We start from the raw sequence: 55,660 nt of genomic DNA, 5'->3' as shown, positions 1-55,660 counted from the left end.
CCGGGATGCCGATCGGGGGCGGCAAGGGAGGATCCGATTTCGACCCTCGCGGCAGGAGCAACAGCGAGATCATGCGCTTCTGCCAGTCCTTCATGACCGAGCTGTACCGGCACATCGGCGAATACACCGACGTGCCGGCCGGTGACATCGGCGTCGGGACACGCGAGATCGGCTATCTCTTCGGGCAGTACAAGCGCATCACCAATCGGTATGAATCAGGCGTGCTGACTGGCAAGGGCGTGGGGTGGGGCGGTTCACTCGTGCGCCCGGAGGCAACAGGCTACGGCGCAGTGCTCTTCGTCCGCGAGATGCTGGCCACCCGCAACCTTCGACTCCAGGACCAGCGGGTAGTGGTATCCGGGTCCGGCAACGTGGCTCTGCATGCCATCGAAAAGGCCCAGGCACTCGGTGCGCACGTGGTCACGTGCTCGGACTCGACCGGATACGTGATCGACGAGGGCGGCATCGACATCGCTCTACTCAAGGACATCAAGGAACACCAGCGAGGCAGGGTCAGCGACTATGCCGCCCAGCGGGGGCCCGGTGCGCAGTTCGTCCAGGGTGGATCGGTCTGGGATGTTCCTGCAACCGTTGCCCTGCCCTGCGCAACCCAGAACGAGTTGGACGAGACCGCTGCCGGACGGCTCGTGGCGTCAGGACTTGTCGCTGTCGCCGAGGGCGCGAATATGCCCACCACGTCAGCCGCCATAGCGCACCTGCACAATTCCGGCGTTCTCTTCGGACCAGGGAAGGCAGCGAACGCCGGCGGGGTGGCGACGTCCGCCCTCGAGATGCAGCAGAACGCCAGCAGGGACGCCTGGTCCTTCGGTCACACGGAGCAGAGGCTCGAGGCCATCATGGTCGGCATCCACGGCCGGTGTGCCGCAACAGCGGACGAGTACGGGTTTCCGGGCAACTACGTCGCAGGAGCCAACATCGCCGGGTTCGTGCAGGTCGCACACGCGATGCTGTCCCTCGGCGTCATCTGACGAAGCTCCGCACCTTGACGCTGCCTGCCTCAAGTCCTACCTTTGTTTCATCAAGCAAAAGTTTTCTTCCGCATCGTGAAATGGATACCTGCAATGACGCAAGTTGACCGCACCCCGACCTCGGAGCAACGTACCGCCGCTCTCACGAACGTCAGCCCTGAGCTCTACAACCCGGATCTGGCACCGACGCAGCGCGAAGGCCGCCGTTGGAGCGCGTACAGCATCTTCACCCTGTGGGCCAACGACGTGCACAGCCTGGGCAACTACGCGTTCGCGATCGGGCTCTTCGCCCTGGGGCTGGGTGCCTGGCAGATCATGCTCTCCTTCCTGATCGGTGCGGTGATGCTCTTCCTCCTTCTGAACCTCTCGGGATTCATGGGAGAGAAGACCGGCGTGCCGTTCCCGGTGATGAGCCGTATCTCCTTCGGGATCAGAGGAGCCCAGATTCCGGCGGTCGTCCGCGGGGGAGTGGCCATCGTGTGGTTCGGGGTCCAGACCTACCTGGCTTCAGTGGTCCTCCGCGTGCTCATCCTCGCGCTGGCACCGGATCTCGCACCCCTGGACCAGAATTCCGTCCTCGGTCTCTCGACGCTCGGCTGGATGAGCTTCGTGGCCCTCTGGGTCCTGCAGGTCATCGTCGTCAGTTACGGGATGGAGATGATCCGCAAGTACGAGGCATTCGCCGGTCCCGTCATTCTCGCGACGATGCTGGCCATCGCCATCTGGATGTTCATCGAAGCCGGCGGCTCCATCGCACTCTCCACACGGGAAAGCCTCGCCGGGACGCAGATGTGGCTGCAAATCTTCGCCGGTGGAGCCTTGTGGGTCGCCATCTACGGGACCTTCGTCCTGAACTTCTGCGACTTCACCCGCGGCGCCACCTCCAAGCGCAGTATCACGCGAGGAAACTTCATCGGCATCCCGGTCAACATGCTGTTCTTCGGGGCCATCGTGGCGGTCCTTGCCGGTGCTCAGTACAAGATCAACGGACAGATCATCCACAGCCCCGCCGACATCGTCCAGACCATTCCGAACACACTGTTCCTGGTCCTCGCGTGCCTGGCTCTCATCATCCTGACCGTGGCTGTGAACCTGATGGCGAACTTCGTCGCACCGATCTACATGCTGGCCAACCTCTTCCCCAAGAAGCTCGACTTCAAAAGGGCCGGCCTCATCAGCGCCGTCATCGGGGTCGTGATCCTGCCCTGGAACCTCTACAACTCGCCGGCCATCATCGTCTACTTCCTCGGCGGACTCGGCGCGATACTCGGCCCCCTGTTCGGCGTGATCATGGTGGACTACTGGATCATCCGCAAAGCACAGATCAACGTCCCGGACCTCTTCACGACAGACCCGCTCGGAGACTACTTCTACACATCCGGGGTCAATCCTCGGGCGATTGCGGCCCTCGTCCCCGCCGCACTGGTCGCGATCCTCGTCGCGGTCCTGCCCGTCTTCTCGTCCGCGGCCGGCTTCTCATGGTTCATCGGCGCCGGCCTCGGAGCGGGGCTCTACTACCTCGTGGCAGACAAGAACCGCCTTCACCATGACGTCTCGGGGGAATCCATCAGCGTTCCCTGTGCCCACTGAACCGGATCCGAAGAACAGGAATACACATGCGCATCCTCGTACTGAACGTCAACACCACCAAGTCCATGACGAATTCCATCGGTGAAGAAGCAGCTGCGGCCGCGTCCGCGGGCACGGAGATCATCCCGCTCACTCCTCTGTTCGGCGCGGAATCAGTAGAGGGCAATTACGAGAGCTATCTGGCAGCGATTGCGGTCATGGAAACGGTCAAACGATACGAGGGACCCTTCGATGCAGTCATCCAGGCCGGATACGGAGAACATGGTCGTGAAGGGCTTCAGGAAATCCTGGACGTCCCCGTCGTCGACATCACCGAGGCCGCCGCCAGTACTGCGATGTTCCTCGGCCACCGCTACTCCGTGGTCACCACCCTGGATCGCACCGTTCCGCTCATCGAAGACCGGCTGAAGCTCGCCGGCCTGACGGACCGTTGCGCTTCGGTGCGGGCAAGTGGCATGACCGTCCTTGAGCTCGAATCCGACCCGGAACGGGCAGTCGAAGCCATCCTCGAACAATCGCTTGCCGCGATCGAACACGACCGAGCCGAAGTCATCTGCCTCGGCTGCGGCGGCATGGCCGGGCTGAAGGAGAAAGTGTCGGAACGTACGGGGGTACCCGTTGTCGACGGCGTCGCGGCAGCCGTGAGAATAGCGGAAAATCTGGTGTCCCTCGGACTGTCCACATCGAAGGTCCGGACGTACGCGCCTCCCCGGCCCAAGTTCATCAAGAACTGGCCCCCGAAGATCCTCCTCACCTAGGCCGGGCCCTCCAGCCCCGGGACGCTGCACGTCCAGCAGGACGGCAGGTGCCCCATGACGTCCCGTTCCCACTCCATGAATGCCGGCATGGCCGGTAGGTAAGGCTCATCCTTGATCAACCACCACTACGCAACACACTTCGACACCTGGCTCGACCGCGAGGCTCTCGCGGAGGCCATGATCCCACTGATCGGGCACCTGTACCGCAACAACAACGTGGTCACGAGCATCCACGGGCGCAGCCTGATCAACAAATCCACCATGAACATCCTCAAGGCCCACCGCTTCGCCCGGCGCATCACCACCGAGGAACTCCGCCTGGAGGACACCGCCCCCATCCTGCGGATCCTCGCCGACCTGGACCTCGGCGCCGCGGCCATCGACATCGGCCGCCTCCGCCTGGCCTACGACCGGGCCAGCGCTGCCGGGGACGCCCGCTCCCTGGAGGAGTTCCTGCGCACCGAACTCGCCGACATCGTCGGCCAGGGCGGAGCCGACGAGCGCACCAGCACCGACGTCGTCCTCTACGGCTTCGGGCGCATCGGACGCCTCGTGGCCCGCCTGCTCATCGAAAAAGCAGGCGGCGGCCACGGACTCCGCTTGCGCGCCGTCGTCGTGCGCCGCGGCTCGGCCAACGACCTCACCAAACGCGCCAGCCTGCTGCGCCGCGACTCCGTCCACGGATCCTTCGACGGCACCATCCAGGTCGACGAAGAGTCGAACACCATCACCGCCAACGGCACCCGCATCCAGGTCATCTACTCCGACGACCCCGCCACCATCGACTACACCGCCTACGGCATCACCGACGCCCTCGTCGTGGACAACACCGGCCGCTGGCGCGACGAGGACGGCCTCTCCCAGCACCTGCGCAGCACCGGCGTCGCCAAGGTCCTGCTCACCGCACCGGGCAAGGGCGCGCTGAAGAACATCGTGCACGGCATCAACCACGCCACCATCCTGGGTACCGACCGGATCATCACCGCCGCGTCCTGCACCACCAACGCCATCACCCCGGTCCTGAAAGCCGTCAACGACCGCTACGGCGTGATCCACGGCCACGTGGAGACCGTGCACTCCTTCACCAACGACCAGAACCTCATCGACAACTTCCACAAGGGCGACCGCCGCGGCCGCTCCGCGGCCCTGAACATGGTCCTCACCGAGACCGGCGCCGCGACCGCCGTCGCCAAGGCCCTGCCGGAGCTGGCCGGCAAGCTCACCGGCAGCAGCATCCGCGTGCCCACCCCGGACGTGTCCATCGCGATCCTGAACCTCACCCTGGAGAAGGAGACCACCAAGGAGGACGTCAACACGTACCTGCGCGAGATGTCCCTGCACTCGGGCATGCGCAAACAGGTCGACTACATCGACAGCCCCGAAGTGGTCTCCACCGACTTCGTCGGCTCACGCCGCGCCGGCATCGTCGACGGCCTCGCCACCATCGCCGACGGCCACCACGCCGTCCTCTACGTCTGGTACGACAACGAATTCGGCTACAGCTGCCAGGTCGTCCGCGTCATGGAAGAAATGGCCGCCGTCCACCCACCCACCTACCCCACCGCGTCCACACCTGCGGTAGCCGCGACAGTCTGACGCCGGCTGACGGCGCTGCGGAACTCGCTGACCACTGACTGGAGAAGCAACATGCCACAACCTCGAAGGCGGAGATTACGGGCTTTGATCTCGCCGTCAGCAGCTCCCTCACCGACCCCGGTCAAGAGTGCTGCATGGAAGGATCTTCATTCCCACGACCAGATCGTCGTACGGGAACCCGGACGAGCTCCCTACAGGGCGGTCGTCGACACGCTGACTCAAGACTCAACGGTCGTCTGGGTTCTTCCGGTGGTCGGCTCGCGGCGCGCTTTCCACAGTTCCGACGACGTGCAGATACTTTCCCTGGCTGAATCGAGGAGGATCTTCGGCCCTGACGGGCGGGGGTAGGGCTGGTTCCACCCCGCCCACCGGGACGATGCACGGGCCCGATGCCCACAGCTCCCCGTACGCTGGGTTCCGTAGGATGCGCGACGAACGAAAGCCGGTCGAGGGACCGGCGGGAAGCCGGTCCCGATGATCCCCGATGCGCACGCCGCACTCCTGACGATCGATGGACGATCCACGCGGACAACAGGGATGCCTCAGCCTCCCGTCAGTGGGCCGTCCCGGTATCGGATGACGCCGTGGTCCATGGAGCGCGACGGGCTTCCGGTGATCCCGGTGTCCGGAGAGATGCATTACAGCCGCGTCCCCCGGAACCAGTGGCGGGACCGCCTCAACCTCATGAAGGCCGGCGGAATCACGGTCGTGGCGACCTATGCGTTCTGGATCCACCACGAGCCCCACCCCGGTGCCGTGTCCTTCGGTGGCAGGCTCGACATTGCAGCCTTCATCGACCTGTGCGCGGAACTCGGTCTGGCCGTCGTCGTACGGATCGGCCCGTGGTGTCACGGAGAGGTGCGCAACGGAGGGTTTCCCGACTGGGTCCAGAGCGCCCCGGTGCGGCACCGTACCGACGATCCTGCCTACCTGGCACTGGTCGAACCGTGGCTGCGTCAGCTCGGATCGCAGGTCGCACCCTTCTGCGGGCCCGATGGCCCCGTGCTCGCCGTCCAACTCGAGAACGAGCTGTATGACCAGCCCGGCCACCTCCGCACGCTCAAGCGGCTGGCGGTCGACAGCGGGATCACCGCCCCCTTCTACACGGCCACGGCGTGGGGCAGCGCGGACCTGCCCCTCGAGGACGTCGTCCCCCTGTTCGGGGGGTATGGGGACGGCTTCTGGGTCGACGCGGATGAACCGTGGGACCCGAGCTTCCGCGCGCACTTCTTCTTCTCCCACGAGTGGGACGACCCCGGCATCGGCGCGGACCTCCGTACCGCTCCCCGCCCCAGGTCATCGGTGCAGAACCCCTACCCGCCCGCAACCTGCGAGCTGGGCGGGGGGATGGCCACCGCCTACCACCGGCGGCCACGTCCCAGCGGGCACGACATCGCCGCCGTCGCCCACAACAAGATCGGCAGCGGCTCCGCGTGGCAGGGCTATTACATGTACACCGGAGGGATCAACCCCTCCAGCGCGGACCACTCCTACACGACCGGGCTGCAGGAATCCCACGACACCGGCTATCCGAACGATCTGCCCCGGTACGACTACGACTTCCATGCTCCTATCGGCTCCTCGGGGCGGCTGAACCCGAGCCATGCCCTGCTGCGGCGCCAGCATGCTTTCCTGGCTGCTTTCGGCGCGTCGCTGGGTCCCATGGAGTCGAAGCTCCCGCCGCGGGGACCGACCGGCGTCGACGACGTCACGACGCTCCGGTGGGCGCTACGCAGCAACGGGCGAAGTGCCTTCCTCTTCATCACGTGGCATCAGCCCCACGTCCCGCTGGACACCTATGAGGACGCCCGGTTCGACGTGACACTGCGTGACACGCGCACGCTTTTCCCCCTCGACCCTGTCGCGATCCCCTCCGGAACCCTCGCACACTGGCCCCTGGGTCTGGTCCTGGACGGCGTCGGGCTCGAATGGGCCACCGCTTCGCCTCTGACCACCCTGCAGGACGGCATGATCACCGTCCTCGTTCTCACGGCCGAGCACGACATCCCGCTGACGTGGAAGTGGGCCGACGGCGTCACCGTCACTCCCTACGGAGACAGCGGGAGCGACGCATCGACCGGACCGGGAGCCGTCACCCGGATGCAGGTGTACCGGTGCTCCACGCCGACGACGCACATCGACGTCGTCGTGCTGCCGGCAGCGGACGCGGACCGGGTCTGGGTACTCGGCGATGGCGGGAAGCGGCAACTGGTGCTGTCGGACGACCCGGTCTGGCTCGAGGTGGACGGGGTACTGCACGGGCGCTCGACAGCACCGGAACCGGACATCCACCGCTATCAACCATCAGCCCATGCCTTCGTGCCCGTGCTGGTTCCACCTCCGCACAGCCCTGCCGGCCGGCACCGGCTTCCAATCACGCTCCTCCGGTCGGCCGGCCAGGTGCCGACGAGCTATGGCGAATCGGGAGGGCGGGCGAGTGCTCCCAGCCAGGAGGACATCCGGAGATCGGCGGCCTCCTACAGGATCGAGGTCCCCCACGGGCAGGGCGCGGGGCGCGGACGACGCGAACTGGAGATCGACTGGACAGGAGACATTGCACAACTGACGGTCGGCACCAGGGTGGTCGCCGACCGCTTCTGGGACGGCTCACCGTGGATCGTCGACCTTGACGCCCTGAACGCAGGTGCCGCCGATGAACTTGTCCTGACCGTGCTGCCCCTGCACCGCGGACACTCCGTGAACCTGCCGGCAGAAGCACGGGCGATCCTCTCCCGGCAGGATCAGCAGTACGACGCACCTTCTGCCGACCTGGTGACTTGGCACCACTGGGTGGAGTCTCCGGGCAGTGTGACCGGATCGGGTGGTCGCGGCGCGCCCTGAGCCTGATCCAGCACCCCGCACGCGGGCGCCTCGACGACGCGGCGACTAGACTGGGCCCACTATGGACACCATGCGCAAGCTCCGTACCCCGATCGTCTGGCTCGTCGTCGCGGCCATGATCCTCAGCGTCGGCGCGGGTTTCTTCTCGGTCGTCTTCTGATCGAGCGCCGTCGGGCCGCGGCATCCGGGCGGGTATCGGTGCGCCTGTAGGCGTCGACGGCACCCCGCGCCACCGCCCGTCCGGGCTTCCTGCCGGCCTTGTCCGGTCTTCCCGACGCACCTAGGGTGATAAGTAGGCTTAGCTTCAGCGGCCAGTCGACAAGCCCACAGCGCCGACGCGGCGCAGGACACGCATTCTGTACAGGGAGAACACCTATGACCTCCGACAGCACCTCAGGATCCACCGACCAGTACACCTTCCAGAATCCGGTGACCCGGTTCGAGAGCATCACGCCCCCGGCCGAGCACACGCCGGAGCCCGGACTCGACGCCGACATGGAGATCAAGGCCGACCGCGGCGAGACCTCCTACCGCGGGACCGGCCGGTTGCAGGGCCGCAAGGCGCTCATCACCGGGTCCGACTCTGGCATTGGTGCCGCCGTCGCCATCGCCTACGCACGTGAGGGCGCCGATGTCGCCCTGTCCTACCTCCCCGAGGAGGAGGAGGACGCCCAGGTGATCAAGGGCCTCATCGAGGCGGAGGGCCGGAAGGCCGTCTGCCTCCCCGGAGACCTCAAGGACGCCGACTACTGCGTGTCCCTCGTGCAGCAGGCCGTCGAGGGACTCGGTGGCCTGGACATCCTCGTCAACAATGCCGGCAAGCAGGTGGCCGTGGAGTCCCTCGAGGAACTCAGCGACGAGCAGCTGGACCACACGTACAAGACGAACATCTACTCGTTCTTCCGCGTGACCAAGGAGGCGCTCAAGCACCTCGGGCCCGGTTCGACGATCATCAACAGCACCTCGATCCAGGCCTACGAGCCCTCGCCCACTCTCGTGGACTACGCCAGCACGAAGGCCGCGATCAACAACTTCACGAAGGGCCTGGGGCAGCAGCTGGCTCCCAAGGGAATCCGCGTGAACGCGGTGGCGCCCGGTCCCATCTGGACGCCGCTGCAGCCCTCGGGCGGTCAGCCGAAGGACGCGCTGCCCGAGTTCGGCAAGAGCACCCCGCTCGGCCGCGCCGGCCAGCCCACCGAGCTCGCACCGGCCTACGTGTTCCTCGCCTCGGCGGAGTCCAGCTACGTGATCGGCGAGACCCTCAACGTCAACGGCGGGATGCCGTCGCCCTGAGCCGCGCAGCATCCGAACGACGGAACAGCCCCGGACTCGAGTCCGGGGCTGTTCCGTTTGGTCCTGCCGGTGGGCGTGCTACTCGGCGTCGAGGGCGTCGAAATCGGCGCGGTCGATCTTCCGGTGGTAGCGCATCCCGGCGAGACCACCCAGGATCGCGCCGAGAAGTGCGACGGCGGCGACCACGAGCAGGGTGATGAGTCCGGGTCCCGTGAGCTCCTGGGCGGAGGGGACGCCGAGGTTCTGGAACCGATCGGTGATGTTCGCCTGGTTACCGACGATGAAGCCGATGATGGCGAGCACGACGGCGACGATGACGGCCCAGAGCCAGACCGCGACGCCCTGCTTCACGCCGCTGAAACGCGCCATGCGTCCTGCGACATACCCGCCGGCGAAGTAGGAGAGCAGGAGGATGACACCGAAGATCACGGCGGCCGTCAGGCCCGCGGTCTGCGCTTCACCCGATCCGATCCTCACGTCCGCGGGGGAGAGGTCGGCGCCGACTCCGAAGAGCGCGGCCAGTGCGCCGACGAGGGCCGACAGGAGGACGAACATGCCGGTCGCAGTGAGCCAGCCGAAGAACGCCGAGCCGAACTTCATGCCACCGAAGTGCTCCTTCTCGCGTCGGTGGAGCAGCTTGCGGTCCTCGAGGCTCGGCACCCCGGATCCCGCAGTGGCAGTACGGGGCAGGTCGCGCTCGCGGCCCCGGTCGTCGGCGCGGGCGGACCGCTTGGTGGACGTCACCGGGACGACCTGCGTCGGGGGTGTCGTGTCCTCGGTGCGGGACGAGGCATCGCGCGACGCCGAGATCGGCGCCGGGGTGTACGCGCGGGTCGGAGTGCTGTCCGAGTACATGCCCGGGACGTAGTCGCCGCTGGTGTCGTCCTCGGGCGAGTAGGCGCCGGGCACGTAGTCGCTCCCGCTGTCGCGGGCGCCGGCCCGGGTCGCGCCGGTCCCGTGACCGTCTGCAGGGGTGCCGGCAGGCCCGGCACTGCTGGCGCCCGAGCCCGACCGTCCGGTGTCGATCAGTTCCGTGGGGTTGTCGGGACCGTCGGCGCGCCGGGCCCCCGCCCGGCGGTCACCGTCCGCGTTCCCTGTTCCTGGTGTACTCATTGGTCCTCCTGATGTCAGGGCCCGAAGGCTCCCTAAGTCGCCTTAGTATTTCCTCCAGTATTCCACGGCGTTCATCGATCGGGTCGGTGCCAGCTGCGTGCCGCGTACGGGATGCAAGACTGGGGCCATGGATCTACAGGTTTTCATGACGGTCGTCTGCGGGGCGCTGATCGCCGTCGGTATCGCGGGAGTGGTGGTCCCGGTCCTGCCGGGGAGCATCCTGATCATCGTGTCGCTCCTCGCATGGGCGCTCACGGTGACGAGCACCGAAGGCTGGGCGGTGTTCGCCATCGGCACGGTGTTCGCCGGGGCCGGTCTCGCCGCCGGCCTCGTCCTCACCGGTCGGACCCTCAGGCGACGTTCCATCCCGGGCAGGTCCGTGACCATCGGGGTCCTGGCCGGGATCGTCGGCATGTTCGTGATCCCGGTCGTCGGCCTGTTCGTCGGGTTCGCCCTCGGATTGTTCGCCAGCGAGTACGTCCGGCAGCGCGACGCCGGGGCGGCGCTCACGTCGAGCCTGCACGCGCTGAAGGCGACGGGGCTCGGTATCCTCGCCGAACTGGGCCTCGCCTGCCTCGCCGGGACCACCTGGGTCATCGGCGTCTGGATCTACTTCGCGACGAGGTGACGCTCAGGATTTGCCCGAGATGGACAGGGCCGCCACGATCAGTGCGAGATGGCTCAGTCCCTGGGGGACGTTGCCCATGAAGGAGTTGTCGGAGGGCTCGATCATCTCCGACATGATGCCGACGTCGTTCGCGAGCGGCAGGAGCTCTTCCATGAGGTCCACCGCCTCGTCGCGGCGGCCGACGGCAACGAGCGCCGATACCGCCCAGTAGGCGCAGGCCACGAAGGTCGCCTCCTCGTCCCGCATGCCGCTGTACCGGTAGAGCAGCGGGCCCGCACCGAGTTCCTCGCGCAGGGCGTCGATGGTGGACGACATGCGTGGACCCGTGTCGAAGCCGCTGATCGCATGCAGGAGGATCGAGGCATCCAGCTCCGTGGTCCCGGGATACCAGATGTAGCTCTGCCGCTCCTCCGACCAGCCGTGCTCGTGCACCCAGTCCCGGATGCGGTCGCGCTCCGCGGACCATCGCTGCACCGGACCCTGCAACTGTCCGTGCTCCGCGAGCAGCACGGCGCAGCGCAGTGCGTTCCAGCAGCCGAGCTTCGACGTGACGTAGTGCTGTTCCTCCGGCAGTTCCCACATGCCGGCGTCGCGGCGCTGCCAGATATCGCAGGTGAGGTCCGCGAGGTCGGCGAGCTGCCGCATGGTCGCAGGATCGAGCACATGACCGGCCTGGACGTACTGCCAGACGATGTCGAACACGTCGCCGAAGACGCCCAGCTGCAACTGCCCTGCCGCCGGATTCCCGTCGACCACGGGACCATTGTTGCGCCAGCCCGTGGCGTCCGGGCGACGGGTACCCTCGGGGACGCTGCCGTTCAGGCGGGTGAACACCTGAAGGTCGGAGCCCTGGGACCGGAGGTTCTTGAGCATCCAGGACGCGGCAGCATGCACCTCCTCGCGGAGCCCTGCGCGGGTCAGGGAATGCAGTGTGTAGGCGGTGTCCCGCACCCACGCATAGCGGTAGTCCCAGTTCTTGCCACCGGCTGCGCTTTCCGGCAGGGAGGTCGTCGCGGCGGCCGCGATCGAGCCGGACGGGCTGTGCAGCAGCAGTTTCAGGGTGAGGGCGCTGCGCAGTACGGCGTGCCGGTAATCGCCGTCGTACGCGAAGTTGTCCGACCAGGCCTGCCAGTTGCGGATGGTGCGGTCCACGCCGTCGTCGATGGTCCGCGGGTCGGGGAGCGGCAGCGGCTCGCCATGCGTGGAGACCACCGCGACGAGGTGCCGCGATCCGGCCGAGGTCGTGAAGGCTCCCTCGACCGATCGGCCCTCCGGTGTCTTCAGGCCGTGGTCGATGCCGAGGACACCGAGACCGACCGCATCGATGCGGAGGACGGGGTGCTCCGGCCCGTGGTCGAGCCAGGGCGAGGCGGAGCCGAAGCAGGTGCCCGGTGTGACGCTCCACGCCATCTCCACCTGTCCGGCCAGCCCGTCGACCCGGCGGGCGAGCTCACCCCAGGGCAGCCTGCCGGCCACGCCGGTGTTCAGCGAGTCGGTGACGCGGACAGTGCCGGTCGCGGTGGTGTAGGTCGTCTCGAGGACGTTCGAACCGTCCGCGTAGCGTCGTTCCACCGTGAACTCCGCCGTAGGCGCCAGGGCCAGGAAGCCTTCGCCCGCATCGAGCAGGCGGGCGAAGGCCGGTGTGGAATCGAGGTCCGGCGTTGGATACCAGTCGATGGAGCCGTCGAGCGACACCAAGGCTACGGTGCGCCCGTCGCCGATCGCGGCGTAGGAGCGGATGTCGGCGAAGCCGTCCTCGTCACGCAGTGCGATGACCAAGCCCCTTTCCGCGCCGCCCGCAGGTGCTACCTGCCGTACGTTCCCTTGTATCGCGTCTTGTTGGCCCGCGGCTGCTGGGTGGGACGGCGCTTGTTCAGCACGCGGGACGCGACGATGGGCACCAGGGCCCAGATGATCCTCTTCAGCATGGTGATGTCCTTAAGATCGGTGACCGGCGTCGGCTGTCGCGGTCGTTATCATCATCCTACTTACTATCCCTGGCCCGTCTGCCCCTCGGTGACGAAGGTCCGCAGCGCCCGGAGCTGGGCATCCCGTGCTACGGGGTTGAGGTACATCATGTGCCCGGCCTCGTGGTAGTGGTGGGTGAACCGGGCGCGCGCGGCCTCGTCGAGGTTCATGTGGGCCCACACATACTCGGCGGCGAAGTGCGGCGTCGCGCCGTCGTGGTAGCCGTAGTCCACGTGGACCCGCAGCGTGGGGTTGTGGGCGAGGAGCCGCTCGAGGACGCCCGAGACGTCCACGGGCGCACCCTCGAAGGTCCTGTAGCTCCAGGGCTGCACGCGGGCGGTCAGGATCTCGTAGGGGAGGTCGTTCTCGTAGCCGAGCTCGGCCCGGACGTAGTGGTTCATGGCGGCCGAGTAGGGCCCCGTGATGGCCCGCATGCTCGGGTCGTCGAAGGAGTCGGACGACTGCAGGTTCTCGGGCCGTGCGGTGAACCGCCCGTCGATGCGGCCGACGGACAGGCCCTCAGACCGCAGGAGCTCCGCGGCGAACTCGTGGTACGCCCAGCGGAGGTTCGTGCGGCGGATGAAGCCCTCGTCGAGGGTGGTGATGGCGTGCAGGCGCGCGACGGCCTCGTCGTACTCCTCCGGCGTCAGCCGCGTGCCCTGCGTCAGGGCGTAGCCGAAGTCCCGGGCCGCGTACTCCTCTGCCTCGCGGACCACGTCGGAGAGCTCCCGGTCGCCGTGCCGGCCGTGGTAGTGCGCGATGGCGGCGTAGGTGGGCAGGTGCAGCGCGTAGGGGAGGTCGCTCCCGGGGAAGAACCGCAGGGTGGACATGTTGAGCACCGTCGAGATGAGGCCCAGACCGTTGATCGCCATGCCGTACGCGTCGAAGAGCCGCCCGGCTACCGCCACGGCCCGCAGGGTCCCGTAGGACTCCCCGACGAGGTACTTGGGGGAGAGCCAGCGGTTGTTGCGCGTCGTCCAGAGCCGGACGACCTCCGCCACGAGGTCCCGATCCTCCACGAACGCGTGGAACTCGTCCGCCTTCTCACCCTCGACCACACGGGAGAATCCGGTGTTCACCGGATCGATCAGGACGAGGTCGCTCGACTCGAGCAGGCTGTCGGGGTTGTCGACGAGTCCGAAGGGCGCCGGTGTCATGGTCCCGACGTCGCCGGAGTCCACGATGCGCGGCCCCAGCAGGCCCAGGTGGAGCCACACGGACGCGGAGCCCGGGCCACCGTTGAAGGCGAAGGTCACCGGCCGGCCGGGCTCGGGATCGTGCTTCGTGTAGGCGACGACGAAGATCTCGGCCTTCGGCTTGAAGCCGTCCGCCTTGCCGTCCTTCGTCTCCTCGCGCCGCAGCACGAGACGTCCGGTCGTCGTCGTGTATCTCAGGCCCGAGGGGGAGGTGTGCTCCCGGACGGCGAAATCGTCCGACACCTCCTTCGCCTCCGGGGTGCCTGGATCCTTCTCGGTGTCCTTCGTCTCATCAGCCATGCGAGAAGACTACCGGTAGTTCCCCGAGGCAACAGCTCAGGTGTCGGCAGCCGTCGCTTCCCGCTGCCGGCCGGACGGTGCCGGATGGGCGCCGGGACCGTGGGCGGCACCGGCGTCGCGCTCCCACGCGCGGTTCTGCTGAGGCCGCGCGAAGAACAGGGCGGCCGCGAAGCCGACGATGATCACGAGAGCGGGCAGGTAGAGCGACTGCCCCATGGAGAGGGCGTACCCCGCCTTCGCCTCCTCGGGAAGGGCCGTCCCGGGGGTCGCACTGATGCCCCCACCTCCGAGATTGGCCATCAGGCGGGACTGCATCACGGCTGCGACGGCGGCACTGCCGAGGACCGCGCCCATCTGGCGAGTCGTGTTGTACACGCCGGAACCCGCTCCGGCGAGGGAGGGCGCGAGGTTGCGCGTGGCGGTCAGGGACACCGGCGCCCAGATCCCGGCGCTCGAGAAGCCGAGCAGGGAGATGGGGAGCAGGAGCTGCCAGATGGGGACGTCCGCCGTGAGGATCGAGCCCATCCAGAAGAGCGCCGCGGACATCCCGGCGAAGCCGGCGATGGCGATGTACTTCGGATTGCTGCGCTGCACGTACTTGCCCATGAACGGGGCGAGGACCCCCGAGATGACGGCCATCGGGGTCAGCAGGAGGGCCGCCTGCGTGGGCGAGAGGCCCCGCACCGTCTGCGCGTAGAGCATGAGCGGCAGCGACATGGTGGTGACCGAGAAGCCCATCGCCGTGATGGACGTGTTGGCGAGGGAGAAGTTGCGGTCGCGGAACAGCTTGAGGGGAACCAGCGGCTCTCCGCGGTTGAACCTCTGCCAGGCGACGAAGGCGACGAGCAGGACGATGCCGGTGATGATGAGCGACCACACGGAGAGCGGACCTGCGATGGTGCCCCAGTCGTAGCTCTCGCCCTCCTGGATGCCGAAGACGAGGCAGAAGAGGCCGGCCGCGCTGAGGAACACCCCGAGCATGTCGAAACGGTGCGACGTCGTCGGGAGGGTGGGAACGAGGCGTGCGGCGAGGAGGAAACCCACCACGCCCACGGGGACATTGATGAAGAAGATCCATTCCCAGCCGGCGGAGTCGACGAGCACCCCGCCGAGGACGGGCCCGACGAGTGTCGCCACACCGGCCACGGACCCCCAGAGTCCCATGGCCGCGCCGCGGCGCTCGGGCGGGAAGATCCGCGTGATGACGGACATCGTCTGCGGGGTCATGAGCGCGGCGCCCAGGCCCTGCAGGACGCGGGCGATGATGAGGACCTCCACGGTCCCCGACAGTCCGCACCACGCGCTGGAGAGTGTGAAGACCACGAGGCCCACGAGGTAGACCCGTTTCGGTCCGAAACGGTCCCCGAGCCTGCCCGTGACGAGCAGCGGGACGGCGTAGGCCAGCAGGTAGGCACTCGTCACCCAGATGACGCTGTCGATGCCTGCGCCGAGCCCCTCCATGATGGCGGGCGTGGCGACGGACACGATGGTCGAATCGACGAGGATCATGAAGAACCCGATGACGAGTGACCACAGCGCCGGCCAGGGCCGGACGTCGTCCTGGAGCGGGGCAGGCGCCGCCTGGGAGGGATTGCTGGACATGGTGCAAAGGCTACTCCCACGGGCCGACACTCCGGAGGCCGTGCCCGTTCGTGCGCCGCTTTGGGCTAACGCCGCCCTCTTGGGTACAGTGTTGGTGTTCGGAAGTGGTATCCGGGGCTTTAGCTCAGTTGGTAGAGCGTTTCGTTCGCAATGAAAAGGTCAGGGGTTCGATTCCCCTAAGCTCCACGGTTCGGAAGAGGCGAGGCTCCTGCAGGAGCCTCGCCTCTTCCGTTGCAGGCTGATCGTGAAGGCCGGCCTATTCCTCGGCGGCCTTCCGCGCCCAGGGCCGTGCCGCCAGGATCCGGGCCAGGGGTCCGAGCCAGGACATCACCACCAGGAGGGTGAAGGTGCTGCTCAGAGAGGATCCGAGGGTGGTCGAGGGGACGAGCTGGTGGAAGCCCACGAGGAGGGCCGTCACCAGCAGGAGCTTCTTGAGGCCGTTGAGCACCTGCTGCGGGACAGGCCGGGGCCAGGCCGTGAAATCGACCGTATCGGGGTTCCGGGGCTGGTCATCCGGACTCATGCGGCCCTCCTCTGCAGTGCGGCGTGGACTCCCATTATCCCCGGTTCCCGCGCCGACGTCGGCTCGGGTTCCGGAACGGCAGCGCAGGTCTCAGCCTCAGCCGAGGACGGCCCAGGCCCGGGGCGGCAGGGTCGCCCTGCCGGAGGGTGCGTCGAGGGCTGCCTGTCCGGCGAGTACGGACAGCGCCCCGGTAGCCGGGACCGGCTGGGCGTCGGAGGAGAGGTTCAGCGCGACCACGAGGGCATCCGGCCCCTCGGCCGCGACGCGGTACGCGAGCACCTCGTTGGACAGCTGCAGTATCTGGGTCCTCGCGCGGTGCAGCCAGGGGTGGCGGCGCCGGACGCCGATGAGCTCCTGGTGCACGTCGAAGACGGGCCGCCCGACGGGGGAGAGGCTTCCGGGTGCGGGCGGGAAGAGCGGCCGGACGTCGTCATCGCCCCCTGCCCGGTCCTCCTTGATGCCGCGGTAGCCCTGCTCGTCGCCGTAGTAGACGGACGGCGTGCCGCCCACGGTGAGGAGGACGGCGACGGCGTGGGGCAGCAGGGCGGGGTCGGTGAGCCTGCTGGCGATCCGCGTGACGTCGTGGTTGCCGAGGAACGTGAGCGGTGCGAAGGACGCGAGCAGTGCGTTGTGCCGCTCCAGCGCGGCGGCGAGCTCGAAGAGGTTGGCGTCGTTGAGCGAGCTCCACACGGCTTTCCACAGTTCGTACTGGGTTGCGGAATCGAGGCCGCCGTCCCGGACCTCGGAGGCGTAGTCGCCATGGATGTACTCCCCGACGAAGTAGGCGTCGGGGTGGGACGCGCGGACGCGGCCGGTCACCGAGGCCCAGAACCGCGCCGGGACGGCGTAGGCCGCGTCGAGCCGCCAGCCGTCCGCACCCCGCCGGAGCCAGTGCTCCATCACGTCGACGACGAAGTCCGCGACGGCCGGTTCGCGGTGGTTCAGCGCCACGAGGTGGTGGTGGCCTTCGAAGTCCCGGTATCCCGGTTCGGTGCCGGGGGCTGCGCCGTCGGGCCAGTCCAGCGTGAACCAGGAGGCGGTCACCGCTCCCGGACCGTCCGTGAGCACGTCGTGGAACGGGGCGAACGAACGCCCGGTGTGGTTGAAGACGCCGTCGAGCAGGATCCGGAGTCCGCGCCGGTGCGCCTCGCGCACAAGGGTGTCGAAGTCCTCCGACGCCCCGAGGCGGGCATCAATTCGGAAGTAGTCGGTAGTGTCGTAGCCGTGCGTCTCCGACGCGAACACGGGACCGAGGGCGAGGCCGGACGCTCCCAGTTCGACGGCGTAGTCGAGCCATGGCACCAGGTCCAGGAGCCGGTGCCTGCTTGCAGGCTCCGCCGTCGCGGCCTTCTCCGCCCCGACGAACCCGAGGGGATAGACGTGCCACCAGATGGCGTGCTGGACCCAGGCGGGTTCGCTCATGGGGTGTGCCCTTTCCGTAGATCCTGACCCGGCCCGCGGACAGGGCTGCGGCCGGCCCGGCCACGGGCGGCGTGCTGCCTAGCCTGCGTCGAGGAGGCGTCCTCCCGAGGCGAGCTGCTGCACCTCGACGGGCTCCATCTGCGCGGCCTCGGCGATGTCGACGATCGCGGCGCCTGCGTCTGCTGCCTCGACCACGGCGGTCTCGAGTTCGTCGGTGAGCTGGTCGAGGCGCCACTGGATCGACTCGAGGTCCGCCGCGGCCGCCGCGACGCGGCGCAGGGCAGGGGACAGGGGGTGCGCGAGTTCGGCCGGCTCCTCGTGCGAGAGCTGGAAGCCGCACGAGCAGGCCCAGACGAGTTCGACGTCGAACCCGGCGGAGGGCTGCGGAATCATGCCGTAGGAGGACCCCACGTAGGAGGTCTCCCGCAGGGTCATGGGCTCGCCGCAGTGGAGGGGGGCTCCTAGTGCCGTATCTCCTGCGCCGATAGCGCTGATAGCGCCGATAGCACTGACTGTCTGCGTCATGGCTCTCTTACCTTTCGATCAAGAATACGAACCATACTGTCAACTAGTTATACAAACTAGTTATATGCGGGCTGACATACTGCTGTCCACTCGACGGTGGCCGGACCGCCGTCCTGCCGCCCGGTAGACCTGGGCGCAGAATGCCACGAGGAGCATTCCGTGGACGGCGTCCCCGCCGTAGTACATGAGGTACGCCGCCTGCTCCGCGTCGGGTGGCACGGCGCCCTGGCCCGCGACGGAGTAGAGCTGCTTCGACACCATCCCGTGGACCGCGATGCCGACGACGATCGCACTGCCCCTCAGCCCGGCTGGGGCCCGGTGGGGGTTCGGGTCCACGCCGACGACGGCGTAGGTGAAGAGGACGCCCGACACGAGGAAGTGGAGGTGGAGCAGCGGCCCGAGCACCGGATGATGGGCCAGTCCGAGGGCGGAGCCGTCCCGGTACAGGAGCACCAGGGGGACCGTGGTGAGCAGCGTCGCAGCCACCGGATGCGTGCCGACCCGCACCGGCATCGCACGGGCGAGCCGGCTGGAACGGCGCCCGACGGACGCGGGGACGGCGCGGAGGAACAGCGTCGCGGGAGCTCCCAGCACGAGCAGCAGCGGGACGAGCATGCCGAGGACGAGGTGGACCGCGGTATGCGCGGTGAAGCTGACGGCGGCAGCCTGTGCGAGCGGCCCGGTCGCGGTGAACCCCAGGCCGGCCCCGGCCAGCCAGGCCGCGGTTCGGCGGACCGGCCATCCGGTCCGCCCCCGCAGGACCGCTCCACGGTCCGCGAGGAGGTACAGCATGGCGAGTCCCAGCCAGACGAGCAGAATCCCGGTGTCCAGGAGGAAGCCGTCGATGCCCTCGGAAAGCTGCGCCGGGTGCCCCGGGCCCGGGTGTTCAGCCACGGCGGGTCTCCGCGCGCCGTGCCGCGAGCAGTACCGAGATCCCCGCGAGCAGGAACGCGAGGGCCGCACCGTTCCACACCAGATCGTAGGGGAGCAGGTCCACGCCGTACCGGACCTCGTGCAGGTCGAGGAGCTTGTGCTGGACCAGGCCGTCGAACAGCTGGAAGCCGCCGATGCCCACGAGGATGCCACCCAGCCAGCGCCGGGCCTGGAGGGCGCCTCGCCGTCGCAGATCGGCGAAGAGGAAGAGGGATGCGACCGTAGCGAACCAGCTGACGGCATGGAAGACGCCGTCGGACACGAGGCCGGCCGCGGGCGTGGACCTGTCGTAGAAGTGGTGCCAGTGGAGGAGCTGGTGGAAGACGGCCTCGTCGATGAACGCGATGACCCCGCACCCGAAGAGGACGCCGACCAGGACGTTGCGGCGCTGGAGGGCGACAGCGGGCTGCGCGGGCGGCTGGGTGGACGAAGCGATGACGGTCCCCGTCGTCGGAGGGTGCGGACCCTGTCCAGCGTGCCAGCCGCGTGCTCGGACCGTCCAGCATTTTCCCGGTGCACCGGGAGGTGGTCAGGAGACCTTCTCGCCGTACCACCAGTGGGCGGGCTGGAGCGGTGGCTGCTGCGGCGCGGCCGGGAGTTTCACGACGACCGCGCTGGAGGCACCCGCAGTGGCGGGGCGAGCACGGATGAGGGCCATCTGGATTCCTGCGAGCAGCGCGGCAGGGATCGATACCAGCACGACGACGGCCAGCCCGTACATCGCGAGCAGCGCGTGCAGCGGTGAGGAGTAGAGACTCTCCATCCATGCGGCGCTGCCGAGCCACAGCCACAACCAGAACAGGCCGACCACGTAGAGCAGTGACCGCGCACGCCTGTAACGCAACGGAAAATGCTTCCGCCCACGTCCCATATTTCGTCTCCCCAGACTTATGTTCGGACCCGCCCCAGGCAGGCCCACTGGAGAAATACTAGACCTCGTCCGGGGCTATCCCGGCGTCCGTCATCAGAATGAGACGTGGCGGATCCAGGACGGTCGGAACCGCCGGATCCGAAGGTGCAGACCGACCGCGCCGCGCCGCCCCGCGTCAGCGCGTCACGGCGCCTTCGCGCACGTCCCCCGTCGCGTCGCCGAGCAGCCGGACGTGGTCCGGGGTGAGGTCCGCGATGCGGTTCACGCCGAGCAGCTGCAGGGTGCGCGCTGTCTCCGTGCCGAGGATCTCGATGGTGCGGTCCACGCCCTGGCGTCCGCCGGCCATCAGCCCGTAGAGGTAGGCGCGGCCGATCAGCGTGAAGTCCGCTCCGAGGGCCAGGGCGACCACGACGTCGCCACCGCTCATGATGCCCGTGTCCAGGATGATGTCGGTCTTGCCCTTGAGCTCGGCTGCGACGCGTGGCAGCAGGTGCAGCGGGACGGGTGCCCGGTCGAGCTGGCGTCCGCCGTGGTTGGACAGGATGATGCCGTCCGCTCCGTGGTCCACGGCCTTCTTCGCGTCGTCGAGCGTCTGGATCCCCTTGACCACGAGGTTCCCCTTCCAGACGCCGCGCAGCCAGTCCAGGTCCTCGAAGGTGAGCGTCGGATCGAACATCGAGTTGATGAGGTCGGCCACGGTCCCTGAGTAGCGTGAGAGCGAGGCGAACGAGAGCGGCTCGTGGGTCAGGAAGTTGAACCACCAGGCCGGGCGGTACGAGGCGTCGAGCACGGTCTTCAGGGTCAGTGCCGGCGGGATGGTCATGCCGTTGCGGACGTCGCGGAGCCGGGCGCCGGCCACCGCGGTGTCGACGGTGACCATGAGGGTGTCGTTCCCGGCCGCGGCCGCCCGGGCGATGAGCTCCATCGAGCGGTCCCGGTCCGTCCACAGGTAGAGCTGGAACCAGTTGCGCCCGTTCGGCGCGGCCTCCGCCACATCCTCGATGGAAGCCGTGCCCATGGTGGAGAGCGTATAGGGGATGCCTGCCGCTTCCGCCGCCCGCGAGCCGGCGTACTCGCCCTCCGACTGCATCATGCGCGTGAAACCGGTGGGCGCGATGCCGAACGGCAGGGCCGAATCCTTCCCCAGGATCGGCGTGACGGTGCTGACGGTCTGCACGTTGCGGAGGATGCCCGGCCGGAACTCGAGGTCGAGGAAGGCCTCCCGCGCGCGGCGGAGCGAGATCTCGGCCTCGGCGGCACCATCGGTGTAGTCGAAGGGTGCCGTGGGTGTCCGCCGCTTGGCCACGTCGCGCAGGTCCCAGACGGTGTTGGCCCGCCGGAGCCGGGCTGCCGCACCGATCTCGGGCTTCTTGAACTGCATCAGGGGTGCCAGGTCCGCGACCCGAGGGACCCGGCGCCGAAGGGCCGGAGGAACGGGTGCGCTGGAGGATGGGTGCATGGGGTGCCTTTGCTCGTCGTCGGCCGGGATCGCGGGAGCGGAACCGTGGTCTGGCCACAGATCCTACGGCCTGTGGTCGGACCACACAAGCTATGCTGGCCGCATGCGCAATCACCAGGTGGTCTCGGCATGGCTCGAGCAGGAACTCGCCGCAGGGCGGCTCGCCATCGGGTCCCGGCTGCCCGGCGAGCGCACCATGGCGGAGCAACTGAGGATCTCCCGGGCCTCGGTGCGCGAGGGCACACGGGTACTGGAGGCCCTCGGCGTCGTCCGCGCCGGTGTCGGGTCCGGGCCACTGGCGGGCACGGTCGTCACGGGGAACCCCGCACTTGCCCTCGGCTCCGCGCTCCGGCTGCACGTGGCAAGCACCTCCCTGCCCGTTCGGGACGTCGTGGAGACGCGCCTTCTGCTGGAGACGTGGGCGGCAGCCCACGCGTCGCCGGACTCGCCGTCCCTCGAGGGGGCGGCCCGGCTCCTCGACGAGATGGACGAGCACGACGACGGCCCGGCAGGATTCCTGGAGCGCGACGCGCTCTTCCACGTCGCGCTCGCGGAGGCGGCCGGGAACGTGCTGGTGGGAGCCATGATGGGATCGCTGCGCGGGTCCATCGAGGACTACACGCGGCGGCTGACCGCAGGACTTCCGGACTGGACGGCGACGTCGGAGAGGCTCCGGCGGGAGCACCGCGCGATCCTCGACGCCGTGCTGACCGGTGACGGGGGCAGGGCTGCGGACCTGGTGCAGGATCATATCGAAGGTTTCTACCGCGAGTCGGGGATCTCCGCGTGAGGTCCGGTTGTTGACAGGGGCCCGCCTTTCCAATATGACGCACGTCACCTAGACTGCAGGAACTGTCGAGCAGGCGGCTGAGGACCCACCCGGATGTGGAGCTGACCATGGAACACTTGCCGCATATTCTCGAGCATCCCGCTGCACGTCAGGACGGGGCAGTTCCGTCGGGGGGAACCCGGCGTGCGCATCTCTCCGCCGTGCCGCAGGTCGAGGAGTCCGCCTTCCCGAGCGACCTCGCCGGGGCATCGACGCGCCACCTGCGGATGCTGTGCAACCGCACCTACCAGCTCCTCGACCTGGACCGTCCGGCCCTCGAGACACGGGAGCGGTACGACGCGCTCGTCGAGGAACTCGCGCGGCGTGAGCGCGAGGCCGTGCAGCGCGGCGACGTGGACGACGCCCGTGAGACGTTCCGCGACAACGCCCTCTTCTCCCGGTTCGAGCTGTACCGCAAGGGGATGATGGCCGGGTACGTGCAGTACGAGATGCGCGGCGGGGACATCCTCCTGCTGCACGCCGTCGTCGACCCGAAACACCGCCATCTGGGCCTCGAGCCGGTGCTGATGCAGGCCGTACTGCTCAACGTGCACCGCCGGCGCCTGGCCGTCATGCCCTGCTGTCCCGAGGCGATGGACTTCCTGGCGGCCCACCCGCAGTTCCTCTCGCTTCTTCCCGCCCAGCAGCGCCGGCGGTTCAGGCTGCTGCCGGCGTCCGGTGCCGCCGGGCAGGAGCGCCGGTGACAGCGGTCGACGTCCTGACCGAGGCGTACGGCCGGCTGCCCGACCTGGTGCGCCGTGCCGTCGACGGCCTGGATGCTGACCAGCTGTCCATCCGGCCGGGTGGGACCGCCAATTCCGTGGCCTGGCTCATCTGGCACCTCTCGCGGGTCGAGGACGGCCACTTCGCGGAGGCATTCGGCCATGAGGAGGTGTGGCTGGCACACGGCTACGCCGACCGCTGGGCCCTGGAGCTCGACCGGGATGACACCGGCTACGGGCATTCACCGGACCAGGTGGGCGCTGTCCGGGTCGGGTCGGCGCAGCAGCTGCTGGACTACTTCGGCGCCGTCCACCAGCTGGCCCAGAGTCTGATCGCGGGCCTTGCGGACGAAGACCTGCAGCAGGTGGTCGACGAGCACTGGGACCCGCCCGTGACGCTCCTCGTCCGGCTGGTCAGCGTGGTGGACGACGCCGTGCAGCATGCGGGCCAGGCCGCCTACGCGCGGGGGATGATCCTCGCGCGGGCCTAGCCCAGGCCCGTCTGCCGCACCGTGATGTTGAGCCGCCCCTCGAACCCGATGCCGGGGGGCGCCGTGCCGGGCAGGGTCCTGAGGACTCCGTGATAGGCGAACCGTGAGGGCCCGCCGAACACGAAGAGGTCGCCCGACCTGAGTTCCACGTCCTGCCAGGGACGGTTCCGGGTCTCGGTGTTGCCGAAGCGGAAGACGCACGCCGTGCCCAGGCTGAGGGACACGACGGGCGCGTTCACGCGTTCCTCCCGGTCCTGGTGCATGCCCATCTTCGCGACGTCGTCGTAGTAGTTGACGAGGGCGGCATCGGGTTCGTAGGACGCGCCGGCCTCCGGACCGTAGGCCGCGGTCACGGCGTCGCGCCCCAGGGTGCGGAGCACCTCGGGGAACGGCGCGACGGCGGCGCCGCCGGCGTCGTCGGCAGTGCGGCTGTACCGGTAGGGGAGCCAGTGCCAGCCGAGGCTCACGCTCTTGACGGACATGACTCCGCCGTTCGGCAGAGTGACGGCGCGCATCGGCACGGGCCCGCTCGCCCAGGTCCGGCACAGCGCGACGAGTTCCCGCTGACGCCCGGTGTCCAGCCAGTCGGGAAGATGCACGGCTCCTGGCGCCAGCTCCCGGAGCGGGCGGGAGATCAGGGCATCGATCGGATCGGTCATCCGACCATTGTGCGCCGGGACGGGCGGCATCGGCTGCCGATGCCGGACCGTTCCCGCATCCGGAAGGCGTGATAGCAATAGAAGTGATGAAACCGCCTATCCCGCCGCCCGCACCGTGAGCGGCCGGATCCTCGCCAGGGTTCCTGGCAGCTACATCCTGCTCGCCTGCATCGGACTGGTGGCCCTCAACCTGAGGGGCCCCTTCGTGGCGGTCGCCCCGGTGGCGGACCTGATGCAGGCGGACCTGCACTTCTCGCCCGTCCTGCTGGGACTGCTCACCAGCATCCCGGTCCTGTGCTTCTCCGTCGCGGCACCCCTCGCGTCCCTGGCTGCCCGGAGGCTGGGCGCCGAATTCGCGGTGACGCTGACCATCCTCGGCGTGCTGGCCGGCGTCCTGGTGCGTTCCGCCGGCGGCCCCCTGCTGGTGGTGGCAGGCACCGTGCTGATCGGCCTCGCGATCACGGTGGGCAACATCGCAGTGCCGCTGATCATCCGCCGCGATTTCTCCCCAGCCCGGCAGGGGACGGCGATGGGAATCTACACCGCGGCACTGAACATCGGGTCGTTCCTCACCTCGGTGATTACGGCGCCGCTGGCCGACGCGGCCGGGTGGAGGATCGCTCTGGCCGCGGTCGCCGTCCTGGCCGTGGGGGCGATCGCCTTCTGGACGCTGGCAGTGGGCCCGAGGAATGCGTTCCTGGTGTCCCCCGAGGACGGCGGTGGGACGAAGCTGCCGCCCGTGGAGGGCTCGGGGTGGACGACCGCGGGCCTCGCGGTGGCCTTCGCCATGCAGGCCTTCTCCTACTACGGGGTGACCGCGTGGCTGCCCAGCTACCTGCATGACGAACTGCGGATGTCCGTCGGTGAAGCCGGCGCAGCATCCTCCATCTTCCAGATCCTCGCCATCGCGGGCGGCCTAGGGGTGCCCTTCGCTGCCAGGTTCCTGAGTACGACGGCGGTGGCCGTCATCATCGGTGTGCTGTGGACGGCCGTGCCGGCCGGCCTGCTCCTGGCGCCCCAGCTCTGGTGGCTCTGGTCCTTCGGTGGGGGCATCGCCCAGGGCGGCGGCATCACGGTGATCTTCATCGCCATCATCCGGCTCGCCCAGGACCAGGTCTCCGCCGGCCGGATGTCCGCCGTCGTCCAGGGATCGGGGTACTGCGTCGCCGCCCTGGCCCCGCCCCTGGTAGGTCTCGTCCATGACGCCTCGGGGTCCTGGACGCCGGCATTGCTGGTTCTCCTGGTCTCCGTGGTGACCTTCTTCGCCAGCAGCACGCTCTCGGTACGGCGGTTGCCGAAGGACCGCTGAGACAGCGCAGCGGGAGGAACCACGGCGTTCCTTGAACAATTCTTCGGGTTTCGCGCGGGACTGGGTTCGGGCTGCCGGGGCAGACTCGTCCCAGAAGCGCGGCGGCCCGGGGACGGCTGCTCCGCACCAGAAAGGCCGCTGCGCGTCGGGACGACCTGCAGCGGGCTCCGGTCTCAGGGGGACGCAGTAGCGATGACGAGGACACCAACCGAACCAGGACGGGACCATCCGGCCGCGGCGGACGAGCCACAGGCCTACGCGTCGGGGGGCCGGCTCGACCGCGCCGTCGGCCTGGTCATCGCAGCTATCGTGACGGCAGCCGCGGCGCTGCTGTGGTTCGCCGTGGCGGCCAAGCACCCCGAGACGACGATCGCGTCGTCGCAGGACGCCGTGATCGGCATCTGGCGCATCCTCTACAACTCCGATGCGCCCGGGACGAACACCATCCTGACCGCCATCGCGCTCGCCCTGCTGGCGGGTGCCGGGCTCGCACTGGTGGAGCGGCGCATCGCCACCACGTCGAGGCGGTCGATGAATCCGGGACACCAACCGCTTGCTCCGAAGGTCATCATGGCGGCCAACCGCGGCCGGTTCGCGGGCGAGGTCACGGTGACGGTCCTCATCCCCGCGCACAACGAGGAGGCCTCGCTCCCGCAGACGATCGCTTCCCTCAAGAGCCAGTCGCACCGGCCCGAGCGCATCATCGTCGTCGCCGACAACTGCACGGACGCCACGGTCCGCCTGGCCCGGGAGGCAGGCGTCGAGGTCATCGAGTCGGTGGCCAATACGAAGAAGAAAGCCGGCGCCCTCAACCAGGCGCTGAAGGCGATCCTGCCGCAGCAGGGTGACAACGACGTCGTCATGGTCATGGACGCCGATACCCAACTCGACGACGGCTTCCTGGCCGGCGCTGTGGCACGCTTCGTCGGTGACCGTGCGCTCATGGCCGTGGGCGGGCTCTTCTACGGTGAGCGGGGCCACGGCCTGATCGGCCAGTTCCAGCGCAACGAGTACATCCGCTATGCGCGCCAGATGCGCCGCCGTCGTGGACGTGTCTTCGTCCTCACCGGCACCGCATCGCTCTTCCGTCCGGTGGCGCTGCGGACGATCGCCGAGAGCCGCGGTACGTCGATCCCGGGAGCGGCCGGTGACGTCTACGACACCGTGGCCCTGACCGAGGACAACGAACTGACGATCGCCCTCAAGTCCCTGGGAGGCCTGATGGTCTCCCCGCAGGAGTGCACCGTCGTGACCGAGCTGATGCCCTCCTGGCGCACGCTGTGGAACCAGCGCCTGCGCTGGCAGCGGGGTGCCCTCGAGAACATCGGCGCCTACGGGGTCACCGCTCCCACGATGCGGTACTGGGCGCAGCAGCTCGGCATCGGGTACGGCGTGATCGCACTGAGTGCATATCTCGCCCTCATCCTCATCACCGTGATGGCCCTAGAGACCTGGATCTGGTTCCCGTTCTGGCTCGGGCTCGGCCTCCTCTTCACCGTCGAGCGGGTCCTCACGGTGTGGAAGGGCGGCTGGAAGGCGCGGCTGCTCGCCGTCACGCTGTTCCCGGAACTGATCTTCGACATGTTCCTCAACCTCGTCTACATAAAAGGCGTCATCGACATCTCCTTCGGCCGCCAGGCCAGCTGGAAGCATCTTCCCCATGCCGCTCCGGCGGCCGAACCCTTCCTCCAGGAGGCCTGACCCGTGTTCCCTACAGCAGCCGGACCCATCATCCCTGCCGGCATCCTCCTGCCGGAATCGGTACTGAGCAGCAGCGAGTTCGCCGTCCTCGCGGCGTTCGTGGCCATCAATACGGTCGTCTACGCCTCACTGGCGCTGGCCAACATCCTGCCCAGGATCTATCCCTCGGACTGGGTGACCAGCCGCAACCGCCGGACCGAGACCCGCAGTATCTATCCGGACTCGCAGGTCTGAGCTCAGAACCGGGATCGCCCGGTCCCGCACCCGTCCCTCAGCGCAGCGGGTCCTTCTCCCCGGCCTCGATGGGCGCGTCGACGACGTTGGCACTGACCGGCATGGGGCAGGTGCCGTACGGGGTGAAGGCGCTGGGATAGTTGATCGCCCGGTTGAAGTCGAGGAGCACCGTCCCATCCGGGCGCGGACGGCGGGCGGCCACCTTCCGCCAGGGAGCGGTGGCCGTCCCGTTGGTCCGGTCGTGGAATGGAATCGCGAGCGAACCGGCGTCCTCCTGGGAGGCGTGGAGCCGGAACTCCCTGTTCTCTCCCGGAAGGGAGAAGACGACGTCGCCCACTGTCGAAGAGGTCCCGGGGACGTCGGGATGTGCCGTCCGGATGCTCTCCTCGCGCGGTGCGTCATACGGTTCGAAGCGTCCCGTGACCACGAGGTCGGGGTTGTAGTCGAAGACGGGCACCCCGGTGAACGCGGTCAGCGCCGGCGACTCGGCGTCCCTCGTCCGGATCGCGTAGCGGCCTGCGCGGCGTGCCAGCTCCACCACGACCCGGCGGCCGTCCGCACCCCCGTGGGCGACCCACATCAGTGACTCCTCATCGGCCAGGACCGCTGTGAGCGTGCCCTCCACGAGCCGGCCGCTCGCCGGTTCGGTGAGGGCGTCCGCGGAGTGCGCGGTCAGGCTGGCGGTGTCGCCCGCAGCCGACCAGAGACCGGGAACGAGCTCGAGGGCTGCAGGTTCGTCGCCGAGCCACTGGAAGGACGTGAGCGTCAGCCAGCCATGCGGTTCCGCAAGGGCCTTGTTGCGCGCCTGCCGGAAATGCAGCCACCGTTCCTCGGCGGTCCGGGTGGTGGCGGTGGTCGTGGTCATCGTGTCCTCCTTGGCTCGGCTGCCTGCACCGCGTAGAACCCGGAGGGAGCCGTCGGCATTCCCCGCCCCGGCCGCTCCAAAAATCCTGCCGGAACGTCGCGCGCGGACGTCCCCGGTCTGCCCTAGCAAGCCGGGAGGAAACCGTCCACCCTGGAGGGGTCTCCGCCTTCTGATGCTTCCGCGGCGCTTCCTCTGGGACGATGCGAACGGGCGATGGGGCTCCGGAGGGGGATCCCGGTGTGCGGGTCCACTCCGGGTGCCGGACGTGGGGTATCGCCTGGGTGGCTGGAACAGGAGGAGGCAGGATGAGCGATGGACCAGGAGTTGCGGCGGTAGTGGACGACGACGACACGAGCGATGACACGAGCGACGACACGAGCGACGCCGTCGGGGAGGCTGCCGGCGGGACCGGGGCTGCGGAACCGACCGATGAGCCGACCGATGAGCTGACCGACGAGCCGACGGACTCCCCGGCGGATACGCCCTCCGTCGAGGGCGAGGAGCAGCCCCCGGTCCCCGTTCCGACCCCCGACGGCGACGGCGAGGAGCACGTGCTCCTGCCCCATCCCGACCAGCCCACCTGGCGCGAGGACTACCCCTACGACACCCGGATGACGGAGCGCGAGTACCAGAAGGCCAAGAGGGCGCTGCAGATCGAGCTGCTCAAGATGCAGGGCTGGGTCAAGGCCAACCGCACCAAGGTCGCCGTCCTGTTCGAGGGACGCGATGCGGCGGGCAAGGGCGGCACGATCAAGCGGTTCACCGAGAACCTCAATCCTCGCGGTGCCCGGGTGGTCGCCCTGGACAAGCCGAGCGAGAAGGAACAGACCCAGTGGTACTTCCAGCGCTACATGTCCGTGCTGCCCTCGGGCGGTGAGATCGTCCTGTTCGACAGGTCCTGGTACAACCGGGCCGGGGTGGAACGCGTCATGGGCTTCTGCACGCCCACCGAGTACCTGGAGTTCATGCGGCAGGCCCCGGAGCTGGAGCGCATGCTGGTGCGCAGCGACACCCACCTCATCAAGTTCTGGTTCTCGGTGTCCCGCGAGGAACAGCGGCGCCGTTTCGCCCAGCGCCACACCGACCCCGTCCGCCGCTGGAAGCTGAGCCCCATGGACCTCCAGTCACTCGACAAGTGGGACGAGTACACGGAAGCCAAGGAGGCCATGTTCTTCTACACCAATACGGCCGATGCTCCGTGGACGGTGATCAAGAGCAACGACAAGAAGCGGGCCAGGATCGAGGCCCTGCGCTATGTCCTGTCCGTACTCGACTATGACGAGAAGGACCCCGACGTGGTCGGCACACCGGACCCGCTGATCGTGGGGACGGGGCCGCACTCGCGCGTCTTCGAAGCGGACGAGCAGTCCACGCGCCTGTTCCCCACGCTGTAGTCCCCACGCTGTAGCCGGCCGGGCCCTCCGCGTCAGCTGCTGTAGGTGGAGGCCGAGAATCCCGCGAACATGAGAACGATTAGGAGGATCCCGAACAGGATGGCGATGCCGTAGAGCGCGACGTTGATCCAGCCGAGCACTTTTCCGGCCGTTGCCGGGACGCCCAGGCGCTCGGCCTTCTTCGCCTGCCAGATCGCCAGCGGTCCCAGGATGATCCCGGCCACGAAGAGTCCGACGATCCCGAGGATGAGGGAGGTCTGGGCGGCCTTCTCTCCCTCGATGGACCGGTAGGAGGGGAAGTACCCCGGCTGATAGGCGCCCGGCTGCCCGGCCTGGTACGGGGGGTAGCCGCCCTGGCTTTCGTACGCACCGCCGTCGTACGGCTTCGCATGGCTGCCGGAGAACGGGCGCTCGCTGGGGTAGGGCTCGTGGGACATGGGGTTCCTTCTGCTGGCAGAGACGGATGGTGCCCCCTGGAACCGCGGTTCCAGAGGGCACCATTGTCTCGCGCAGCGGCCGCCGGCGCACGTTCGCCGGGAAGAGGCGCGGCGAAGGGGTCAGACGTGCTCGTGCTGCCGCACGCGGAGGCGCGAGTGGCGGTTGCCGTAGGCGAAGTAGACGGCGAAGCCGATGACCAGCCAGACGGCGAAGAACAGCCACGTGATGGTGGCCAGATTGAACATGAGGTAGAGGCACAGGGCGGCGGAAGCGATCGGGATGACCTTGCCGAACGGGACGCGGAACGCCGGCTCGAGGTCCGGGCGCTTCCGGCGCAGCACGAGGATCCCGAGGCTGACCGTGATGAAGGCCGAGAGCGTGCCGATGTTGATCATCTCCGCGAGCACCTCCACCTGCGTGAAGCCTGCGAGCAGGGCGACGACGACGCCGCACAGGATCTGCGTGCGGGCGGGCGTGGCGTGCTTGTCCGAGGTGCGGCTCAGACCGCGGGGGAGGAGGCCGTCCCGGCTGAGCGCGAAGATCACACGGGCGAGTCCCATGAGCAGCACCATGATCACCGTGGTCAGCCCGATGAGGCTGCCCAGCGAGATGATGCCGGCAGCCCAGTCGGCGCCGACGAGCTGGAAGGCGGTGGCCAGTGACGGTGCTCCGGACGCCCCGAGCTCCTTGTAGGACACCATGCCGGTCACCACGAGGGTCACGAGGATGTACAGGATGCTGACCACGATCAGCCCGGCGAAGATCCCGCGGGGAAGCGTGCGGCTCGGGTTCTTCACTTCCTCGGCCGACGTGGCGACGACGTCGAACCCGATGAACGCGAAGAAGACGAGGGCGGCTCCCGAGATGATGCCGGTGAAGCCGAAGGCCGCCGGGGAGGCGCCGCTCAGGAAGGAGAGGAAAGGCTGGTCGGCCCAGCTGGCCCCGCTCTCGGCGGCAGGCTCTGCGGCGGGCACGAAGGGGGCGTAGTTCTCGGGGCTCACGTAGAAGAAGCCGACGACGATCACGAACAGCACGATGCCGATCTTGATGACGGTGAAGACGCTGTTGACCCGGGCGGAGAGCTTGGTGCCGTAGATGAGGACGGCCGTGAAGATGGCGACGATCAGCAGCGGACCCCAGGTGAGGTCGAGGCCCAGGACGCTGATCTCGGCGGGGATGTCGAGGTCCAGGACGCTGAAGAGGTCGCTGAGGTAGACGCCCCAGAACTTCGCGATGACGGCCGCCGCCATCAGCAGTTCGAGGATCAGGTTCCAGCCGATGATCCAGGCGAGGAGCTCACCCATCGTGGCGTAGGTGAAGACGTACGCGCTGCCGGCGACCGGGAGCGCCGTCGCGAATTCCGCGTAGCACATGATGGCGAGGGCGCAGGTGATCGCGGCGAGTACGAAGGAGATGGTCACGGCGGGTCCGGCGTTGAAGGCGGCCGCCTGGGCACCCACCGAGAAGATCCCGGCGCCGACGGCGACGGCGACGCCCATGATCATGAGGTCCCAGGTATTCAGGGAACGCTTGAGGCCGTGTCCCTTTTCGTCGGAGTCCTTGATCGACTGCTCGATGGACTTGGTCCGGAAGAGGTCCATTGGGGGTGCTGGTCCTTCACTTGTGGGGGGCGTGGTGAGGGCCTCCCGCTGGTGCGCGGGAGGCCCTCATAGAGGATAGGAGGTGGCGGGTCCCGCCGCACATTCGTGACCGTGCGGCGGGAGCCGTCCGTTCGGACGGGGAGGGCTAGGCCTCGCGCCTGAGGAGGGCGTGGCGGGGGCTGTCCGGGTTCATCAGCGAGTGCTTCCGGCTGTAGAAGAAGTAGACGGCCAGCCCGATCAGGAGCCACACGAAGAAGCGCAGCCAGGTCTCCCAGTGCAGCTGGAGGATCAGGAACAGCGACGCGACGACGCCGAAAGCGGGGACGACCGGCATCAGGGGCAGCCGGAAGGTGCGGGGCACCTCGGGCCGCGTGCGGCGCAGCACGATGACCGCGATGCAGACGACGATGAACGCCGCGAGGATGCCGATGTTGGTGAGGTCCGCGACGGCGCGGATGGGGAAGACGCCGGCAAGCAGGGCCGAGGCCACGCCTGCGATCCAGGTGACGCGCTGGGGTGTTCCGTGCCGGTCCGTCGTCGAGAACCAGGCCGGAAGGAGCCCGTCGCGGCTCATCGAGAACCAGACGCGCGTCACGCCGAGGAGGAAGGTCAGCATGACGGTGAGGATGGAGATCACGGCGAAGGCCGAGATGATCGTGGCGATGACCGGAAGGCCCACGGACTGGAAGGCGGACGCGAAGCCTGCCGTGGGGCTGATGTCCTTGTAGTTCTGCATGCCGGTGAGGACGAGGGTCGCGAGGACGTACAGCACCATGGCGATCAGCAGGGACAGGAGGATGGCCTTCGGCATGTGCTTCTTGCCATCGGTGGCCTCCTCGGCGGCGGTGCTCATGGCGTCGTAGCCGAAGACCGCGAAGAAGACGGTGGCCGCACCCGTGAACACGGCGCCGAAGCCCGAGGGCAGGAACGGCGAGTAGTTCTCGGCGTTGACGTAGAAGAAGCCGAGGCCGACGATGCCGAGGATGAGCAGGATCTTGAGCCCGACCGCGATGAGCTCGAACTTGCCGAAGGTCTTGGTGCCACGGCTCAGGATGAACGTGATGAGCAGGCACACGACGATCGCGGGGATGTTGACCACGCCGCCCTCGATGGTGTCCGGCGTTCCCTGCATCCACGTCGGCACCGTGACGCCGATGCCCGACATGAACTCCGTGAAGTATCCCGAGATGCCGATGGCGACGACGGCCACGATCGCGGTGTACTCGAGCAGCAGGTCCCACCCGATGAACCACCCGATGATCTCACCCAGGGCCACGTAGCCGTAGGTGTACGCGGAGCCCGCGCGGGGGATCATGCCCGCGAACTCCGCGTAGGACAGGGCGGCCGCGGCGCTGGCGAGTCCCGCGACCAGGAACGAGATGAGGACGGCCGGGCCGACGGGCGCACCGTCCTCCCCGCCGTTCGCGACGAGTCCCGCGAGCGTGAAGATGCCGACGCCGATGATGCCGCCGACACCGATCGCCGTCAGTTGCCACAGGCCGAGGCTCTTGAAGAGGCCGGTGCGGCCCGACTCGTCCTCGACATTGTCAATGGGTTTGCGCCGCAGGAGCGATTGCGAGCCCTGCACGCCTGAGCTGTCCGACATCGGGATCCATTCATAGGAGGGAGAGTGCGTTCCGCACCTGCCAAGTATGGAGGGGGCTGACCATCAGCGGAAGTCGGCATTATCGAAGGGAAACCGTCGGTTCCGCTTAACCATCCCCCGGCGTCGGGCGGCGGAGCCCGGTCAGGACGAGGCCGAGGTACCGTTCGAACTCCCCGTCCGCTGCACCGACCCCGGGCGCGGGACGGTCGGGTGCGAGGGAGCCGAGCATCCGGATGAGGACGAGCAGGTCCCTCCCGGTGAGGTCCGGCCTCGCCGCCCCCTCGGTCCTGAGTCGGAGGGCCAGCTCCTCGGCGGCCGGGGCGATGCGTTGGCGGAGCACCGCGAGCCCGGCCGATACGAATCCGGAGTCGTGCAGCAGCTCTCGCAGGCCGCGGTCCTCCAGCTGCATCCGGGCGATGGCGCCGACGAAGGACCGCACCGCACCCCACGGATCGGGAGTCGCGAGCGCCTCCGTCGCCACCGCGTCGACGTCGTCCACGCGCTGTTCGAGGATCGCTTCGATGAGTGCCCGGCGGTCCGGGAAGCGGCGGTAGACGGTGCCCACCCCCACCCCTGCCTCCCGTGCGATGTCCTCGAAGCCGCACTCCGCTCCATGCACGGCGAACATGCGCCGCGCCGCGGTGAGGACCGCCGCACGATTGCGTCGGGCGTCCCGCCGTAGCGGGCGCACGGCGGCCCCTGCCGGGGGCGATTCAGGCGGAAGCGTCACGGAGGGCCGACTTGCGCAGGCGGAACGTCAGGAAGAGCCGGTGGGCGGTGATGACGACGGCGAGCCATGCGACGCCGAGCGTCCAGGCCACCAGCACGTCCGTGAGCCAGTGGTGGCCGAGGTAGACGCGGCTGAGCCCCATGGTCACCGCGAACAGGACGGCGAGCACGATGGTGAGGGCCCGGGTGCGCTTGCGGTGCTGCCGCAGTACGAGGAGGTAGGCCACGATACCCGCGATGACGACGGCGTTCAGCGAGTGTCCGCTGGGGAACGACGGCGAGGATTCATAGGGTGGGACGGCGAGTTCGATCGGGGGCCGCAGGCGCCCGATCGCGTCCTTGCCCGCAATGGTCATCAGCAGGGAGCCGAAGGCCGCTGCCGGCAGGAGGATCACGGGAGTCCAGGACCTGCGGCTGACCGCGAGCAGCACCATGATCGACACCGCCAGGATGGGCATCCCGATCGGCCCGCCGATGTTCGTATACCCCGTGATGAAGGCGTTGAGCCAGTCCTGGCGCAGGGACACGGCGAGGTCGAGGGCCGGGTGGTCGAGGGCGGCGACCCCGTCGGCATCCACGACGGACTCGTACACCTCCGCAGACGCTGCCGTCAGCGCCGCCGCGACCCCTCCGCCGATGGTGATGATGAGCAGGAGGGCCGTATGGGGTCCGACCCACCGCGCGAGGGGGCGGACGCACCGGACGAGCAGGCGGCCGATCGGCGACGACCACCGCGTGAGGTCTCGTGGTCCTACGTACTGGTCCTGGTGGGCTGGCATCCCCTGACTCTATGCCGTGGGTCCCGGTGGGCAGGTCGGGGCCGGCCCTCCCGGGCGCGGCTTGACGGGTCGGATTCGGTGGATCTGCCCATGCCGGCAGGCGGCCCGGTTAGGCTGGCCGCATGAGTGAGCCAGGCCTGATCCGCGATGTCATCCGGAGCGTCCCCGTCTTCCCCGAGGAGATGCCGCCCTTCGACCCCGGGGCCGCGCCGGCCTCGCCGGTCGACCTCTTCGTCGAGTGGCTGAAACGCGCGGTGCAGGACGGCATCGCCGCGCCCCACGCGGTCAACCTCGCGACAACAGGCGAGGACGGCGGGCCGGACGCGCGCGTTGTGATCCTCAAGGACGTGACCTCGGCCGGGTGGCAGGTGGCGTCCAGCATGGACAGCCCGAAGGGCCGGCAACTGAGGAAGCACCCGGCGGCGGCGCTGACCTTCTTCTGGCCGGCGGCCGGCCGTCAGGTGAGGATCCGGGGGTCCGTCTCGACCGGCACCACGGAGGAGAACGACGCCGATTTCCAGCGCCGCCATCCCGTGGCCCGTGCGCTGGTCCTCGCCGGCAGCCAGAGCGCGGTGCTGCGCAGCCGGGAGGACCTCGAGGCGGCCGTCGAGGAGCAGGTGCATCGGATCGAGGCCGCGGACGGTCTCGCCTCGACCACCTGGACGGTCTTCACCGTGGCGCCGGACGCCGTCGAATTCTGGCAGGCGGACCAGGAACGCAGGCACATCCGCCTGCTCTACACGCGGTTCGGGGAGGGCTGGCGGCGGGAGCTGCTCTGGCCCTGAGCCCCCTGCCGTGCGCCCGGGGTCCCGGCGACCTACGCTGCGACCGATCCCGCGGCCGGTTCTCCGACCCGCACGCGGAGCTTGTGCACGAAGTCGAGCTTGGCGATGACGGCCGGCGGCAGCACGAACGGGTAGAGGTCGTTGGCGCCCATGCTGCGGTTCACCTGGTTGAGCGCGACGGAGAGCGGGATCCAGGTCTCCCGGACCACGTCACCGAAGTCCTCGGAGCTGTTCGGGCCGGGACCGGAGGCGAGCCCGTACTGCAGGGCGGTGTCCACCGTGTCGCAGATGTGCAGGTAGTGCGCGAACGTCTCGGCGAAGTCCTCGTACGGGTGCATCGTCGCGTACTGGGAGATGTGCTCCTTCTTCCAGCCCTCGGGAGCTCCCTCGTCGTAGTGCCGCTTGATGGCGTCCTTGTAGCTGGCGCGGTCGTCGCCGAAGATGCTGCGGGCACTTTCGGTCAGTGCGGGATCGGAGAAGATGAGCGCGCCCTCGAAGTAGTGACCGGTCTCGTGCCGGAAGTGTCCCAGCATGGTGCGGTAGGGCTCCTCGAGCTTGGCCCGCATCTTCTCGCGGTGGGAGTCGACGGTCTCGGCCAGGTCGATGGTGATGAGGCCGTTCTGGTGCCCGATCACCACTTTCTCCTCCACGCTCGAGAGCAGGTCGAAGGCGAGTCCCCGCTCCGGGTTCTGGATCCTGTCCTCGATGGGCAGACCGAGCACGTCGAGTTCGTAGATCAGGTGGCGCTTCGAGCGTTCCGCGTCGAGGAACTGGGCGAGCCCGGTGGTGTCGTGGTCCTCGGGCCGGGACCGGGTGAGGTTGCAGCTGAAGCATTCGTCGCCCTCCTCCCGTACGAGCCAGGTGCACCCCGACAGCTTGAGGTTGGTGCAGCGCCGTAGGAGCTGGCCTTCGAGGTCGCGGTACGCGCCGTCGCGGTCCAGGGGCGTGATGGCGCGCTCCCCACGGTGGAAGCCGAGCTGCGTGCCACAGGCGAGGCACTGGGAGTTCTCGAAGAACAGGGGCGCGTCGCAGACGGCGCAGGTGAAGCGTTGCATGGGATTCCTGGGTTCGGGGGCGGTGGGTCAGGCGAAGAAGACGATGCGGATCAGTGCTGCGGTGCCGATGACGAGGATCGTGGCACGCAACGCGACGGGGGAGAGCCTGCGGCCCACGCGGGCGCCGAGAAGGCCTCCCAGGGTGGCGCCGACGGCGATGAGGAGCACGAGGGACCAGTTGATGGACTCCCAGGCGAACACCATGAAGGTGATGGCAGCGACCCCGTTGACGGCCGTGGTCAGCACGTTCTTGATGGCGTTGATGCGCTGGAGGCTCTCGATCGTGACCATGCTCATGAGGCCGACGATCAGGATGCCCTGGGCGGCGCCGAAGTAACCCCCGTACACGCCCAGCACGCCGATGCCGGCGAGCAGGAGCAGGGACCGACGGCGGGACGGCCCTGCATCGGGTGCGCTCTCCCCGGCCTTCGCCGCCGCGGCCCGCTGGACGCGCGGAGCAAGAGCCACCATGGCGAGGCCCACGAGGATGAGGATGGGCACGATCGCCTGGAAGGCCTCCGCCGGCAGGACGAGCAGCAGCAGCGCTCCCGCGACCCCGCCGAGGACGGAGAGGGGCAGGAGCCGCAGCAGGAGGCCCCGGTTCGCGGCGATCTCCCGGCGGTAGCCCCACGAGCCGGACAGTCCGCCGCCCACGAGGCCGATATTGTTCGAGATGTTGGCGACGATCGGCGGGTAGCCGAAGAGCAGGAGGGCCGGGAACGTCACCAGGGTGCCGGAACCGACGACGACGTTGATCATGCCCGCCCAGAAACCGGCAGCGAGGATCACGGCGATCTCGAGCAAGCGTGGGTGTCCTCTCGGTTGTGGGCGCGGGCGTCCGGCCGTCCCGCAGCAGCGCCGTCAGGAATGCTGGGCCGCCGGGCGGGAAGGGCGCCCTGCCAAGGATATGCCGTGCGGTCCTCCCGCCCGGACGGCCCGGGCGCTCAGGCGTCCTCGCGGTTGGGGCTCTCGAGGATGAAGAAGTTCGACTGGTTCCCGTCCTTGCGCTGCTCCTGGTAGATGAAGTTCAGCCGGCGTTCGCCGAAGGTCCGGAACCATTCCTCCCAGCTCACGTGGCGCAGCTTGTCCGTGTCCTCGTTGAAGTCGAAGCGCAGCACCCCGAGATCGTCCCCGTGTTCCGTTCCTTCCACGGTGGCCGGCCGGGCGTTCCGCGCCTCGGCCCACTGCTTGATGACCTCGTGGTGCGTCGTGGGGGCCAGGTGGTGTGTCAAGGGATTCCGGCGGGAGCTGCGCCGGCATCAGTGGCCGAAGGCGTCCGAATCCACGATCTCGGCACTTCCCGTGTCGAGCAGGTAGATGCTGGCCAGTTCGGCGCCCGAGAGTTCGAAGTCGAAGATGCCGAGGTTCTGCGCGAGCCGCTGGGGGTTCGACGACTTCGGGATCGCGACCATGCCCTGCTGCACGTGCCAGCGCAGCACCACCTGTGCGGGCGTCCTGCCGTGGGCCTCCGCGATGGCGACGATGCCGGGATCCTCCAGCAGGCCGCTGCCCGGGCCCAGTGGGCTCCAGGACTCCGTCACGATCCCGTGCTCGTTGTGGAACGCGCGCTCCTCGATCCGGGGGCGTTGCGGGTCGAGCTGGATCTGGTTCACGTCGGGCACGATGCCGGCGTCGAGAACCTGCTGCAGGTGGGCGGGCTTGTAGTTCGACGTTCCGACGGCGCGCACGAGTCCCTCCTCCATCAGTTTCGCAATGCCCTCTACCGCTTCGACATGGCGACCCTGGTCCGGGTTCGGCCAGTGCACGAGCAGCAGGTCGACGTAGTCGAGGCCCAGCAGCTCGGTGCTGGCCTGGAAGGCCCGGCGCACGCCGTCGAGGCTGTGGTGCTCGCTGTTGAACTTGGTGGTGACGAACAGCTCCTCGCGGGGAACTCCGGACCGGCGGATCCCCTCGCCCACACCCTTCTCGTTGCGGTAGTTCTCCGCCGTGTCGATGAGCCGGTACCCGGTCTCGATGGCGAGGCTGACGGTCTCCGCCGCCTCGTCGTCGTTCAGCGGCCAGGTGCCGAGGCCGAGGAGGGGGAGGCGGGCGCCGCTGCGCAGCTGGACGGTGGGGGCGAGTGCCATGGTGGGGCTCCTGCTCGAGGGGACGGTGTCAGCCCCCAGCCTTTCCCGCAGGCCACCACCCCGTCAACAGGGAGCAGGACCTGCCGGGCGACGCCTCCGCCGGGTGCGGCACGTCCGCGGGCGGTACCGCTAACCGACCAGCCACTGCTGCCGGGCGCGCGTGGAGGAGGTGCCGCGCGGTGCCGGTGCGCCGCTGTAGGAGGCGCGCGGCAGGGACCGGCACGAGTCCGTGGCGAGCACGTCGTCGATCAGTTCGTTGACGGCCTGGGCGATGCAATCCCGCTCCTCGCGGGGGAGCGGGGTGAGGCCGTGGAGATAGGCGTCGACCTCCAGCTCATCGAAGCAACCGCCGGAATTGAGGTAGTGCAGGTGCACGTCACGCAGTGTCAGGGATGACGCCGTCATGGCCGTGGAGGCGGTCTGGAACTGCAAGGCGGGCTCCTCTGGTGCACGGTGTCCTCGCACCCGGACGGCGCGGCGATCCCGCCCACCGTAGCCCCTGCCGTCTCAAGGGCTCCCGCAGGAAAGCTCAACTTTGACTCAAGGGGTTTCGCGCGCCGGAGGCGAACCGCCGAAAAAATAGTAAGGCTACTTAATTTCATTTCGAGCAGGAATGGGCTTATAGTTTCGGCAGGGCCTAGCAGCGGGCCATCGAACCACCATCGTGGAGCTGACCATGGAAACTTCCTCTTTTGTCGATTACCGTCCGCAGGCCGCTCAGCTGGCTGAGCCGGAGCAGCTCGGGTGGGGTGCGGTTCCACGGGTATCTCCCAGTACTGCCCCCCGGGTGGAGGAGTCGGAGTTCCCCGACGACCTCACCACCGTGTCCACCCGTCAACTCCGGGTCCTGTGCAACCAGGTGTACCGCCTGCTCGAGCGGGACTTCCCGCCATTGGACGCGCTGCACCGCTACGAAGTGCTGGTCGAGGAGATCGAGCGGCGTGAGGTGCAGGCCGAGGCCCGGACCACTCCCGTCAGGTCACGCAGCGGCTTCCGCGACAACTCCCTGTTCTCGCGGTTCGAGCTCTTCAGTGACGGCACCATGGTGGGCCATGTGAAGTACGAGATGAAGGGATCCCACGCCGTCCTGATCCAGGCCGTCGTCGATCCGCGGTTCGACGCCGTCGACGTCGAACCGGCGCTCATCCGCCAGGTGCTCCTCAATGCGCACAAGCGGCGCATCGCCGTCGTCCCCTACTGCCCGAGGGTCCGCGAGTTCCTCACGGAGTTCCCCCAGTACCGCGCACTCCTGCCTGCGGACCAGCGGGTACGGCTCGAGGCGACCCTGCGGGCGGCCGGGGAGGACTAGCGGGCGCTGTCGTCAGGAACCTGTTGCGCACCACGATGAGGTGGCGCACGTACGGGCGGAGCAGGATGCGCTCCACCGCCGTGCCGATCACCCCGAACGGTGCCGTGAACTCGATCCTGTCGATCATCGTCGTGGTGCCGTCGGCCGTGCTGAACTCGTGGACGTGCCGGAAGGCGCGGAACGGGCCCCGGAGCTGCTCGTCGACGAACCGGTGAGGGGCGTCGAACTCCGTGATGATGCTCGTCATCCGGATGGGGAGACCGAAGTGCCAGGCGCGCCAGGTGACCTGCTCGCCCAGGTCGATCAGTCCGCTCGTGACGCCGCCGACGGCGCGTTCACGCGAGAAGCGCATGGATCCGGTGTGCGCGTCGATGCTGCGGGAGCGCTCGAACAGTTCTGCCTGCCCCATGGGCGTGGTCGTGGTGCAGGTGAAGGCGACGGTCATGCCGCCAGTATCGCAGCCTGCCCCGGTATCGCAGTCGGTCCGGGGCGCGGCGGCGATGGAGGCGGTCAGGGGCGGACGAGCATCTTCCCCGTGTTGGCGCCGTTCATCATGGCGAGGAAGGCGTCGACGGCGTTCCCGATGCCGTCCACCACGGTCTCGTCGAAGACCACGCTGCCCTCGGTCAGCCAGTGCGTCATCTTTTTCGCGAACTCCGGCTGCAGGTCCTGGTGCTGCCCCACGATGAAGCCCTCCAGCTTCAGCGACCGCGTGACGAGATTGGCCAGATTGTCCGGGCCGGGTGTCCGCTCGGTGTCGTTGTACTGCGAGATCGCTCCGCAGAGCGCTGCGCGGCCGCCGGTGTTGAGGCGGTCGAGGGCGGCCTCCAGGTGGTCGCCGCCCACGTTGTCGAAGTAGACGTCGATGCCGTCCGGCGTGAGGGTGCGCAGCTGCTGCCGCACGGGAGCGTCCTTGTAGTTGAACGCCTCGTCGTATCCGTACCTGTCCTTGAGCAGGGACACCTTGGCCGCCGACCCGGCCGAGCCGAGGACGCGCGAGGCCCCGAGCTTGCGGGCGATCTGTCCGGCGATGGAGCCGACCGCGCCGGCGGCGCCGGAGATGAAGACGATGTCACCCTCCCGGAGGGCCGCGACGCGCTTGAGTCCGGCGTACGCCGTGAGACCGGTCATGCCGGCCGCGCCGAGGAAGGCTGACAGGGGCAGTCCCGTCTCCGGCAGGGGTGAGAACTGCTGCGCAGGGCCCTGGGTGACGTCCCGCCAGCCGAAGCCGTGGAGAACCGCGGTCCCGACGGGCAGGGTGTCGCTCCTCGACTCGATGACCCTGCCCACCGCACCGCCGGTCATGGTCTCGTCGAGGCCGAAGGGCTGGACGTAGGACCTGGCGTCGTTCATGCGACCCCGCATGTAGGGATCGACGGAGACGTACTCGTTGCGGACGCGCACTTCGTCCTCGCTGAGCTCCGGGAGGTCCACGGCGACCGTCCGGAAATCCGTTGGAGAGGGGGCGCCGACCGGACGGCGGACGAGCTGGATCTGGGTGCTGCTGCTGGTCATGCTGCTCCTCGTGCTGGGTTGCTTCCTGCAGGCGGCAACCTCGTATCCGGAGGAATTATTCCGGTTAGAGGGCGCGGGACAGCCGGGCCCGCAGTTCGCCTGCCGGTTCGGGCGCCGCAACCGGCTGGGGTGCGCGTCCCCACAGTCACAGAAGCAGTGGTTCCACCCCGCTGTGAACGGTCGGCTGCCCGTCCGCGGCCGCGCCCCGGACGACGGCGGCCTGTTCGGTCCCGAGGAGGACATCCCATGCGTGCCCTCCCGCTTCGAGACGGACTGCCGGTGGAGGGTGGGCCCGACGAGGTCGGAGAGGGCGCGGTATTCGCGGTCCAGCAGTTCCCGATACCGGCCGAACGGAAGGGCGTGAGGGGACGGCTGTTCCGTGCACCGAGTGTAGGTGCGCGCAGCCGTGGCCGCGCTATATTACCGCTGAGTAATATAGGCGACGCAGAGATCTACACGAGGGCCTTCATCGCCACGCGCCTCGCCTCCCGTTCCGGGCGGCGGGACTACCTGCCAATGCCTGCCCGCCCCCGCACGAACCGCTGGACGCCGTACAGCGCGAGCCCCAGCGCGAGGAGGATACCGGCTCGGAGCCAGATCTCGCCGGTCTGCTGCGTGAGGAGCAGGAGACATGATGCGATCGCGAGGTAGGGGAACACCGCCGGGATGCGGAAGTGCTGGTGCTGCACCTCGTCCTTCCGGAGTACGATGACGGCGATGTTGGTGCTCAGGAACACGAACAGGAGCAGCAGGACGACCGTCTGGGAGAGCGATTCGAGCCCGCCCGTCATGGTCAGGGCCATGGCCACGAGCGTCGTCGCCACGATGGCGACCCACGGTGTGCGGCGATGGGGCAGGACGCGGTCGAAGACCGACGGGAAGAGTCCCTGTTCCGCCATCCCATAGGTCAGCCGGCTGGACATGATCATGGTCAACAGGGCGCCATTGGCCACAGCGATGAGGGCCACCAGGCTGAAGAGCCCGTCCGGAATGCCCGCGCCAGTAGCCGCCACGACGTCGAGCAGGGGCGAACTCGACCCGGCGAGCTGATCAGGGGCGAGCGCTGCGGAAGCCGCGAGACCGATCAGGAGGTAGACGACGCCGGCCGTCAGCAGGGCACCGAAGATGGCCCTGGGGTACACGCGGCTGACGTCCCGGACCTCCTCGGCGACGTTCGCGGAGACCTCGAACCCGACGAAGGAGTAATACGCGATCAGGGATGCGCCAAGGACGGCGGATGCGGCGCTCACCCCAGGCGGGAACTCGTTGACGCGGGAGATGTCCCCGTTGCCTCCGGCGACGAAGATGCCGACGACGACGATGACCAGGACGAGCCCGGACACTTCGATGACAGTCATAACCACGTTGCTGCGCACGGACTCCTTGATCCCGCGCATGTTCAGCACGGCCAGCAGGGCGAGGAACACCAGGGCTGCGGGAACCGCGGGTACGTCGATGAACGTGGTGAGGTAGCCGCCGGCGAAGGCCTGTGCGAGCCCTGCGGCGCTCGTCACACCGGCCGCGAGCATGCAGAAGCCCACGAGGAAGGAGATGAACGGCTTTCGGAAGGCACGTTCGGCGAACACCGCGGCGCCGCCTGCCTTGGGGTATTTCGTCACGAGTTCGGCGTAAGATCCCGCGGTCAGGAGGGCCAGGGCCAGAGCCACCATGAGAGGCATCCAGATGGCGCCGCCCACTTCGGCCGAGATCACGCCGACCAGGGCATACACACCGGCTCCCAAAACGTCGCCGAGTATGAAGAGGTACAGGAGCGGCCCCGAGATGCCGCGCTTCAATCGGGTGTCCGGAACCAGTTCTGTCGTAGCCACGAGCTCAAGTCTAGGGGGACTACGCAGCACGCAAGGCGATTATGCGGGTAGCGCCGTTCGGCGCGCAAGAGATACCGCCCGCCGCTTCCCGCCCCCTCCTCGGCGGTATCCACAGCATACTTACCCTCATCCACGAGGGCCGGGGGCGGCCACTCATGCCGACAGAGAGGTTTTCGATGAGTTGGCTCGACCGTGACCACAGCATCGCGCCACCGGGGTTCAACCGCTGGCTCATCCCACCCGCCGCGCTGGCCGTCCACCTGTGCATCGGGCAGGCGTACGCGACCAGCGTCTACAAGACGGCGCTGACGGCCCACTTCGGCGCCAGCCTGACGCAGATCGGCATCATCTTCTCGATCGCGATCGTGATGCTCGGCCTGTCCGCCGCGGTCCTCGGCACCTGGGTGGACCGCAACGGGCCGCGCAAGGCGATGTTCACCTCGGCCCTGTTCTGGACCTCCGGCTTCCTGGTGGGAGCGCTCGGCATCTTCACCCACCAGCTGTGGCTCGTCTACCTGGGGTACGGGATCATCGGCGGCATCGGCCTCGGCATCGGGTACATCTCGCCGGTGTCCACCCTGATCAAGTGGTTCCCCGACCGCCCGGGCCTCGCCACCGGCATGGCCATCATGGGGTTCGGCGGCGGCGCGCTGATCGCGAGCCCGCTGTCCACGCAGCTGCTCCGCGCGTACGATCCGAACTCGGGAGCCGAGGGCTGGGTAGCCAGCGGCGATGCCGTCGGAAAGCTGTTCCTGACCCTCGCAGCCATCTATCTCGTCTACATGATGTTCGGCGCCTTCACCATCAAGGTGCCGGCCGAGGGCTGGAAGCCCGACGGCTTCGATCCCTCCCAGCTGAAATCGAAGCCGCTGGTCACCACCGACAACGTGTCCGCGGCCAACGCGATCAAGACGCGCCAGTTCTGGCTCGTCTGGATCGTCCTGTTCTGCAACGTGACCGCCGGCATCGGGATCCTCGAACAGGCATCCCCGATGATCCAGGACTTCTTCCGCGGCGCGGACGGCACGACGGCGGTGTCGGTCGCCGTCGCCGGCGGCTTCGTGGGCCTGCTCTCGATCGGCAACATGGGCGGACGGTTCGTGTGGTCCACGACGTCGGACATCCTCGGACGCAAGCGCAACTACATGATCTACCTCGGCGTCGGAGCGGTCCTCTATGTGGTGCTGGCCCTGGCCGGATCGTCCACCACCCTGCTGTTCGTCGTGCTGGCCTTCGTGATCATCTCCTTCTACGGCGGCGGATTCGCCACCGTACCGGCGTACCTCCGCGACCTGTTCGGCACCTACCAGGTCGGCGCGATCCACGGACGCCTGCTCACCGCGTGGTCCGCTGCGGGCATCGCGGGGCCACTGATCGTGAACGGGATCCTCGACTCGCAGGGGACGCCCGGCGAGCTGACAGCCGCCGCCTACCAGCCCGCGCTGCTCACCATGGTGGGGCTGCTGATCGTGGGCTTCATCGCCAACCTGCTCGTCCGGCCCGTGGACTCCCGCTTCCACGAACCTACCGGTGACGCATCCCGACAATTCGCGAAGGAGGCCTGACATGACCGGAGCGCGCATCGCCGCCGTCTGGGCCCTCGTGGGAGTGCCCCTCGCCTACGGTGTCTTCCAGACACTCACGCGCGCCGCAGCCCTGTTCGGCGGCTGACGCGGAGGCCCTGAACGCCCGCCCCCGCACTGCGGGGGCGGGCGTTCAGGGTGCCGGCAGGACGCCGGTCTGGAGCGCCGGGCTGGTTGAATGGGACCAGGCCACCCGGGAGGATCCATGGACAGCACCAGCAAGCGCCAGGCGGACGCCGCCGGGCGCGGTGAGCTCCCGCCCCTCGACCGGGTGCGCGACGACGTCTGGGCCCTCGCGCAACCCATGCCCGGCGGCCACCTCGCCTACTCCTACACCTATCTGTTGCGGGGTGCTGACGGAGGTGTCCACGTCGTCGACCCGGGCTGGGACTCCGATGCGAACTGGGACCGGCTCACCGCGGCGCTCACGGAGATCGTCCCGGGGACGCCCGGCGCCGGGGCCGTCACCGGCATCACCGGGACGCATCTGCACCCCGACCACGTGGGCATGGCGGCCCGCCTGCGGGACGCATCGGGGGCGCAGCTCGCGATGCACGGCACCGAGCGTCACGCACTCGAAGGGCACAGCACGCGGGTCCTCGACATCGACGAGGTGATGGGGAGGCTGGAGGGGTGGGGCGTCCCCGGGGAGCGGCGAGGCGAACTCGCCCAGTACGTCGACCGGTCGCCCGCAGGGCTCGTCCTGGCCGTGGACGGCGTGCTGTCCGACGGCGACGTCCTGCCCGTCCCGGGGTTCCGGCTCGAGGTCATGGCGACACCCGGCCACACGGCCGGGCACATCTGCCTCCGCGACGACGACCGCGGCCTGCTCTTCACGGGCGACCACGTGCTGCCGACCGTGTTCGCCGGCCTCGGACTCGGCGGCCCGGCGGCGTCGAACCCGCTTGCCGACTACCTCGCGTCGATCGACCGCGTGCGCCGCTACCCGGACCACGAAGCCCTGCCGGGACACGGCTACCGGTTCAGGGGACTGGCCGGGAGGGCGGAGGAGTGCGCGGAGCACCACCTGAAGCGCGCCCGGGAAGTGGCCGCAGTCCTGGCGGATGCGCGATCCGGCGGGCCGAGCATCTGGGACATCGCCGCACGGCTGACCTGGACCGCCGGCTGGGAGGGGCTGGAAGGCTTCCAGCTGCTCTCGGCGCTGACCCAGACGGAGATGCACCGGGACTTCGTCCGCACCACCTGGTGATGCCTGTAGGTCCCCGGAGAAGCGCTAGGTGAGCTTCGCCTTCCGGGAGAAGAGCTTCTGCAGCAGGATGAAGGCGAGCAGGAGGGCGCCGATCACGATGCGCGTCCACCAGGAGCTCAGGGTCCCCTCGTAGGAGATGAACGTCTGGACGATGCCGAGGACGAGCACTCCGGCGAGGGATCCGAGGACGTAGCCGTACCCGCCGGTGAGCAGCGTGCCGCCCACCACCACGGCGGCGATCGCATCCAGTTCCATGCCGGTCGCCGCCAGGCTGTACCCGGAGAGGCTGTAGAAGGAGAAGAGGATCCCGCCGATCGCTGAGCACAGGCCGCTGATCCCGTACACGAGCACCTTGGTCCGCGGGACGGCGAGTCCCATGAGGAGCGCGGAGGACTCCCCACCGCCGATGGCGTACACGGTGCGCCCGAACCGGGTCTGGTGCAGGACGTAGAAGGCGACAGCGACGACGACCAGCGCGATCACGACTCCGGGAGAGACGAACAGCTTCTCGGCCAGCGGGATGCGTGCCTGCGCCATGGCGGTGAAGAACGGGTCGGTCACGGTGATGGAATCCACGCTGATCACGTAGCAGAGGCCGCGCGCCAGGAAGAGCCCGGCGAGGGTGACGATGAACGGCTGGATCTCGAAGACCTGGATGACCAGGCCCATGAGCAGGCCGAAGGTCGCGCCGGTCAGCAGCACGAGGGCTATCACGACGAAGGGGTTCCACCCGGCCTGCAGGAGCGCTGCCGCGATCATCATCGAGAGGGCGACGACGGACCCGACCGAGAGGTCGATCCCGCCGGTGAGGATGACGAAGGTCATGCCGACTGCGAGCACGATCAGGAAGGTGTTGTCGATGAGGAGGTTGAGGAAGACCTGCCCGGACAGGAAGCCCGGGTACATGCCGGCCCCGATGGCGAACATCGCGAGGAACAGCCCGACGGTCGCCAGGGTGGGCGCATAGCGGGCCTTGCCCTGGAGACGGCCGATGCGGGTGCGGCCCGGGCTGGCCGGGGTGCGGGTGAGGACGGACATCAGACAGCCACCTTTACGCCGGACTGCGGAACGACGGGACGTCTGCGTCGCCGGAGGAGGTCCCGCGCCTTGCTGGACTGCAGGAGGCAGACGACGATGACGACCAGTGCCTTGAAGACGAGGGTGACTTCGGGCGGGATCCCCAGCGTGTAGACGGTGGTCGTGAGGGTCTGGATGATCAGGGCCCCCACCAGGGTCCCGACCAGACTGTACCGCCCGCCGGCCAGCGAGGTGCCACCGATGACGACGGCGAGGATCGCGTCCATCTCGATGTAGAGACCTGCGTTGTTCGCATCCGCCGCGGTCACGTTGGAGCTGATCATGAGGCCCGCGATGGCGGCACACAGGCCGCTGAAGACGTAGACGGTCCAGATGATGCTGCGCGCGCTGAGTCCGGCGAGGCGGCTGGCCACCGGATTGATGCCGACCGCTTCGATGAGGGTTCCGAGCGCCGTCCGGCGGGTCAGCAGGCCGGCGACGCCGAAGGCGGCTGCCGCGATGAGGATCGAGATCGGGAGGCCGAGGAAGAAGCCTGCTCCGATCGCCTGGTAGGAGTCGTTCGAGACGGAGATGATCTGGCCGTCAGTCACCAATTGCGCCAGGCCGCGGCCGGCGGTCATGAGGACGAGGGTGGCGATGATCGGCTGGATACCGATCACCGAGACGAGGAAGCCGTTCCACAGTCCGAGCACCAGCCCCGCGACCACGGCAATGGCCACACCTCCAGCCGCCGTCCGGAGGGACGAGGGGTCGGGCGAATTGTAGATATAGGTGCAGGAGACGGCTCCGGCGATGGCGGCCACCGCTCCCACGGACAGGTCGATACCGCGGGAGGCGATGACGAGGGTCATGCCGAGGGCGATGAGGATCGTCGGGGCCCCGTTCCGGAGGATGTCGATCAGGCTGCCGTACAGGTGTCCGTCCTGGACGCGGACGGACAGGAAATCCGAGCGGAACAGCTGGTTGAGCACGAGCAACAGGACCAGGGCGAGTACCGGCCAGGTGAGGCGGTGCTTCAGCAGGGCATTCATGCGTGCGTTCCCGCGATGATCGTCATGACGTCTTCCATGGTGACTCCGTCGTTCGGTATGTGGCCGACCATCTGGCGGTCCTTGAGGATGGCGATGGAATCACTCAGGCGCAGCACTTCCTCGAGCTCGGCCGAGATGAAGATGATCGATATCCCGTCCGCCGCGAGGCTGCTGATGAGCCTCTGGATCTGGGTCTTCGCGCCGATGTCGATGCCCCGGGTGGGCTCGTCGAGGATGAGCAGCCGGGGGTTGGTGATCAGCCAGCGTGCAAGGAGCACCTTCTGCTGGTTGCCGCCGCTGAGGTTCCGGATCAGCGCGTCCTTGTTGGCGGGTCGGATGTCCAGGGCCCGGATGAACTTGTCGGCCAGCTGGTCCTGGGTGGAGCGGGGAACCCTTCTCAACCAGCCCTTGCTCGCCTGCATCGCCAGGACGAGGTTGTCCCGGACGGACAGATCGCCGATCAGTCCCTCCTCCTTCCTGTTCTCCGAGGAGAAGGCGATCCCCCTGGCGATCGCTGCTCGGGGACTGCGGAAGGTCTGCGCCGCGCCGTCGATGCTCAGGTGTCCCTGGTCCGCCCGGTCCGCGCCGAACAGCAGCCGAGCCGTCTCCGTGCGGCCGGAGCCGAGAAGCCCGGCGAGGCCCAGAATCTCTCCTGGATGGAGGGCGACCGTCACGTCCCCGACCGATCCCTTCCGCCCCAGGTCCTGTGCCTGCAGCACCGGCGCCTCGTCCTGCCGGCCCGGCTGGCGGCGGCTTTCCGCCCGTTCCAGTTCTGCGAGGGCGTCCATCTCCTTGCCGATCATCTTCGAGATGAGTCCCATCCGCGGCAGTTCCCGCGTCCGGTACTCGCCTACGAGCCTGCCGTTCCGCAGGACGGTCATGCGGTCCGAGATCTCGTACACCTGCTCGATGAAGTGCGAGACGAACAGGATGGCCACGCCCCGGTCCCGGAGCGTCCGGATGACGGTGAAGAGCTGCTGGACCTCATCGGTGTCGAGGCTCGACGTCGGTTCGTCGAGGATGAGCACCTTGGCATCGACCTGGACCGAACGGGCGATCGCGATGAGCTGCTGGATGGCGATGGAGTGCGTGGAGAGCACGGAGCCGGGGTCGATGTGCCCGAGCTGCAGCTGGTCGAGGACCTCCCTCGCCTTCCTCCGGACCTCCTTCCAGTGGATGCCGCCGCGCCGCCGGGGTTCGCGCCCCAACAGGATGTTCTCCTCGACGGACAGGTTGGGGCAGAGGTTCACTTCCTGGTATACCGTGCTGATGCCTGCGGCCTGCGCCTCGGCCGGGCCCGAGAAGCGGTGCGTCGCGCCCATCACGGTGATCGTCCCGCTGTCGATCAGATAGACGCCGGTCAGCGCCTTGATGAGCGTCGATTTTCCGGCGCCGTTCTCTCCCATCAGGGCATGGACTTCACCCTGGAACAGACGCAGGTCCACACCGTCCAGCGCTTTCACGCCCGGGAACTCGATGGAGATGCCGCTCATGTCCACCACGGGGACGATCTCGTTCATGTGCTGTCATTCCTCTCGCGGGATGCGGTGGGCGTGCCCACCGCATCCCGGGGATGGCGCCCGGTCGGCCTGCCCGCAGGCCGGCCGATGCCGTTGCCGGCCTAGTATTCGCGGCTGGCGAGGACTTCCTTGGCCTGCTCGGGGGTGAAGGCCGACTCCTCGGTGACGACGCGGGCCGGAACCTCCTCACCGGCGACGACCTTTTCCGCCAAGTCCATGAGCTGATCGCCGAGGAGCGGGTTGCACTCGACGATGTAGTTGATCTTGCCCTCGGAGAGCGCCGTCATGCCGTCCTTGACGGCGTCGACGGTGATGATCTTGATGTCCTTGCCGGGGACCTTGCCGGCGGCCTCGATGGCTTCGATGGCACCGAGGCCCATGTCGTCATTGTGGGCGTAGACGACGTCGATGTCAGGAGTGTTCTTGAGGAACGCCTCCATGACCTGCTTGCCGCCACTGCGCGTGAAGTCGCCGGTCTGGGACTGGACGATCTTCAGGTCCGGATCCGCGGCGATCGCCGCTTCGAAGCCTTCCTTCCGGTCGATCGCCGGAGCGGCCCCCGTGGTTCCCTGCAGTTCCACGATGTTGATCGGCCCGTCGGTCGAGGCGGAGTCCTGCACGAGCCAGTCGCCGGCCTTCTTGCCCTCCTCCACGAAGTCCGACCCGAGGAAGGTCTTGTACAGCGAGGTGTCGGACGAGTCGACGGAACGGTCCGTCAGGATGACGGGGATGTCGGCGTCCTTGGCCTCCTTCAGGACGGTGTCCCAGCCCGACTCGACCACCGGGGAGAAGGCGATGACGTCCACCTGCTGCTGGATGTAGGACCGGATCGCCTTGATCTGGTTCTCCTGCTTCTGCTGGGCGTCGGAGAACTTGAGGTCGATACCCGCTTCCTTCGCCGATTCCTGGACCGACTTCGTGTTGGCGGTGCGCCAGCCGCTCTCCGCGCCGACCTGGGCGAAGCCCATCGTGATGCCGTCGTCGGAACCGCCGCCGGATTCACCGCCGGCACCGGACCCTCCGCCGCATGCCGTGAGGGCCAGGGTTGCGGCTGCGACCGCCACGAGAGATTTCTTGAACACTGCTGCCTCCTGGATTTCGGGACCACAGCAAGGAGCAGGTGCACCGTCGTTGCTGCGCCGGGCTTCGTGCCCTGCGAGCCATTGTGAACGCTAACATCGGGGCCGTCAAGAGATACGTCCGCCGTCCTGGCAGCAGCCGCACGGCTCGCCAGGGCCGGCTGACGGGTGGTGCCGCACGTCGTGCATACTGGGACCATATGGGGAGTTAGGCGATGCTCAATGACCGAAGTGACAGCACCGCGGGGGCCGAGTCTCACGGACGTCGCGACCCTGGCAGGCGTCTCCCATCAGACGGTCTCCCGGGTCGTGAACCGGCACCCCAATGTCAGCGAGGCCACGCGCAGGAAAGTCCGGGCGGCCATCTCCGAGCTCGACTACCGCCCCAATGCCGCCGCCCGGTCACTCGCGACCGGGAGGACCCACTCGATCGGGATCCTCGCCGGCGAGCTGGCGCAGTACGGACCGTCGAGCGTCCTCATGGGGATCCAGGACGCCGCGCGCGCCGCGGGATACTTCCTGACCGTGGTGACCCTCCGGGACTACTCCGAGAGGGCGGTGAACGAAGCGCTCAGCGATCTCCTCGGCCACGGGGTGGAGGGGGTCATCGCGGTCACGCCGCACGTCTCGGCCCTCGAGGTGCTCGCGGAGGTGCAGGGCAGCACCCCGATGGTCACCGTGGGCGGAGGCCATGGCCTCGGACGGGACGTCGCACTCGACCAGGAGAGGGGGGCCATCGCTGCTGTCGAGCATCTGGTGGAGCTCGGGCACACCAGGATCGCCCACCTCGCCGGCCCGCTGGACTGGGTCGACGCGCAGCGGCGGCTGGGGGGCTGGCGGTCCGCCCTCGGAAAGCACCATCTGGCCGAAGGGCCCGTGTACCAGGGGGACTGGAGTGCGCGGTCGGGGTACGAGGCCGGTCGTGCCGTCGACCTCGACGGCGGACCCACCGCCATTTTCGCGAGCAACGACCAGATGGCGCTCGGGCTGCTGAAAGCCCTGCGCGAGCGGGGCTGCCGCGTACCCCGGGATGTCAGCGTCATCGGCTTCGACGATGTGCCGGAGGCCGAATTCTACGAGCCGTCGCTGACCACCGTGCGCCAGGAGTTCCAGGACCTGGGCCGGTCCTGCATCGAGGCCCTGATCGCCCGCCCCGGTGGAGCGTCGATGCAGGGCGACTCCTTCCGCCCCCGGTTGGTGGTCCGCTCGAGCACGGCTCCCGCCGGCGGCCACCGGCCCTGAGCCACCGGTCCCGGAACCGCCCCGCTGCAGTGCTGCGCGCGAGGCGACCGCCGGTGACCGCCCTGCGCGGCGCCCCTCCACTGAAATCTTTCAACTTTTCCGGCGAATCTGCCCCTGCCTGCCTCCGGCCTCTATACGCTTCCTCCATGGACGCAGTGAAGGGGCCCGACGGAGAGGCGTTCGATCGAGCGATCGAGGTGCTGGAGGAGCAGACGAGTGTGCTGTGGCGCCGCGAGCGGACCACCTCCCATGCCCTCGCGAAGAACGTGCACCCCGACATGGAGCCGGCTGCCTACGGGATCCTGACGCTCCTTCAGCGGGAGGGATCCCTGCGGGCAACGGACATCGCCGCGAGCATCGGCGTGGGAAAGCCCTCGGTGAGCAGACAGCTCGCAGGGCTGGAACGGCTGGGCCTGGTCGTCCGACAGCTCGACCCCTACGACGCCCGCTCCCAGCGCGTCCTGCTCACCGCGCTCGGCGAGCAGCAGCTCGCGGCCGCGCAGAGCGGGCGGCGCATCGCCTTCACCGCACTGATGCGCACCTGGAAGCCCGAGGACGTGGAGAACCTCGGTGCGTTGATCGCCCGGCTCAACGCGGCCTACACGAAGGACACCTGGTAGCCGGTCAGTCCTCGCTCCACCCGGAACCCTCGCGGAACCGCCCCACCCTCCGGCCCGCTCCCGACTCCAGGGAATCCCCGGAGTCCTCGAAGAGCTCGCCGGTGTCGGCCTTGCTGTGCTGGAGGAGCTGCTCCGCTTCGGTCCGCGCGGCCTCCAGGCTGTCGGCGGCGATCCGGCTGCGGGCAGGCAGGGCGTCGACGTGGACCACCCGCCCGGCGGTCTCGCTGACGGGGACGGAGCCGTCATTGGCGTCATCGACCGGCAGGTCCGCTCCGCCGCTTTCTGCGGGGACAAGGTACTCGAGGAAGTAGGCCATGCTCCACCCTGTCACCGCCGGACGGGCTCCGGCCAGCACGGGGTGTGCTCCGCGGCAGCTTGTCCGTCCGTACACGGACTGCTAGGCCGCCGGGCGGGGGAGCGCCCGTCAAATCGCGGGAGCTCCGCCCGCCCGGATGCGCAGCCTGCTGATCCACCCCTAGATTGGAGGCATGGCCGACACGACACAGCACGAAGAAGCAACCCCGACCATCCCCTCGCCGCTCGAGCAGCTCGCCGAGGCGCACCGGGTGGGGACCACCTTCAAGGGGTGGGACGGCAAGCCCGCCCGGGTCGCCCCGGAGACCCTCATCACGGTCCTCGCGGCCCTCGGCGTGGACGCCGGATCGGACGCGGCCATCGCCCGGGCCCTGGAGGACGTGGACGCCGGACCGTGGAGCTCGGTCCTGCCCGCCGTCGTCGTGGTGCGCCAGCGCGACAGGGACCCGGTGCTGCTCCACGTGCCCGCCGGGGCCGAGGTCGAGTTCTGGGCCGTCGACGAGGACGGCATCCACTACACCGGGACAGTCGCCGAGGCCACGGAGACGCGGACCGTCGACGGGCAGGACCTCGAACGGCGGCACGGCACGCTGCCCCACGCCCTGCCCCTCGGCTGGCACACGCTGCACGCGGTCGTCGACGGGCAGCAGTCGTCGTGCACCTTCGTGGTCACGCCCGACCGGCTGAGCACGACGGCGGCCCTGATGGACCACCGCACCTGGGGGCTCATGGCCCAGCTCTATTCGGTCCGGTCGTCGGCGTCCTGGGGCATCGGCGACCTCGCGGACCTGGGCGGGCTGGCGCAGGCCGCCGCCGCCCAGGGAGGCGGGTTCGTGCTGGTGAACCCGCTGCACGCCGCCGAGCCCGTACCACCCGTGGAGCCGTCCCCGTACCTGCCGACCACCCGGCGCTACTTCCACCCCCTGTACCTGAGGATCGAGGACATCCCGGAGTACGCGCGACTCGACGACGCCGCTCGCGCCAGGATCGGTGACCTCGCCGCCCGGTTCACCGGAGCCAACACGGCCACCGATCTCCTCGACCGGGACTCGTCCTACGCCGCCAAGCTCGAAGCCCTCGAGCTCGTGTTCGCCGTCGAGCGTCCCGCACAGCGCCAGCACGACTTCGACGCCTACCGGGCCCACCAGGGCCAGGGGCTCGCCGACTTCGCGCTGTGGTCGGCGCTCGCCGAGACGCTCGCCCCCGGGGCACCTGAATGGCACGACGTCGGACGCCCCGGCTCGCCGGGCGCCCGCGAGTTCGCGGAGCGCCATGCCGCCCGGATCGAGTTCCACGAGTGGCTGCAGTGGCTCGTCGACGAGCAGCTGCAGGAGGCACAGCTCGAAGCCACCGGTGCCGGCATGTCCATCGGCGTGGTGCACGACCTCGCGGTCGGAGTGCATCCCAGTGGCGCGGATGCGTGGGCGCTGCAGGACGTGCTCGCCGCCGGCATCAGCGTCGGCGCCCCGCCGGACATGTTCAACCAGCACGGCCAGGACTGGAGCCAGCCGCCGTGGCACCCGGAGCGGCTCGCCGAGTCCGGGTATGCGGCCTTCCGCGACATGCTCCGGAACATCCTCCGCCATGCGGGCGGTATCCGGGTGGACCACATCCTCGGCCTGTTCCGGCTGTGGTGGATCCCCCAGGGTGCCCAGCCCGGGGGAGGAGCCTACGTCTACTACGACCACAAGGCGCTGATCGGCATCCTCGCCCTCGAGGCGGAGCGCGCCGGGGCGATCGTCGTCGGCGAGGACCTCGGCGTGTTCGAACCCGGGGTGCAGGAGTACCTGGCGGAGCGTGGGATCTTCGGCACCTCGATCCTCTGGTTCGAGCAGGACGAGGACGGGCCCCTGCCTCCCGAGTCCTACCGCAAGGGATGCCTGACCACCGTCACGGTGCACGACCTCCCACCGAGTGCGGGCTACCTGGCGGGCGAGCACGTGCTGCTGCGCGAGAAGCTCGGCCTGCTCAGCCGCCCCGTGGAGGAGGAGCAGGCCGAGGACCGCGCCACCCAGGAGAAGTTCCTCGCGCTCCTGCGGCAGCGCGGCCTGCTCGAGGGCGAGGCGCCGGGCGTCCAGGAGACCGTCGAGGCGCTGCACGCCCTCATCGCGCAGACCCCGTCGGTGCTGCTGGGCGTCGCGCTCGCCGACGCCGTCGGGGAGCGCCGCACGCAGAACCAGCCGGGCACCAACGACGAGTACCCGAACTGGCGGATCCCCCTCGCCGACGCCGAGGGGAAGGCCGTCCTCGTCGAGGATCTCGCCGGGAACCAGCGCTTCGCATCGCTCATCGCAGCCCTGGGGATTCCTGCCACGGAGGGCGCCACCGGGCCCATCGCCTGACCGCAACAAGAATCTGGGACCGCACCGGATCGTCCCTTCGTGGTCGGATGGAGGAATGGACAGCCCGGAAGACCAGACGTACGACGTCGTCATCATCGGCGGTGGGCTGTCGGGGCTGAGCGCCGCGCTCGTCCTC

55 protein-coding genes and 1 tRNA gene (2 of these 56 only partly in view) are annotated in these 55,660 nt (G+C 68.5%); 24 read left to right on the top strand and 32 right to left on the bottom strand.

Going from position 1 to position 55,660, the window contains the following annotated elements:
* From gdhA to ACX80J_RS04215, 6 genes are all read left to right on the top strand, one after another.
* On the top strand, nt 1-989 hold the 3' portion of the coding sequence (gene gdhA, locus ACX80J_RS04240) for an NADP-specific glutamate dehydrogenase (protein ID WP_459346912.1). 352 nt of this gene lie to the left of the window's left edge; only the last 989 of its 1,341 coding nucleotides appear in the window; the start codon falls outside the window, past its left edge; its stop codon occupies nt 987-989.
* 93 nt (nt 990-1,082) lie between these two features.
* A complete protein-coding gene (locus ACX80J_RS04235) occupies nt 1,083-2,579 on the top strand; it encodes an NCS1 family nucleobase:cation symporter-1 (protein WP_459346911.1) in 1,497 nt (498 codons plus the stop codon).
* A 26-nt stretch (nt 2,580-2,605) separates the two neighbouring features.
* The gene (locus tag ACX80J_RS04230) at nt 2,606-3,337 is read left to right on the top strand and encodes an aspartate/glutamate racemase family protein (protein ID WP_459346910.1); all 732 of its coding nucleotides are present in this window, start codon (nt 2,606-2,608) and stop codon (nt 3,335-3,337) included.
* Between the two features lie 114 nt (nt 3,338-3,451).
* Nucleotides 3,452-4,933, top strand: coding sequence for a glyceraldehyde-3-phosphate dehydrogenase (locus ACX80J_RS04225; RefSeq protein WP_459346948.1), 1,482 nt, complete (start codon nt 3,452-3,454; stop codon nt 4,931-4,933).
* A gap of 537 nt (nt 4,934-5,470) precedes the next feature.
* Entirely contained in the window at nt 5,471-7,774 is a 2,304-nt protein-coding gene (locus ACX80J_RS04220; protein ID WP_459346909.1) for a beta-galactosidase, read from the top strand.
* 375 nt (nt 7,775-8,149) lie between these two features.
* Nucleotides 8,150-9,067, top strand: a complete 918-nt coding sequence (locus ACX80J_RS04215; protein ID WP_459346908.1) for an SDR family oxidoreductase — start codon at nt 8,150-8,152, stop codon at nt 9,065-9,067.
* 78 nt (nt 9,068-9,145) lie between these two features.
* Here the strand turns inward: ACX80J_RS04215 and ACX80J_RS04210 are convergent, their stop codons facing one another.
* Nucleotides 9,146-10,180 (bottom strand): Yip1 family protein, encoded by a 1,035-nt coding sequence (locus tag ACX80J_RS04210; protein WP_459346907.1) that lies wholly within the window; start codon nt 10,178-10,180, stop codon nt 9,146-9,148.
* A gap of 127 nt (nt 10,181-10,307) precedes the next feature.
* On the opposite strand from ACX80J_RS04210, the gene ACX80J_RS04205 reads away from it, so the two are divergent.
* Nucleotides 10,308-10,808, top strand: coding sequence for a DUF456 domain-containing protein (locus ACX80J_RS04205; protein ID WP_459345388.1), 501 nt, complete (start codon nt 10,308-10,310; stop codon nt 10,806-10,808).
* A gap of 3 nt (nt 10,809-10,811) precedes the next feature.
* Here the strand turns inward: ACX80J_RS04205 and ACX80J_RS04200 are convergent, their stop codons facing one another.
* From ACX80J_RS04200 to ACX80J_RS04185, 4 genes are all read right to left on the bottom strand, one after another.
* Nucleotides 10,812-12,587 carry a glycoside hydrolase family 15 protein gene (locus tag ACX80J_RS04200; RefSeq protein WP_459345387.1) on the bottom strand — a complete coding sequence of 592 codons (1,776 nt, stop codon included), beginning with the start codon at nt 12,585-12,587 and terminating at the stop codon, nt 10,812-10,814.
* Between the two features lie 26 nt (nt 12,588-12,613).
* Nucleotides 12,614-12,736 carry a hypothetical protein gene (locus tag ACX80J_RS04195; RefSeq protein ID WP_459345386.1) on the bottom strand — a complete coding sequence of 41 codons (123 nt, stop codon included), beginning with the start codon at nt 12,734-12,736 and terminating at the stop codon, nt 12,614-12,616.
* Nucleotides 12,737-12,799: 63 nt separating this feature from the next.
* Nucleotides 12,800-14,272 (bottom strand): S10 family peptidase, encoded by a 1,473-nt coding sequence (locus ACX80J_RS04190; RefSeq protein ID WP_459346906.1) that lies wholly within the window; start codon nt 14,270-14,272, stop codon nt 12,800-12,802.
* Between the two features lie 36 nt (nt 14,273-14,308).
* Nucleotides 14,309-15,874 carry a DHA2 family efflux MFS transporter permease subunit gene (locus tag ACX80J_RS04185; RefSeq protein WP_459346905.1) on the bottom strand — a complete coding sequence of 522 codons (1,566 nt, stop codon included), beginning with the start codon at nt 15,872-15,874 and terminating at the stop codon, nt 14,309-14,311.
* 113 nt (nt 15,875-15,987) lie between these two features.
* Here ACX80J_RS04185 and ACX80J_RS04180 point away from each other — a divergent pair.
* A tRNA-Ala gene (locus ACX80J_RS04180) sits at nt 15,988-16,060 on the top strand.
* A 70-nt stretch (nt 16,061-16,130) separates the two neighbouring features.
* Here ACX80J_RS04180 and ACX80J_RS04175 read toward each other — a convergent pair.
* The 7 genes from ACX80J_RS04175 to ACX80J_RS04145 all read right to left on the bottom strand — a co-directional run bounded on the left by ACX80J_RS04175 (nt 16,131) and on the right by ACX80J_RS04145 (nt 21,607).
* Nucleotides 16,131-16,397: a hypothetical protein gene (locus ACX80J_RS04175; protein WP_459346904.1), complete on the bottom strand. Its 267-nt coding sequence runs from the start codon at nt 16,395-16,397 to the stop codon at nt 16,131-16,133.
* A gap of 96 nt (nt 16,398-16,493) precedes the next feature.
* A complete protein-coding gene (locus ACX80J_RS04170; RefSeq protein WP_459346903.1) occupies nt 16,494-17,819 on the bottom strand; it encodes an alpha-amylase family glycosyl hydrolase in 1,326 nt (441 codons plus the stop codon).
* A gap of 78 nt (nt 17,820-17,897) precedes the next feature.
* Nucleotides 17,898-18,344 (bottom strand): hypothetical protein, encoded by a 447-nt coding sequence (locus ACX80J_RS04165; RefSeq protein ID WP_459346902.1) that lies wholly within the window; start codon nt 18,342-18,344, stop codon nt 17,898-17,900.
* A 60-nt stretch (nt 18,345-18,404) separates the two neighbouring features.
* Nucleotides 18,405-19,238 (bottom strand): cytochrome c oxidase assembly protein, encoded by an 834-nt coding sequence (locus tag ACX80J_RS04160; RefSeq protein WP_459346901.1) that lies wholly within the window; start codon nt 19,236-19,238, stop codon nt 18,405-18,407.
* Nucleotides 19,231-19,653, bottom strand: a complete 423-nt coding sequence (locus ACX80J_RS04155) for a DUF2243 domain-containing protein (RefSeq protein WP_459345435.1) — start codon at nt 19,651-19,653, stop codon at nt 19,231-19,233. Before ACX80J_RS04155 ends, ACX80J_RS04160 begins: the two co-directional genes overlap by 8 nt.
* Before the next feature lie 153 nt (nt 19,654-19,806).
* Nucleotides 19,807-20,121 carry a hypothetical protein gene (locus ACX80J_RS04150; RefSeq protein WP_459345379.1) on the bottom strand — a complete coding sequence of 105 codons (315 nt, stop codon included), beginning with the start codon at nt 20,119-20,121 and terminating at the stop codon, nt 19,807-19,809.
* A gap of 202 nt (nt 20,122-20,323) precedes the next feature.
* The gene (locus tag ACX80J_RS04145; protein ID WP_459346900.1) at nt 20,324-21,607 is read right to left on the bottom strand and encodes an alpha-hydroxy acid oxidase; all 1,284 of its coding nucleotides are present in this window, start codon (nt 21,605-21,607) and stop codon (nt 20,324-20,326) included.
* A gap of 103 nt (nt 21,608-21,710) precedes the next feature.
* On the opposite strand from ACX80J_RS04145, the gene ACX80J_RS04140 reads away from it, so the two are divergent.
* From ACX80J_RS04140 to ACX80J_RS04130, 3 genes are all read left to right on the top strand, one after another.
* A complete protein-coding gene (locus ACX80J_RS04140) occupies nt 21,711-22,397 on the top strand; it encodes a FadR/GntR family transcriptional regulator (RefSeq protein WP_459346899.1) in 687 nt (228 codons plus the stop codon).
* Nucleotides 22,398-22,504: 107 nt separating this feature from the next.
* Nucleotides 22,505-23,140: a GNAT family N-acetyltransferase gene (locus ACX80J_RS04135; RefSeq protein WP_459346898.1), complete on the top strand. Its 636-nt coding sequence runs from the start codon at nt 22,505-22,507 to the stop codon at nt 23,138-23,140.
* Nucleotides 23,137-23,649 carry a mycothiol transferase gene (locus ACX80J_RS04130; protein ID WP_459346897.1) on the top strand — a complete coding sequence of 171 codons (513 nt, stop codon included), beginning with the start codon at nt 23,137-23,139 and terminating at the stop codon, nt 23,647-23,649. Before ACX80J_RS04135 ends, ACX80J_RS04130 begins: the two co-directional genes overlap by 4 nt.
* Here ACX80J_RS04130 and ACX80J_RS04125 read toward each other — a convergent pair.
* Complete coding sequence (locus ACX80J_RS04125) at nt 23,646-24,308, bottom strand: alpha-ketoglutarate-dependent dioxygenase AlkB family protein (protein WP_459346896.1); 663 nt, start codon at nt 24,306-24,308, stop codon at nt 23,646-23,648. The two genes, ACX80J_RS04130 and ACX80J_RS04125, sit on opposite strands and share 4 nt — an antisense overlap.
* A gap of 115 nt (nt 24,309-24,423) precedes the next feature.
* Here ACX80J_RS04125 and ACX80J_RS04120 point away from each other — a divergent pair, with 115 nt between their 5' ends.
* From ACX80J_RS04120 to ACX80J_RS04110, 3 genes are all read left to right on the top strand, one after another.
* Entirely contained in the window at nt 24,424-25,617 is a 1,194-nt protein-coding gene (locus ACX80J_RS04120; RefSeq protein ID WP_459346895.1) for an MFS transporter, read from the top strand.
* Nucleotides 25,618-25,809: 192 nt separating this feature from the next.
* Complete coding sequence (locus ACX80J_RS04115) at nt 25,810-27,318, top strand: glycosyltransferase family 2 protein (protein WP_459346894.1); 1,509 nt, start codon at nt 25,810-25,812, stop codon at nt 27,316-27,318.
* Nucleotides 27,319-27,321: 3 nt separating this feature from the next.
* A complete protein-coding gene (locus ACX80J_RS04110; protein WP_459345371.1) occupies nt 27,322-27,552 on the top strand; it encodes a hypothetical protein in 231 nt (76 codons plus the stop codon).
* Nucleotides 27,553-27,589: 37 nt separating this feature from the next.
* Here ACX80J_RS04110 and ACX80J_RS04105 read toward each other — a convergent pair whose 3' ends face one another.
* Complete coding sequence (locus ACX80J_RS04105) at nt 27,590-28,417, bottom strand: DUF1684 domain-containing protein (protein WP_459345370.1); 828 nt, start codon at nt 28,415-28,417, stop codon at nt 27,590-27,592.
* Between the two features lie 305 nt (nt 28,418-28,722).
* Between ACX80J_RS04105 and ppk2 the strand changes: the two genes are divergently transcribed.
* Complete coding sequence (gene ppk2 / locus ACX80J_RS04100; RefSeq protein WP_459346893.1) at nt 28,723-29,811, top strand: polyphosphate kinase 2; 1,089 nt, start codon at nt 28,723-28,725, stop codon at nt 29,809-29,811.
* Between the two features lie 32 nt (nt 29,812-29,843).
* Here the strand turns inward: ppk2 and ACX80J_RS04095 are convergent, their stop codons facing one another.
* The 5 genes from ACX80J_RS04095 to ACX80J_RS04075 form a co-directional block, all read right to left on the bottom strand.
* Nucleotides 29,844-30,248, bottom strand: a complete 405-nt coding sequence (locus ACX80J_RS04095; RefSeq protein ID WP_459346892.1) for a DUF4190 domain-containing protein — start codon at nt 30,246-30,248, stop codon at nt 29,844-29,846.
* Between the two features lie 120 nt (nt 30,249-30,368).
* Nucleotides 30,369-31,850, bottom strand: a complete 1,482-nt coding sequence (locus ACX80J_RS04090; protein ID WP_459346891.1) for an APC family permease — start codon at nt 31,848-31,850, stop codon at nt 30,369-30,371.
* 145 nt (nt 31,851-31,995) lie between these two features.
* Nucleotides 31,996-33,456 carry an amino acid permease gene (locus tag ACX80J_RS04085; RefSeq protein ID WP_459346890.1) on the bottom strand — a complete coding sequence of 487 codons (1,461 nt, stop codon included), beginning with the start codon at nt 33,454-33,456 and terminating at the stop codon, nt 31,996-31,998.
* A 106-nt stretch (nt 33,457-33,562) separates the two neighbouring features.
* The gene (locus ACX80J_RS04080; protein ID WP_459345365.1) at nt 33,563-34,147 is read right to left on the bottom strand and encodes a TetR/AcrR family transcriptional regulator; all 585 of its coding nucleotides are present in this window, start codon (nt 34,145-34,147) and stop codon (nt 33,563-33,565) included.
* A 22-nt stretch (nt 34,148-34,169) separates the two neighbouring features.
* The gene (locus tag ACX80J_RS04075; RefSeq protein ID WP_459345364.1) at nt 34,170-34,964 is read right to left on the bottom strand and encodes a phosphatase PAP2 family protein; all 795 of its coding nucleotides are present in this window, start codon (nt 34,962-34,964) and stop codon (nt 34,170-34,172) included.
* Nucleotides 34,965-35,086: 122 nt separating this feature from the next.
* Here ACX80J_RS04075 and ACX80J_RS04070 point away from each other — a divergent pair, with 122 nt between their 5' ends.
* Nucleotides 35,087-35,749, top strand: a complete 663-nt coding sequence (locus ACX80J_RS04070) for a pyridoxine/pyridoxamine 5'-phosphate oxidase (protein ID WP_459346889.1) — start codon at nt 35,087-35,089, stop codon at nt 35,747-35,749.
* Nucleotides 35,750-35,781: 32 nt separating this feature from the next.
* Here the strand turns inward: ACX80J_RS04070 and ACX80J_RS04065 are convergent, their stop codons facing one another.
* The 5 genes from ACX80J_RS04065 to ACX80J_RS04045 all read right to left on the bottom strand — a co-directional run bounded on the left by ACX80J_RS04065 (nt 35,782) and on the right by ACX80J_RS04045 (nt 39,323).
* A complete protein-coding gene (locus tag ACX80J_RS04065; RefSeq protein WP_459345362.1) occupies nt 35,782-36,804 on the bottom strand; it encodes a zinc-binding metallopeptidase family protein in 1,023 nt (340 codons plus the stop codon).
* Between the two features lie 27 nt (nt 36,805-36,831).
* On the bottom strand, nt 36,832-37,608 hold the full coding sequence (locus tag ACX80J_RS04060; RefSeq protein WP_459345361.1) for a sulfite exporter TauE/SafE family protein: 777 nt from the start codon (nt 37,606-37,608) through the stop codon (nt 36,832-36,834).
* Nucleotides 37,609-37,748: 140 nt separating this feature from the next.
* Nucleotides 37,749-38,036 carry a hypothetical protein gene (locus ACX80J_RS04055; protein WP_459346888.1) on the bottom strand — a complete coding sequence of 96 codons (288 nt, stop codon included), beginning with the start codon at nt 38,034-38,036 and terminating at the stop codon, nt 37,749-37,751.
* Between the two features lie 27 nt (nt 38,037-38,063).
* Nucleotides 38,064-38,891: an aldo/keto reductase gene (locus ACX80J_RS04050; RefSeq protein WP_459345359.1), complete on the bottom strand. Its 828-nt coding sequence runs from the start codon at nt 38,889-38,891 to the stop codon at nt 38,064-38,066.
* Between the two features lie 129 nt (nt 38,892-39,020).
* Nucleotides 39,021-39,323: a hypothetical protein gene (locus ACX80J_RS04045; RefSeq protein ID WP_459345358.1), complete on the bottom strand. Its 303-nt coding sequence runs from the start codon at nt 39,321-39,323 to the stop codon at nt 39,021-39,023.
* Nucleotides 39,324-39,567: 244 nt separating this feature from the next.
* Here ACX80J_RS04045 and ACX80J_RS04040 point away from each other — a divergent pair, with 244 nt between their 5' ends.
* A complete protein-coding gene (locus ACX80J_RS04040) occupies nt 39,568-40,200 on the top strand; it encodes a GNAT family N-acetyltransferase (protein WP_459345357.1) in 633 nt (210 codons plus the stop codon).
* Here the strand turns inward: ACX80J_RS04040 and ACX80J_RS04035 are convergent.
* The 3 genes from ACX80J_RS04035 to ACX80J_RS04025 form a co-directional block, all read right to left on the bottom strand.
* Nucleotides 40,112-40,645, bottom strand: coding sequence for an SRPBCC family protein (locus ACX80J_RS04035; protein WP_459345356.1), 534 nt, complete (start codon nt 40,643-40,645; stop codon nt 40,112-40,114). The genes ACX80J_RS04040 and ACX80J_RS04035 overlap by 89 nt on opposite strands.
* Before the next feature lie 65 nt (nt 40,646-40,710).
* Entirely contained in the window at nt 40,711-41,715 is a 1,005-nt protein-coding gene (locus ACX80J_RS04030; protein WP_459345355.1) for an NADP-dependent oxidoreductase, read from the bottom strand.
* A gap of 506 nt (nt 41,716-42,221) precedes the next feature.
* Nucleotides 42,222-43,544, bottom strand: coding sequence for an APC family permease (locus ACX80J_RS04025; protein WP_459345354.1), 1,323 nt, complete (start codon nt 43,542-43,544; stop codon nt 42,222-42,224).
* A 176-nt stretch (nt 43,545-43,720) separates the two neighbouring features.
* On the opposite strand from ACX80J_RS04025, the gene ACX80J_RS04020 reads away from it, so the two are divergent.
* The 3 genes from ACX80J_RS04020 (at nt 43,721) to ACX80J_RS04010 (ending at nt 46,337) form a co-directional block, all read left to right on the top strand.
* Complete coding sequence (locus ACX80J_RS04020) at nt 43,721-45,109, top strand: OFA family MFS transporter (protein ID WP_459345353.1); 1,389 nt, start codon at nt 43,721-43,723, stop codon at nt 45,107-45,109.
* Between the two features lies 1 nt (nt 45,110).
* Nucleotides 45,111-45,215 carry an MFS transporter small subunit gene (locus ACX80J_RS04015; protein WP_459345352.1) on the top strand — a complete coding sequence of 35 codons (105 nt, stop codon included), beginning with the start codon at nt 45,111-45,113 and terminating at the stop codon, nt 45,213-45,215.
* Between the two features lie 117 nt (nt 45,216-45,332).
* Nucleotides 45,333-46,337 carry an MBL fold metallo-hydrolase gene (locus ACX80J_RS04010; protein WP_459346887.1) on the top strand — a complete coding sequence of 335 codons (1,005 nt, stop codon included), beginning with the start codon at nt 45,333-45,335 and terminating at the stop codon, nt 46,335-46,337.
* 24 nt (nt 46,338-46,361) lie between these two features.
* Here the strand turns inward: ACX80J_RS04010 and yjfF are convergent, their stop codons facing one another.
* The 4 genes from yjfF to ACX80J_RS03990 all read right to left on the bottom strand — a co-directional run bounded on the left by yjfF (nt 46,362) and on the right by ACX80J_RS03990 (nt 51,008).
* Nucleotides 46,362-47,375 (bottom strand): galactofuranose ABC transporter, permease protein YjfF, encoded by a 1,014-nt coding sequence (yjfF, locus tag ACX80J_RS04005; RefSeq protein ID WP_459345350.1) that lies wholly within the window; start codon nt 47,373-47,375, stop codon nt 46,362-46,364.
* The gene (locus ACX80J_RS04000) at nt 47,375-48,406 is read right to left on the bottom strand and encodes an ABC transporter permease (protein WP_459346886.1); all 1,032 of its coding nucleotides are present in this window, start codon (nt 48,404-48,406) and stop codon (nt 47,375-47,377) included. Before ACX80J_RS04000 ends, yjfF begins: the two co-directional genes overlap by 1 nt.
* Complete coding sequence (locus ACX80J_RS03995; RefSeq protein ID WP_459346885.1) at nt 48,403-49,926, bottom strand: sugar ABC transporter ATP-binding protein; 1,524 nt, start codon at nt 49,924-49,926, stop codon at nt 48,403-48,405. Before ACX80J_RS03995 ends, ACX80J_RS04000 begins: the two co-directional genes overlap by 4 nt.
* A 101-nt stretch (nt 49,927-50,027) precedes the next feature.
* Complete coding sequence (locus tag ACX80J_RS03990; RefSeq protein WP_459346884.1) at nt 50,028-51,008, bottom strand: ABC transporter substrate-binding protein; 981 nt, start codon at nt 51,006-51,008, stop codon at nt 50,028-50,030.
* A gap of 219 nt (nt 51,009-51,227) precedes the next feature.
* Here ACX80J_RS03990 and ACX80J_RS03985 point away from each other — a divergent pair, with 219 nt between their 5' ends.
* Together ACX80J_RS03985 and ACX80J_RS03980 are read left to right on the top strand one after the other, a co-directional pair.
* Nucleotides 51,228-52,247, top strand: a complete 1,020-nt coding sequence (locus ACX80J_RS03985) for a LacI family DNA-binding transcriptional regulator (RefSeq protein WP_459346883.1) — start codon at nt 51,228-51,230, stop codon at nt 52,245-52,247.
* Nucleotides 52,248-52,393: 146 nt separating this feature from the next.
* Nucleotides 52,394-52,867 (top strand): MarR family winged helix-turn-helix transcriptional regulator, encoded by a 474-nt coding sequence (locus ACX80J_RS03980; protein WP_459346882.1) that lies wholly within the window; start codon nt 52,394-52,396, stop codon nt 52,865-52,867.
* Between the two features lie 4 nt (nt 52,868-52,871).
* On the opposite strand, the gene ACX80J_RS03975 is transcribed toward ACX80J_RS03980, so the two are convergent.
* Nucleotides 52,872-53,183: a hypothetical protein gene (locus ACX80J_RS03975; protein WP_459346881.1), complete on the bottom strand. Its 312-nt coding sequence runs from the start codon at nt 53,181-53,183 to the stop codon at nt 52,872-52,874.
* A gap of 172 nt (nt 53,184-53,355) precedes the next feature.
* Here ACX80J_RS03975 and malQ point away from each other — a divergent pair, with 172 nt between their 5' ends.
* The gene (gene malQ / locus ACX80J_RS03970; RefSeq protein WP_459346880.1) at nt 53,356-55,524 is read left to right on the top strand and encodes a 4-alpha-glucanotransferase; all 2,169 of its coding nucleotides are present in this window, start codon (nt 53,356-53,358) and stop codon (nt 55,522-55,524) included.
* A 55-nt stretch (nt 55,525-55,579) separates the two neighbouring features.
* On the top strand, nt 55,580-55,660 hold the beginning of the coding sequence (locus tag ACX80J_RS03965; protein WP_459346879.1) for an NAD(P)/FAD-dependent oxidoreductase. 888 nt of this gene lie beyond the right edge of the window; 81 of the gene's 969 nt are visible here — the first part of the coding sequence; it begins with the start codon at nt 55,580-55,582; the stop codon falls past the right edge of the window.

This window comes from Arthrobacter rhamnosi (assembly GCF_054510975.1).
This window is presented reverse-complemented; position numbering and strand designations above follow the sequence as displayed.

Excerpts from the sequence above, each read along its gene's own strand:
- ACX80J_RS04235 (WP_459346911.1), top strand. The coding sequence starts at position 1,083 with ATGACGCAAGTTGACCGCACCCCGACCTCGGAGCAACGTACCGCCGCT.
- ACX80J_RS04230 (WP_459346910.1), top strand. The coding sequence starts at position 2,606 with ATGCGCATCCTCGTACTGAACGTCAACACCACCAAGTCCATGACGAAT.
- ACX80J_RS04220 (WP_459346909.1), top strand. The coding sequence starts at position 5,471 with ATGCCTCAGCCTCCCGTCAGTGGGCCGTCCCGGTATCGGATGACGCCG.
- ACX80J_RS04215 (WP_459346908.1), top strand. The coding sequence starts at position 8,150 with ATGACCTCCGACAGCACCTCAGGATCCACCGACCAGTACACCTTCCAG.
- ACX80J_RS04210 (WP_459346907.1), bottom strand. The coding sequence starts at position 10,180 with ATGAGTACACCAGGAACAGGGAACGCGGACGGTGACCGCCGGGCGGGG.
- ACX80J_RS04205 (WP_459345388.1), top strand. The coding sequence starts at position 10,308 with ATGGATCTACAGGTTTTCATGACGGTCGTCTGCGGGGCGCTGATCGCC.
- ACX80J_RS04195 (WP_459345386.1), bottom strand. The coding sequence starts at position 12,736 with ATGCTGAAGAGGATCATCTGGGCCCTGGTGCCCATCGTCGCGTCCCGC.
- ACX80J_RS04190 (WP_459346906.1), bottom strand. The coding sequence starts at position 14,272 with ATGGCTGATGAGACGAAGGACACCGAGAAGGATCCAGGCACCCCGGAG.
- ACX80J_RS04185 (WP_459346905.1), bottom strand. The coding sequence starts at position 15,874 with ATGTCCAGCAATCCCTCCCAGGCGGCGCCTGCCCCGCTCCAGGACGAC.
- ACX80J_RS04175 (WP_459346904.1), bottom strand. The coding sequence starts at position 16,397 with ATGAGTCCGGATGACCAGCCCCGGAACCCCGATACGGTCGATTTCACG.
- ACX80J_RS04170 (WP_459346903.1), bottom strand. The coding sequence starts at position 17,819 with ATGAGCGAACCCGCCTGGGTCCAGCACGCCATCTGGTGGCACGTCTAT.
- ACX80J_RS04165 (WP_459346902.1), bottom strand. The coding sequence starts at position 18,344 with ATGACGCAGACAGTCAGTGCTATCGGCGCTATCAGCGCTATCGGCGCA.
- ACX80J_RS04145 (WP_459346900.1), bottom strand. The coding sequence starts at position 21,607 with ATGCACCCATCCTCCAGCGCACCCGTTCCTCCGGCCCTTCGGCGCCGG.
- ACX80J_RS04140 (WP_459346899.1), top strand. The coding sequence starts at position 21,711 with ATGCGCAATCACCAGGTGGTCTCGGCATGGCTCGAGCAGGAACTCGCC.
- ACX80J_RS04135 (WP_459346898.1), top strand. The coding sequence starts at position 22,505 with ATGGAACACTTGCCGCATATTCTCGAGCATCCCGCTGCACGTCAGGAC.
- ACX80J_RS04125 (WP_459346896.1), bottom strand. The coding sequence starts at position 24,308 with ATGACCGATCCGATCGATGCCCTGATCTCCCGCCCGCTCCGGGAGCTG.
- ACX80J_RS04115 (WP_459346894.1), top strand. The coding sequence starts at position 25,810 with ATGACGAGGACACCAACCGAACCAGGACGGGACCATCCGGCCGCGGCG.
- ACX80J_RS04105 (WP_459345370.1), bottom strand. The coding sequence starts at position 28,417 with ATGACCACGACCACCGCCACCACCCGGACCGCCGAGGAACGGTGGCTG.
- ppk2 (WP_459346893.1), top strand. The coding sequence starts at position 28,723 with ATGAGCGATGGACCAGGAGTTGCGGCGGTAGTGGACGACGACGACACG.
- ACX80J_RS04095 (WP_459346892.1), bottom strand. The coding sequence starts at position 30,248 with ATGTCCCACGAGCCCTACCCCAGCGAGCGCCCGTTCTCCGGCAGCCAT.
- ACX80J_RS04090 (WP_459346891.1), bottom strand. The coding sequence starts at position 31,850 with ATGGACCTCTTCCGGACCAAGTCCATCGAGCAGTCGATCAAGGACTCC.
- ACX80J_RS04085 (WP_459346890.1), bottom strand. The coding sequence starts at position 33,456 with ATGTCGGACAGCTCAGGCGTGCAGGGCTCGCAATCGCTCCTGCGGCGC.
- ACX80J_RS04075 (WP_459345364.1), bottom strand. The coding sequence starts at position 34,964 with ATGCCAGCCCACCAGGACCAGTACGTAGGACCACGAGACCTCACGCGG.
- ACX80J_RS04070 (WP_459346889.1), top strand. The coding sequence starts at position 35,087 with ATGAGTGAGCCAGGCCTGATCCGCGATGTCATCCGGAGCGTCCCCGTC.
- ACX80J_RS04065 (WP_459345362.1), bottom strand. The coding sequence starts at position 36,804 with ATGCAACGCTTCACCTGCGCCGTCTGCGACGCGCCCCTGTTCTTCGAG.
- ACX80J_RS04050 (WP_459345359.1), bottom strand. The coding sequence starts at position 38,891 with ATGGCACTCGCCCCCACCGTCCAGCTGCGCAGCGGCGCCCGCCTCCCC.
- ACX80J_RS04040 (WP_459345357.1), top strand. The coding sequence starts at position 39,568 with ATGGAAACTTCCTCTTTTGTCGATTACCGTCCGCAGGCCGCTCAGCTG.
- ACX80J_RS04035 (WP_459345356.1), bottom strand. The coding sequence starts at position 40,645 with ATGACCGTCGCCTTCACCTGCACCACGACCACGCCCATGGGGCAGGCA.
- ACX80J_RS04030 (WP_459345355.1), bottom strand. The coding sequence starts at position 41,715 with ATGACCAGCAGCAGCACCCAGATCCAGCTCGTCCGCCGTCCGGTCGGC.
- ACX80J_RS04020 (WP_459345353.1), top strand. The coding sequence starts at position 43,721 with ATGAGTTGGCTCGACCGTGACCACAGCATCGCGCCACCGGGGTTCAAC.
- ACX80J_RS04015 (WP_459345352.1), top strand. The coding sequence starts at position 45,111 with ATGACCGGAGCGCGCATCGCCGCCGTCTGGGCCCTCGTGGGAGTGCCC.
- ACX80J_RS04010 (WP_459346887.1), top strand. The coding sequence starts at position 45,333 with ATGGACAGCACCAGCAAGCGCCAGGCGGACGCCGCCGGGCGCGGTGAG.
- yjfF (WP_459345350.1), bottom strand. The coding sequence starts at position 47,375 with ATGTCCGTCCTCACCCGCACCCCGGCCAGCCCGGGCCGCACCCGCATC.
- ACX80J_RS04000 (WP_459346886.1), bottom strand. The coding sequence starts at position 48,406 with ATGAATGCCCTGCTGAAGCACCGCCTCACCTGGCCGGTACTCGCCCTG.
- ACX80J_RS03995 (WP_459346885.1), bottom strand. The coding sequence starts at position 49,926 with ATGAACGAGATCGTCCCCGTGGTGGACATGAGCGGCATCTCCATCGAG.
- ACX80J_RS03985 (WP_459346883.1), top strand. The coding sequence starts at position 51,228 with ATGACCGAAGTGACAGCACCGCGGGGGCCGAGTCTCACGGACGTCGCG.
- ACX80J_RS03980 (WP_459346882.1), top strand. The coding sequence starts at position 52,394 with ATGGACGCAGTGAAGGGGCCCGACGGAGAGGCGTTCGATCGAGCGATC.
- ACX80J_RS03975 (WP_459346881.1), bottom strand. The coding sequence starts at position 53,183 with ATGGCCTACTTCCTCGAGTACCTTGTCCCCGCAGAAAGCGGCGGAGCG.
- malQ (WP_459346880.1), top strand. The coding sequence starts at position 53,356 with ATGGCCGACACGACACAGCACGAAGAAGCAACCCCGACCATCCCCTCG.